34 protein-coding genes and 4 tRNA genes are annotated in these 41,545 nt (G+C 65.8%); 16 read left to right on the top strand and 22 right to left on the bottom strand.

Annotated elements, in window-relative coordinates; genetic code table 11:
• Positions 1-611: 611 nt before the first annotated feature.
• A complete protein-coding gene (locus ACTQWE_RS09555) occupies positions 612-1,442 on the top strand; it encodes an MBL fold metallo-hydrolase (RefSeq protein WP_441857062.1) in 831 nt (276 codons plus the stop codon).
• Here the strand turns inward: ACTQWE_RS09555 and ACTQWE_RS09550 are convergent.
• A complete protein-coding gene (locus tag ACTQWE_RS09550) occupies positions 1,432-2,757 on the bottom strand; it encodes an MATE family efflux transporter (RefSeq protein ID WP_441921657.1) in 1,326 nt (441 codons plus the stop codon). The two genes, ACTQWE_RS09555 and ACTQWE_RS09550, sit on opposite strands and share 11 nt — an antisense overlap.
• A gap of 351 nt (positions 2,758-3,108) precedes the next feature.
• Here ACTQWE_RS09550 and ACTQWE_RS09545 point away from each other — a divergent pair, with 351 nt between their 5' ends.
• A complete protein-coding gene (locus tag ACTQWE_RS09545; protein ID WP_441857060.1) occupies positions 3,109-3,522 on the top strand; it encodes a hypothetical protein in 414 nt (137 codons plus the stop codon).
• A gap of 115 nt (positions 3,523-3,637) precedes the next feature.
• Here the strand turns inward: ACTQWE_RS09545 and ACTQWE_RS09540 are convergent, their stop codons facing one another.
• Complete coding sequence (locus ACTQWE_RS09540; protein WP_170104587.1) at positions 3,638-4,864, bottom strand: iron-containing alcohol dehydrogenase; 1,227 nt, start codon at positions 4,862-4,864, stop codon at positions 3,638-3,640.
• A gap of 245 nt (positions 4,865-5,109) precedes the next feature.
• On the opposite strand from ACTQWE_RS09540, the gene ACTQWE_RS09535 reads away from it, so the two are divergent.
• The 4 genes from ACTQWE_RS09535 to ACTQWE_RS09520 all read left to right on the top strand — a co-directional run bounded on the left by ACTQWE_RS09535 (position 5,110) and on the right by ACTQWE_RS09520 (position 7,654).
• Positions 5,110-5,886 (top strand): radical SAM protein, encoded by a 777-nt coding sequence (locus ACTQWE_RS09535; RefSeq protein WP_441857059.1) that lies wholly within the window; start codon positions 5,110-5,112, stop codon positions 5,884-5,886.
• Between the two features lie 132 nt (positions 5,887-6,018).
• On the top strand, positions 6,019-7,212 hold the full coding sequence (locus ACTQWE_RS09530) for an ATP-binding protein (protein WP_441857058.1): 1,194 nt from the start codon (positions 6,019-6,021) through the stop codon (positions 7,210-7,212).
• A gap of 22 nt (positions 7,213-7,234) precedes the next feature.
• Positions 7,235-7,438, top strand: coding sequence for a hypothetical protein (locus tag ACTQWE_RS09525; protein ID WP_441857057.1), 204 nt, complete (start codon positions 7,235-7,237; stop codon positions 7,436-7,438).
• Between the two features lie 6 nt (positions 7,439-7,444).
• The gene (locus ACTQWE_RS09520) at positions 7,445-7,654 is read left to right on the top strand and encodes a GNAT family N-acetyltransferase (protein WP_441857056.1); all 210 of its coding nucleotides are present in this window, start codon (positions 7,445-7,447) and stop codon (positions 7,652-7,654) included.
• A 537-nt stretch (positions 7,655-8,191) separates the two neighbouring features.
• On the opposite strand, the gene ACTQWE_RS09515 is transcribed toward ACTQWE_RS09520, so the two are convergent.
• The 8 genes from ACTQWE_RS09515 to ACTQWE_RS09480 form a co-directional block, all read right to left on the bottom strand.
• Positions 8,192-13,054 carry a Cna B-type domain-containing protein gene (locus ACTQWE_RS09515; protein ID WP_441857055.1) on the bottom strand — a complete coding sequence of 1,621 codons (4,863 nt, stop codon included), beginning with the start codon at positions 13,052-13,054 and terminating at the stop codon, positions 8,192-8,194.
• A gap of 45 nt (positions 13,055-13,099) precedes the next feature.
• On the bottom strand, positions 13,100-13,696 hold the full coding sequence (locus ACTQWE_RS09510; protein WP_441921655.1) for a hypothetical protein: 597 nt from the start codon (positions 13,694-13,696) through the stop codon (positions 13,100-13,102).
• Positions 13,696-14,736: a Cna B-type domain-containing protein gene (locus ACTQWE_RS09505; RefSeq protein ID WP_441921653.1), complete on the bottom strand. Its 1,041-nt coding sequence runs from the start codon at positions 14,734-14,736 to the stop codon at positions 13,696-13,698. Before ACTQWE_RS09505 ends, ACTQWE_RS09510 begins: the two co-directional genes overlap by 1 nt.
• Positions 14,733-15,626, bottom strand: coding sequence for a class C sortase (locus ACTQWE_RS09500; RefSeq protein WP_441857052.1), 894 nt, complete (start codon positions 15,624-15,626; stop codon positions 14,733-14,735). Before ACTQWE_RS09500 ends, ACTQWE_RS09505 begins: the two co-directional genes overlap by 4 nt.
• Before the next feature lie 140 nt (positions 15,627-15,766).
• Positions 15,767-17,251 (bottom strand): isopeptide-forming domain-containing fimbrial protein, encoded by a 1,485-nt coding sequence (locus tag ACTQWE_RS09495; RefSeq protein ID WP_441857051.1) that lies wholly within the window; start codon positions 17,249-17,251, stop codon positions 15,767-15,769.
• 235 nt (positions 17,252-17,486) lie between these two features.
• Positions 17,487-18,113 (bottom strand): signal peptidase I, encoded by a 627-nt coding sequence (lepB, locus tag ACTQWE_RS09490; RefSeq protein WP_441857050.1) that lies wholly within the window; start codon positions 18,111-18,113, stop codon positions 17,487-17,489.
• Positions 18,100-18,549, bottom strand: coding sequence for a hypothetical protein (locus ACTQWE_RS09485; protein ID WP_441921651.1), 450 nt, complete (start codon positions 18,547-18,549; stop codon positions 18,100-18,102). Before ACTQWE_RS09485 ends, lepB begins: the two co-directional genes overlap by 14 nt.
• Positions 18,550-18,859: 310 nt before the next feature.
• The gene (locus tag ACTQWE_RS09480; protein WP_441857048.1) at positions 18,860-19,846 is read right to left on the bottom strand and encodes a D-isomer specific 2-hydroxyacid dehydrogenase family protein; all 987 of its coding nucleotides are present in this window, start codon (positions 19,844-19,846) and stop codon (positions 18,860-18,862) included.
• Between the two features lie 362 nt (positions 19,847-20,208).
• Here ACTQWE_RS09480 and ACTQWE_RS09475 point away from each other — a divergent pair, with 362 nt between their 5' ends.
• Together ACTQWE_RS09475 and ACTQWE_RS09470 are read left to right on the top strand one after the other, a co-directional pair.
• A complete protein-coding gene (locus tag ACTQWE_RS09475) occupies positions 20,209-20,655 on the top strand; it encodes an arsenate-mycothiol transferase ArsC (protein WP_441857047.1) in 447 nt (148 codons plus the stop codon).
• A gap of 48 nt (positions 20,656-20,703) precedes the next feature.
• Positions 20,704-21,039 (top strand): ArsR/SmtB family transcription factor, encoded by a 336-nt coding sequence (locus tag ACTQWE_RS09470; RefSeq protein WP_441857046.1) that lies wholly within the window; start codon positions 20,704-20,706, stop codon positions 21,037-21,039.
• Positions 21,040-21,080: 41 nt separating this feature from the next.
• On the opposite strand, the gene ACTQWE_RS09465 is transcribed toward ACTQWE_RS09470, so the two are convergent.
• From ACTQWE_RS09465 to ACTQWE_RS09455, 3 genes are all read right to left on the bottom strand, one after another.
• Positions 21,081-21,157, bottom strand: a tRNA-Pro gene (locus ACTQWE_RS09465).
• A gap of 14 nt (positions 21,158-21,171) precedes the next feature.
• Positions 21,172-22,110: a 4-(cytidine 5'-diphospho)-2-C-methyl-D-erythritol kinase gene (locus tag ACTQWE_RS09460; RefSeq protein WP_441857045.1), complete on the bottom strand. Its 939-nt coding sequence runs from the start codon at positions 22,108-22,110 to the stop codon at positions 21,172-21,174.
• Between the two features lie 60 nt (positions 22,111-22,170).
• Positions 22,171-22,470 carry a Veg family protein gene (locus ACTQWE_RS09455; protein WP_170104594.1) on the bottom strand — a complete coding sequence of 100 codons (300 nt, stop codon included), beginning with the start codon at positions 22,468-22,470 and terminating at the stop codon, positions 22,171-22,173.
• Between the two features lie 121 nt (positions 22,471-22,591).
• Between ACTQWE_RS09455 and ACTQWE_RS09450 the strand changes: the two genes are divergently transcribed.
• Complete coding sequence (locus tag ACTQWE_RS09450) at positions 22,592-23,683, top strand: M24 family metallopeptidase (protein WP_441857044.1); 1,092 nt, start codon at positions 22,592-22,594, stop codon at positions 23,681-23,683.
• Positions 23,684-23,728: 45 nt separating this feature from the next.
• Here the strand turns inward: ACTQWE_RS09450 and rdgB are convergent, their stop codons facing one another.
• From rdgB to ACTQWE_RS09435, 3 genes are all read right to left on the bottom strand, one after another.
• Complete coding sequence (rdgB, locus tag ACTQWE_RS09445) at positions 23,729-24,361, bottom strand: RdgB/HAM1 family non-canonical purine NTP pyrophosphatase (RefSeq protein ID WP_441857043.1); 633 nt, start codon at positions 24,359-24,361, stop codon at positions 23,729-23,731.
• Between the two features lie 70 nt (positions 24,362-24,431).
• A complete protein-coding gene (rph, locus tag ACTQWE_RS09440) occupies positions 24,432-25,229 on the bottom strand; it encodes a ribonuclease PH (protein WP_441857042.1) in 798 nt (265 codons plus the stop codon).
• 427 nt (positions 25,230-25,656) lie between these two features.
• Positions 25,657-25,732, bottom strand: a tRNA-Val gene (locus ACTQWE_RS09435).
• Positions 25,733-25,804: 72 nt separating this feature from the next.
• Between ACTQWE_RS09435 and ACTQWE_RS09430 the strand changes: the two genes are divergently transcribed.
• Complete coding sequence (locus ACTQWE_RS09430; RefSeq protein ID WP_441857041.1) at positions 25,805-27,412, top strand: Mur ligase family protein; 1,608 nt, start codon at positions 25,805-25,807, stop codon at positions 27,410-27,412.
• Between the two features lie 96 nt (positions 27,413-27,508).
• On the top strand, positions 27,509-28,447 hold the full coding sequence (locus tag ACTQWE_RS09425; protein ID WP_441857040.1) for an HAD family hydrolase: 939 nt from the start codon (positions 27,509-27,511) through the stop codon (positions 28,445-28,447).
• A 765-nt stretch (positions 28,448-29,212) separates the two neighbouring features.
• On the opposite strand, the gene ACTQWE_RS09420 is transcribed toward ACTQWE_RS09425, so the two are convergent.
• A complete protein-coding gene (locus tag ACTQWE_RS09420; protein ID WP_441857039.1) occupies positions 29,213-31,480 on the bottom strand; it encodes a glycogen/starch/alpha-glucan phosphorylase in 2,268 nt (755 codons plus the stop codon).
• Between the two features lie 233 nt (positions 31,481-31,713).
• Here ACTQWE_RS09420 and ACTQWE_RS09415 point away from each other — a divergent pair, with 233 nt between their 5' ends.
• The 4 genes from ACTQWE_RS09415 to ACTQWE_RS09400 all read left to right on the top strand — a co-directional run bounded on the left by ACTQWE_RS09415 (position 31,714) and on the right by ACTQWE_RS09400 (position 34,939).
• Positions 31,714-32,589: an AraC family transcriptional regulator gene (locus tag ACTQWE_RS09415; protein ID WP_441857038.1), complete on the top strand. Its 876-nt coding sequence runs from the start codon at positions 31,714-31,716 to the stop codon at positions 32,587-32,589.
• A 118-nt stretch (positions 32,590-32,707) separates the two neighbouring features.
• Positions 32,708-33,850: a response regulator receiver protein gene (locus ACTQWE_RS09410; protein ID WP_441921649.1), complete on the top strand. Its 1,143-nt coding sequence runs from the start codon at positions 32,708-32,710 to the stop codon at positions 33,848-33,850.
• A complete protein-coding gene (locus ACTQWE_RS09405; RefSeq protein WP_441921647.1) occupies positions 33,850-34,821 on the top strand; it encodes a hypothetical protein in 972 nt (323 codons plus the stop codon). Before ACTQWE_RS09410 ends, ACTQWE_RS09405 begins: the two co-directional genes overlap by 1 nt.
• 42 nt (positions 34,822-34,863) lie before the next feature.
• Positions 34,864-34,939: transfer RNA gene (locus ACTQWE_RS09400), tRNA-Glu, on the top strand.
• A 132-nt stretch (positions 34,940-35,071) separates the two neighbouring features.
• Here the strand turns inward: ACTQWE_RS09400 and ACTQWE_RS09395 are convergent.
• Both ACTQWE_RS09395 and ACTQWE_RS09390 read right to left on the bottom strand, forming a co-directional pair.
• A complete protein-coding gene (locus tag ACTQWE_RS09395) occupies positions 35,072-36,127 on the bottom strand; it encodes a transketolase family protein (RefSeq protein ID WP_441857209.1) in 1,056 nt (351 codons plus the stop codon).
• On the bottom strand, positions 36,120-37,841 hold the full coding sequence (locus tag ACTQWE_RS09390; RefSeq protein ID WP_441857207.1) for a UTRA domain-containing protein: 1,722 nt from the start codon (positions 37,839-37,841) through the stop codon (positions 36,120-36,122). Before ACTQWE_RS09390 ends, ACTQWE_RS09395 begins: the two co-directional genes overlap by 8 nt.
• Positions 37,842-38,186: 345 nt before the next feature.
• Here ACTQWE_RS09390 and ACTQWE_RS09385 point away from each other — a divergent pair, with 345 nt between their 5' ends.
• Positions 38,187-38,603: a hypothetical protein gene (locus tag ACTQWE_RS09385; RefSeq protein ID WP_441857205.1), complete on the top strand. Its 417-nt coding sequence runs from the start codon at positions 38,187-38,189 to the stop codon at positions 38,601-38,603.
• Between the two features lie 124 nt (positions 38,604-38,727).
• Here ACTQWE_RS09385 and ACTQWE_RS09380 read toward each other — a convergent pair.
• The 3 genes from ACTQWE_RS09380 to ACTQWE_RS09370 form a co-directional block, all read right to left on the bottom strand.
• Positions 38,728-38,812, bottom strand: a tRNA-Leu gene (locus ACTQWE_RS09380).
• 404 nt (positions 38,813-39,216) lie between these two features.
• Positions 39,217-40,206: a Ppx/GppA phosphatase family protein gene (locus ACTQWE_RS09375; protein WP_441857203.1), complete on the bottom strand. Its 990-nt coding sequence runs from the start codon at positions 40,204-40,206 to the stop codon at positions 39,217-39,219.
• Positions 40,203-41,234: a septum formation initiator family protein gene (locus ACTQWE_RS09370; RefSeq protein ID WP_441857201.1), complete on the bottom strand. Its 1,032-nt coding sequence runs from the start codon at positions 41,232-41,234 to the stop codon at positions 40,203-40,205. The genes ACTQWE_RS09375 and ACTQWE_RS09370 overlap by 4 nt, the downstream gene beginning before the upstream one ends.
• Positions 41,235-41,545 lie beyond the last annotated feature (311 nt).

The raw sequence follows: 41,545 nt of genomic DNA, 5'->3' as shown, positions 1-41,545 counted from the left end.
CATCGTCCTCAGGTAGTGCGCCCTCTCCTCGTCGGTGTACCTCGGCGTCCCGTCCATGGCGGCCTCCGTCCCGACCGCGCCCCGCGCGGTCCAACTTTCTGCCGCATTTCCGACGTGTACCATAAATGTTCTAACCATGGCAGGAACTCGCTGATGTGTACCGGAAAATGCAAACTCGGGCCAGACGTGTACCATGAGGAATTAGTCTAATTCCACATAGCATGAGGTAGATGAGCTGCGCGATCAAAGTCTTAACTAACGACCTGGTACACGTCTGACAGTTCCTGACATGGTTCAACTTTCGATGGTACTCGTCTGGCGCGAGTTTGCGGATTCTTGCCAAAAGTGCGCCCATGTGTACCCAGTCCGTACACATCTGACGCGAGCTTGCGGGGCCCCTGCAAACTGGGCCGCGAAGTGTACAGGCGTGTCAACTCGGGTCTCACGTGTACCGACACCGCCCGCACCAGCGCCTTCCGCCCGCACCGCCGCTCGCACCGGCACCCCCCGCGCCGCTCCCCCACGCGCCGCACACCCCCATGCACTACAATGCCAAGCTCGAAACCAACCCCGGCCGCGCGTCCCGCGGCCGCCACCCCACCAGGAGCAACATGACGCCCAAGATGCACCTGTACGTACTGGCCAGCGGATCCAAGGGAAACGCCGCCGTGGTCGACGGCCCGCAAGGCAGCGTCCTCATCGACTGCGGCATCTCGCGCCGCGAGCTTATGCACCGCGCGGACGCGTGCGGCTGCGACCTCGACCGCGTCACGCACGTCCTCGTCACGCACGAGCACTCCGACCACACGCGCGGCCTCCCGGTGCTCAGCAACCACTTCGACGGCGAGCTCCTCGCGACGGCCGGCACCGCCGGAGGCGCAAAGCCCCTGGCCAGCCTCCCGTTCACGCTCGTCACCCACAGCGAGACGCTCGAGCTCGACGGCATGGTCGTCACCACGTTCCCCACCTCGCACGACGTGGCCGACCCGTTTGGCCTGCGCTTCTCCGTGCTCGACGCCGACGGCCAGATAGAGGATTCCATCGGCTGGTGCACGGACACCGGCTACCTCACCGCGGAGGCCCTTGGCCAGCTGCGCGGCGTCCGCATCCTCGGGCTCGAAAGCAACCACGACGTCCAGATGCTCGCCCACGGCCCGTACCCCGCGTGGCTGCGGGCGCGCGTCGGCGGCGACGCCGGCCACCTCTCAAACGACCAGGCCGCGGACGCCCTCCCGCTGCTCGTGACCCAGGACACGGAGATCGTCGTGGCCCTCCACCTCTCGCAGAAGAACAACCGGCCCGCCACCTGCATCCGCACGCTCGCGCAGGCCATGGGCGCCACGGTCCAGCCCGACGCGGATGGCGCGCCGGAGGCCCGCACGCCCGACGGCCTGCTCACCATCTGCGTCGCCAGCCAGGACGAGCCCCTCGCTATCTGGTAGCGGCCTCGCGCTCGCGCAGCTCGCGCCCAAGCCCAATCGTCATCGGGATGGCGACGCTCACGGTGACGACGTCCGCCACGGACTGCGCGGCCTCCACGCCCGCCAGTCCAAACAGGCGCGACATGATCGCGACGGCCGGCGCCAGCGCAAGGCCCAGCCTGCACAGCCCCAGAAACGTGGCCCGCCACATGCGGCCCGTCGTCTGCAGCGCAAAGTTCGTGATCATCGCAACGCCGGTCAGCGCAAGCGTCACGCTCTGAAACCGCAGCGTCACGGTTGCGATCCTTATGACCTCGGGGTCGTTTCTGAACACGCCCACGATCTGCGGGGCAAACGCAAACGTCACCGTGCACACCACCGCGACGATCCCAAATGCGGCCCGGTGCGCAAAGCGCATCCCCTCGCGCACGCGCTCGTAGCGGCCCGCGCCGTAGTTGTAGCCGCACACGGGCTGGAACCCCTGCCCAATGCCAATCTGGATGTAGTTGCCAAAGCTCACTATGCGCTGCACTATGGCGATGGCCGCGATGGCGGCGTCGCCAAACGGGCGGGCGGCGTTGTTCAGCACCGTGATCGCAAACCCGCCCACCAGCTGCCTGGCCAGGGACGGAAGCCCGCCGTTGTTCACCTCGCGCGCAATGTCGCGCCCGCCGGCAAGCGCCCCAATCGAAAGGTGCGCCACGTGGCTTCTCTGCATGCCCGCCACAAGCAGGCAGAAGCTCACAAACTGGCAGATGATCGTCGCCAGCCCCGCGCCGGCGATCCCCAGTCCCGCAACAAATATCAAGAGCGGGGCCAGCCCAAAGTTAAGCACCGCGCCGGACACAAACGCCACCATGGCGTACGCAGACTCGCCCTCAAAGCGCAGCTGCTGGTTCAGCGTCAGCGCGGCGCACATCCACGGCGCACCAACCAGGATCAGCCCGATGTAGGTCCGCGCGTACGGCAGAATCGTGGGCGTCGAGCCGGCCAGCACGCACAGCGGAACCAAGAACACGTGCCCCAGCACGGCAATCGCCACGCCGCACCCAAACGACGCGGTCACGCCCACGGACGCCATCGTGTCCGCCATGCGCTGGTTCTGCATCCCCAGGTACCTCGACATCGCGTTGCCCGTCCCCTGCCCAAAGTAGAACCCAACGGCCTGGATCAGCGTCATCACCACAAACGCCACGCCGATCGCGCCCTCGGCAGAGGTAGAGATCCGCCCAATGAAGAACGTGTCCGCCAGGTTGTAGATCGTGGTCACCAGATTCGACACGATCGACGGCCAGGCAAGCGAAAGAACCAGCCGCGGAATGGGGCTCTCCGTCATCTGGCGATACTTTCGCGCGGCAGTTTCGCTCAACCCGCCCGCCGCACCGGCTCGCCCCGGCTCCCCGACCTCACGCGTCTTCTCCACCCAGCAGGACTTCCCCTCGATTCCACGCGGCGGCAGCCACAGCGCCAGCCACCCGCAAAACTTCTTTCCACCACGATACCGCACGGCCCGGCCGCGCATGCCCGCCATGTGCCCACAACAAGGCGCGCGGGCGAGAAGAACGCGCCGCCTCGCCCCAATTGTTATAGAAATTGTAGCTATTCTCTCGCGGCAACGCTAATGTGCGTGTCGAGGTGTCATATCCTAGTGCGGTCAAGCAGAGCCCTCGCACAGAAGGAGAGTCCCATGTCCGATCCCAAGAAGCAGCTCGCCGGCGCCGTCGTCGCCCTCGGCGCCACCATCACCGAGGCCATGGACGCCGTCCCCGGCTTCGTCCCCTGCGGCACGCCCGCCCAGGTCATCGTCGATGCCATCCGCACCTACGCGGACGGCGACGACGCCTCGGCAACCGGCACCGCCCAGGACGTCCTCGGCTTCGTCCAGCACGTCAGCGAGCACCGCGGCGTCACCGCCCACCAGGCGGCAGACGTGGACGCGCTCTCCGCCGAGCAGTCCCAGCTCGCCCAGAAGGTCGTCGCCCTCGCCACCTCCGCAGAGGCCGCGTCGCTCGACCCCGCTCGCACGGAGTGGATGTACCGCGCGCTCGGCGCGCTCGAGCCCGGCAGCGCCAAGGCGGCGGACCTCCTCGCCCAGGCGTAACGTCCCACGCGCCTCGCGACCGCACGCACAAGGGGAGCCCGTCGGCATTTCGCCGGCGGGCTCCCCTTTCGCTCAAACTCGGCCTATGCGGCCACTCGCGTCTCCGCGCGCTTCGTTAGAAGTTCACGGGCTCGTCGTAGTAGCAGCAGGTCAGAATCTTCTCGAAGTCCTCGGGCTTCGTCTCGCGCGGGTTCTCGGGCGTGCAGGCGTCCAGCGCGGCGTTCGCGGCGATCTGGGGCAGCTTCTCCTTGAACTCGGCCTCGGAGACCATCACGGGCTCGCCCGTGGCGTCGGCCTTCACGCCGCCGTTGGCGTAGTTCTTGATGCCCTGCGGAATGTTCAGCTTGTCGTTCATGTTGCGGATCTCCTGGACCAGGGAGTCAACGAGCTGGTCGTCGGTCTCGCCCGGCAGGTGCAGGATCTCCTTGGCAACGTACGCGTAGCGCTCCTTGGCGCGGGAGTCCTTGGAGTTCCACTGGATGGCCTTGCCCAGGTACATGGCGTTCGCGCAGCCGTGGATGATGTGCCCGTTCTCAAAGGCCGCGCCGGTCTTGTGCGCCATGGAGTGCACGATGCCCAGCAGGCCAGAAGAGAACGCGATGCCGGCCAGGCACTGCGCCTCGTGCATGTGCTGACGGGCCTCCTTGTCGCCGGTGTAGGAAATCGGCAGCCAGTGGTGAATCTCGCGGATGCCGTGCAGGGCGTCGGCGTCGGTGAACATGGAGGCCGCCGTCGAGACGTACGCCTCCAGGCAGTGGGTCAGCGCGTCCATGCCGGTGTGCGCGCACAGCTTCGCGGGCATGCTGTAGGTCAGCTCGGGGTCGACGATTGCCACGTCAGGCGTGATCTCGAAGTCGGCGATCGGGTACTTGATGCCCTTGTGGTAGTCGGTGATGATGCTGAACGCGGTCACCTCGGTCGCGGTGCCAGACGTAGAGCTGATTGCGCAGAAGTGGGCCTTGTGGCGCAGCTCGGGAATGCCAAAGACCTTGCACATGTCCTCGAAGGTGCACTCGGGGTACTCGTACTTGATCCACATGGCCTTCGCGGCGTCAATGGGCGAGCCGCCGCCAATTGCAATGATCCAGTCGGGGCCAAACTCCTGCATGAAGGCGGCGCCCTTCATGACGGTCTCGACGGACGGGTCAGACTCGACGCCCTCAAACAGCTTCACCTCGAAGCCGGCGTCCTCCAGGTCCTTCTGGACGTCCTGAAGGAATCCACCGCGGCGCATGCTGTGTCCGCCAGAGACGATGACGGCCTTCTTGCCCTTCAGGTTCTTGACCTCGTGGCGAGACCCCTCGCCAAAGTACAGATCACGCGGGTTGGTAAAACGGCCCATAGTAAGCTCCCTACGCTTGTGCCCGCCGCCTCGTGCGACAGGCTGGTTTCCGTACACACGTAGGCATATCACATTCCGACGCCCCCGTCGGTAACTATTCGGTAATTATGTCCTAAAAATTGCCGGATGAAGCATTAAAATGAATTGAACCTAAGCAAAGGGCTAAATTTATTGAAAATAGTTGTCCACCAATCAGTGGACAACCCACCACGCGGAACTCCGCGCACAGGGAGGGCGAGAAGAGCATGGCCACGTTCCTCAATGACAGTCCCGTCTTTGGGCCGGTCCGCAGCAGGCGCCTCGGGGTCTCCCTCGGCGTGAACCTCATGCCCTCGACGGGCAAGATCTGCACATTCGACTGCATCTACTGCGAAAACGGCTTCAACTCCCAAAGGCGCACGCGCGACGGCTACGCCACACTCGAGGACGTCACCTCGGGGCTCCGTGCCTCGCTCGAGCTCATGGCCTCGGACGACGACCTGCCAGACGTCATCACCTTCGCCGGCAACGGCGAGCCCACGGCAAGCCCCATCTTCCCCAAGGCGGTCGAGGCCGCGATCGCGCTTCGCGACGAGCTCGCGCCGGCCGCAAAGATCGCCGTGCTCTCAAACGGCACGTTCGCGGACAGGCCCGCCGTCCGCGACGCCCTGTTCAAGGTGGACGACAACATCCTCAAGCTCGACGCCCACGCAGACGCCCTCGCCCGCGCGCTCAATAGGCCCAGCATCCCCTACTCCGTGGAGCACCAGGTACAGGCGTACGCCGCGTTCGACGGCCACGTCATCGTCCAGACCATCTTCCTCGAGGGCACGTTCGAGGGCCGCGACGTCTCCAACACCTCGTACGACCAGGTCAGCGAGTGGCTCGAGGACGTCAAGCGCATCGCCCCGCAGTACGCCACCATCTACACCATCGCCCGCGACACCCCCGCGCCGGACCTCCGCAAGGCCAGCCGCAAGACCATGGACGCCATCGCAGACCGCGTCCGCGCCGCCGGCATCCGCTGCCAGGTCTCCTACTAGCCCCGGCACCCAGCGCCCACGCCGCAACCGACATTTTTCGCCATCTACCTGCACTTCTCAACATACTGAGTAAATTTACTCAGTATGTTGAGTATACTTACTCAATACGTTGAGAAGCGCAGGGAGGGCAGCATGTTCCAGAGGCACCAGGTGCAGACAATCGTCTCACGCATGCGCGAGGTCGAAAACCCGCTCATCCAGGTGGTCGTGGGCCCAAGGCAAACGGGAAAGAGCACCATGCTCACGCAGGCGCTCGATCAAATCGACCTGGAGCACAGCTACGTCAGCTCGGACGATGCCATCGTGCCCAGCGCGGAGTGGCTGCAGACAGAGTGGCAGCAGGCACGCAACATGACGGGCGGCGGCAAGCGCCCCGTGGTGCTGGTCGTGGACGAGATCCAGAAGATCCCGCACTGGCCAACGGTCGTGAAGGGTCTCTACGATGCCGACCGCCGCAACGGCACGCCCGTACGCGCAGTGCTCAGCGGCTCGTCCTCCCTGCTGCTGCACAGGGGACTGGAGGATTCCCTCATGGGTCGCTTCGAGCTCATCAGGTCGCCCCACTGGAGCCTAAAGGAGTGCTCGCAAGCGTTTGGGTACAGCCTGGAAGACTACCTCTACCTCGGCGGCTACCCGGGGGCGGCCATCTTCGCAAAAGACGAGAAGCGCTGGGCCTCGTACGTGCGCGACGCGATAATCGAGCCCACCATCTCGCAGGACGTCCTCGCGCTCGGCCGGGTGCGCAAGCCCGCGCTCATGCGTGCCCTCTTCCGGCTGGGCGCCACGTACTCCGGCCAGGAGCTCTCGTACAACAAGATGCTCGGCCAGCTGCAGGACGCGGGCAACACCACCACGCTCGCCCACTACCTCGATCTCCTTGGCAAGGCAGGCGTGCTCTGCGCGCTTCCCAAGTACGACGAGAAGCCCGTCACGCGCCGCAAGAGCTCCCCGCGCCTCATGGTGTTCGACACGTCGCTCATGACGGCAACAGATGGGCTTGGCAGGGCAACGTACGCCGCGGATAGCGCGCGGCGCGGTCACCTCGTCGAGTCGGCCGTCGGCGCCCGTCTTCTTGCGCGTGCGCCTGAGGAGGGCTTCAGCCTCTTCTGGTGGCGCGAGGGTACGAGCGAGGTCGACTTCGTGGCCGTCAGAAACGCTTCGATCTCCGCAATCGAGGTCAAGGGCGGCAGCGAGTCTCGTCAGGGCGGCATGGCGCAGTTCCTCTCCAGGCACCCCCAGGCAAAGCGCATCGTCGTGGGCGACAGCTCCTCGGGAGCCTGCACCTTGGACGATTTCCTCCGTGACCGCGTGCCCCTTTTCTACTAAGGCTTCCGTTAGGAGCGTCCCCATGCCGCATGATGACCAAAACGCCCTCTGCATAGCGCCTGCGACGGAGCTGGAAGAGGAGCGTATCCACACCCTCCTTCGCACGTACAACGCACGTCACTGGCCGCAGGACATACCGTCGCTTTCGCTCACCGCGCAGGCCGAGGGTGAGCTCGCGGGCGGCATCGTGGCATACCTCGTGGCAGATACCGTGGAGGTCGAGTAGCTGTTCGTGCAGGAGCGCTTCCGCGGTTGCGGCGTCGCACGCGCCCTCCTCGCCCGCGTCGAATCCCAGGCGAAAGAGCGCGGCGCCAAGAAGGTCCTCCTCAACACGTATGGCTTCCAGGCTCCAGGCCTCTACAGGCACCTCGGGTTCCAAGAGGTAGCCACCGTCGACGACGTGCTCGGCACCAGCTGGAATATCTTCCTCAAGCACATCTAGCCACAGAGGGGTACGCTCGGCTCAAAGCCCACGCCAAGCATCTTACGTATAGGTAATGTTCCTTCAAGACGAAGCGAAATCGTACGTATGCGTACTATAGGGCTGCGCCGATGCATGACTGGACGCAAGGAACTCATCATTCCGAGACGAATTAAAGATCCGAGACACGTTTGAGGCGCTGTCGCCCCGCGCGGAGCTCACCCATTTGTCAACGACCCGGGGCCTTTTCCTATCACGTAAGCGAGCGGCAGGATGGTGCAAGAACAGTCCGATTTCCGAAACGCATGTAATGTCTGCCATAAGCAGTAGCCCTCCTATATTGGCGGGACGACGTCCTCCCGGCAATATCATTCGAAGGGAGTCACTCGAATCGCAATAAAGAACGGGCGCTGATGGACATTTCCATCCACGCCCGCTTTTGATTTGTTCGGCGAGGCTTAATTGGTCTCTCCACTACCCCGTACCTACGTCATCCGCCTAGCAACCCATTCGTGCGTCCGCCAAGCGAACTGCCAGCTCTCCGACTATCTCACCCAGCTAGAAACTTGCCAGCTTCCTTCGAGCGAGAAGCACGGCCGTCGCGACGACTATCGCCATGCCAGTCGCCAGATATCGCCCTGCTCCAGAGCCGCCAGTCTTAGGAAGCACGTATCCCTCCGGCAACGTGTTGGTCACCACAATCGTTCCCGTCTGGATGCCCTCGTTGTTCGCATAGGCGACCGTATAGCCAGATGGTCCAGAGACCTCCTCGACGGTATAGTAGAGCGTGTGCCCCTCTGCATCCTTCGTCTGCAGGTCGTCCCAGTCGTGAGACCAGGTCGGGGACGCAAGCGTAACCGCATCCCCATGGGCGGTCTTGTTTGTCAGGATGTCATCGGGCTTTTCCTTTTCGCTAACAGTGATGTTGCTGCCATTGACGGAACTGCCAGGCTCCAACACGACTATAGATAGCGATGCCCCGTTTGTCGCCGCCGAGGGAACCGATACCTCTGTGTACTCAACATTATTGTTCGCATATGGGATGGGAGCGTCGTCCCCAATCGCAACCGAAAATGCGATTCCCCAATTGCTGACCTTCATCTTGAAAGCCGTCCCGCGCTTAACCTTCTCCGTGATGGTCTTGTCTTTTGCCCAACTCCTATCCGATTCATTAACGGCCCGGGCGGTTATGGTCACCGTGCAGGTATCATCCGGGTCGCTTTTCTGTGTGTTCTGATAGAGCTGCACCTTCACCGAGGCGTCCTTCGGCGCCAAGGCGTCCGCTCCATCCGAATTGGCCCATTTCTTTCTCACGGTCAAGCGCGTGTAAGTGTTGGGGATGTACAGAGCACCACCGCTGTAGTTGATGAAGGTGACGTCAGACTTCTGAACTGAGGGCACATACCCCACCTTCGCCCATGCGTCATCGACGGATTCGTTGCTATTCCCGCGAACGACAAAGTAGTGCGGAGTCTCGTCCAGCCTATAACCAGCCGGTGCTTTCGTCTCGACCACACGGAAAAGCGCGTCCGTCGTAACCTTCGCGTTGTTTGCATTCAGGTCCCAGGAGAGCATGCCGTAATCGCTCTTGCCCGCGTCCGCGCCCGTCTTCTCTGTCGCACTCACCGTCTTCCAGCCGCTGGAGCTGTCCCACTTCGCTAGCGTGAAAGTTGCTCCAGGTAGCAGCGTCCGATAGTTGTCGCTGTCGACTTTGTAGAGCGTGACATGCCGTCGGTTTGCCGTAGCAGAGTGTGTAATGTTTTTCAGCTTGGTCATCTTTTCCGAAGACCACTGGCCACTGAGGTTGACCGAGTTGCTGACGTCATACCCCTCAACCACCGCAGATTTGTCGATGCGCTCCTCATATCCGAGGACGCAGGCGAGTGCATCGGGGACCCTGACGGTCATTACACCCTTCGCCGCATCATATGTAACCGAGTAACGACTTTTATCGATTTCTGCACCCTTGTGGTTTTCCGCATCTGGCCGGTAGGCATAAAGATGGATGGTGTCCATCAGCAGCTCAGGAGAATAACGGTTCGCATCGCCAAAGGTGTCTGTCAGCACCAAGGTGTCAGAGCTCTTATCAAGATTCTTCCCAGCTGGGTTTATGTCAACGTAGTAACGCATGATGTTGGTCGGCGACCCATTAGATGTGACCTGCTCGCCTGTCTTCACGACGTTTTGAACGTCACGGGTTACCGTTGTCGTCTGCGTGTCCTTATGGCCATTCCACTCCGCCGTATTGGAGTAGGTTCTACGATCAACCTTAAGGTCGCTCCACTCACTATCCTGGGCAACAGAGGTCTTGTAGTGGATCGCGACGAGTGGATAATCTTCGGTATATTTGTAGTCTTTAATCGTGAAGATGACAGTCGTCGTACCATCATCGTTTTGCTTGGTCGTATACGTCGGATTCGTCCCTTTGGCGAAGCTCGTGCCTTTATAGTTCGTCTCGTGCTCGTCGTATTCACTCCTGAAGAAGCGACCCCAAACCTCGCCGTCAACGATGGACATACCAGCGGGCAGCGTGTCTTTCACCGTGATGGTTCTGCCAGTCTTGCTATCGGTGTTCAGGATGATGCGGTACTCAAGCTGGCTATTCGAAACGGAGTCGAGTTTCTTCGTGACGGTGCCACCAGCAAAGTGCCCATCTCCGTTGCCGTCCAAGACGCGGACTTCCTTGTCGACCGCCTTAGGAATCGTAAAGTTCGTCGTTGCAGTCGATTTCTTATCTCCAACTGCACCCGTATTCGAGGCCTTCCACGTCTGGCCCTCGCTGCCTTCGGAAGTGGCCATATGGGTCGGATAGTTATTGAGCGTCATGTTCTTTGCGACAACCTCGACACCATTCGCAACCGTCACATTGACAACGAACCGCTTGATCTTCGTGCGATAGTTAGCGTCGTTTGGCACTACCTTCTTGTTGTCCTTATCAAAATAGCTCACTTTGATTGTGACATCGTCGGTTTCAAATTCTTGGCCTTTCCTAATCTGGTGCGCCTTGTTGCTCCAATATCCGCGATAGACATAGGTCGACCCATCGGCCAGGTTGATTGCAAGATTCTGATTCTTTGCCAGATATTTATCGAGCTCGCCAGCCCAAGCACAATGACTGTCCGCTCCGAGGTCGCCCCTGTTGCCGTCGGTTGCGTTGTTGATAGTGTCGGTATAAGTGAAGCTCTCGAGTTTGGTGTCAGGCAGCGTAACGGTGGATGTCCACGTTGCTTTCCGATCTTTACCTTCACTCGTATCGGCACCATGTGCCTTCGTTACCTCGAGCGTGCGGTGCTTAACATAGGCCGTGCCAGTGCCGCTCGACGTGCCGCCAGACTTGTCCTGTGTAGTGGCAGTATTCTCTACTTTCCTGTTTTCCGACGGTGCCGTCGTGGAATATGTAATCTTGTATTCCTGCCTTTTCTGCGCATCGCTTAGTGCTCTGCCGGACGCGTCGGTCAAAGGGAATGTGTAGTTGATGCTCGAATCGCCCTTCTTGCCACCCGCCGTCAGGACTGTACCGTCAGCGCCCTTGATCTCATATGGACCTGTCAGCTTCGTCCCCTCAGGCAGGTTGTCTGCAACGCTCTGCCCCGCGATGTCGCTGCCATTCGGATTAACGGTAATATCCCAGTGGATAAGGTTGTTTTCGCCATCATACCAGCCGCTTTTGCTGGTCTTAGTTCCCCAGCTTAGAGACTTCGTGTCACTGCTTGCCTGGTTTCCGCTCGTGCCCTCCGCCTTGTTGCTGATGCCGCCATTGCTGGTGCCGGAAGTCGGTGCAACACTCACCTCATAGCTGACAACATACTTCTCACCTTTGCCCAGGGCGGGCAGGCTTTCGATGCTAAGGGTGTTGTTCTCATATTTGGGGTTAGCATTGCTGACCGTGGTTTCTTTGCCTGATGGATCGAGCCTCTTCACCACGAGACTATTTTTTTCGAAGCTCGCTGATGCGTTTGTAGAAGAGAGCGTGTCTTTGATGTTGACGACGGTTCCCGTTCCGCTGTTCGAAGAAGCAGTCACAGTATATTTAATCTTCTTTTGCGTACTATCAGCGAACGCCGCCGTTTTGCTTATCGAAAGGTCATGCGTCTCCGCCTCGGTTCTCTTGTTGACCTTGATGGTCGTCGAAGCATTGCCAAAGCTTATGGTCCCACTCTCTCCGCCAGAGAGCTGGGAAACCGTCCCCATGAACGTCACCGTTCCGTCGACGGAACCATCGTCCGCCATGACCTTGTCTTGGTCGAACACGATCTTGATGGTGCCATCCGTGCCAATCGTGTAGGAACCAACCTCCACGTTATCCTTGTTTGTTACGCGCCCCTGGCTTTCGGTATCCACTGCAACACCATTGGGAAGCTTGTAATAAATCGTCCTTCCTGCCTCAGTCGTACCGTCGAGCAGATCAGCAGGCAGAACGTAAGCCAAAGAGACTTGCACCGAATCGCCTTCGGTGACCTCAGTCGCCGCCGTCCACTTTCCATTGACGACCTTCTCGACCGTGGCGTTCGTGATATAGGAACTGAAGTCCTTACCGGCTGGCTCAGAACCGGATCCCGACGAAGCAAGCAGCGCTACTGGAGCAGCTTTTGCCGCTGCAACTTTATGTGCCGTCGCACTTTCCTTTGATGCGTCATTTGCATCGGCGCTTTCTGAGGGAGCGGCAGCATCTGGCAGAGATTCGCTTTCGCTGCTGGTTCCGCCGAGTGACGCCACATCCTCCTCCGCAGACGCCTTAGTCACATGCAACACGCGCGCATTGCCGAGCCTGAGTGCGACGCTTCCGTTGTTATTCAGCAATAGATTGTCGAAGGTAAAGTCGAGGTCCACGAAGCCCGAGACCTCGATCGCCTGCGAGCCTGTCGCCACAGCATCACCGCTCTCCACCGCCGAGGAGGAAGAGTCTCCGCCATCCACTGAATCCAAAGCAGCAGAGTCAAGCGTGAGAGTAAGGACGTTTCCTTTGATGGTGGCAGAGCCAATCTGGGTATCACCAGTCTCATCGGCCGTCCCAGCGTCTGTCCCATCAAAAACTGCTATGGTCTCGCCTTTTGTAGTGTCGGGAAGCGCAAGACCCTCAGGAAGCCTGTACGAGATGGCTTCCTGATCGTCAAGCTGATCCGAAGAAAGCTTGAAGGCGAGGCGCAGTCTGAGCACCGAGTCTTCGGCAACGGGCACGTTTTCATCGACTGCCGTCCAACCAGACTCGCCCGTGCCGGCAATCTCCCAATAAAGTCGGGTATCATCGGTCATCGCATCATTCAGGGCATCCTGCCCCGCGAGCGCGTTGGCGTTGCCCACCAGAAGCGCGCTCACCGTTGCCACAAGCACCACCGCAAGCGCGCCGGCGGCAATGCACCACCTGCGAAGCTTTCGGTTGTCTGCCAGCATCCTTGCGGCCCTATCAAGTATGTTGCTCATGCCTGCTCCTACCCGCATGTTTGTGTGCTGCTCGCAAGCCTCCCTTTAGGAGGACTGCGAGCAACCCACCCACCGCTTGCTACCGAACGACCCCTCCACGTACAGCAAGAGGTCGAAGTGATCGTCGAACTTCGAGCTCGTCGTGCCGGCGTCCACGACGGAGTACGTCCTGCCCGCACCGTCTACCTGCACAAAGCGAATCTCTTCTCCCTTGCGCAGCGCCTGTATGGCAGATGTCTGCCACGGGCGGCAGCGCACTACGAGCTCCCCGGCGCGGCCTTCTTCCAGCGAGGGCGCAAGCCCAGTGGCGGAGCCCGGCGCGGCGACGGGCGTATCCAGCCCCGCCCCCGCCGCCACAAGGCGGCCGGCCACGTCCACGCCGTCCACCTGCAGAACCGGCAGATCCGCCACGCTTGCGGCGACCGTGCCACCGGACGCGGGAGTCACGCGCTCCAGCCGCGCGAGCGCGCGCGAGCAGAACGCCTTGCCGCGCGCCTCCTCTTGCGACGCCTGGGCAACGCCGTACCCCCAGGCGAGAAGACCGGTCGCCACAAGCGCAAGCCCCACGCAGACGGCGAGCCTCCACCGGCCGCCGCCGCGCGGCTCCGCGGCACCGCGTGTATGTGCTCCACGCCCTGGCATCAACGCGCGTCCTCCCTGCGCCTGGACCAGAGGCCCGCGAGCGCGAGCGCAGCCCCCGCGCACATGAGCGCGGCCGGCAGCGCAACGCCGTTGGGGTCGCCGGTCTTTGTGACAGCCGAGCCGCCCTTTGAGCCGGAACCACCGGAGTGGCTTCTGCCACCGCCACCGCCGGGGGTCGTGGGCTTGCTGTTGGTGAGCTGGAAGTTGACGCCTGCGTCCGCGGACTTGGGCGTGGCCTGCGCCTGGTTGAGCGAGCACGTGTAGCCCGCGGGAACGCCAAGCTCGCGCACGGACCACGTGCCCTCGCCGTCCCACGCAAACGTCCAGCCGTTGCTTGCGTCCAGCCTTACCTGCTTGTAGAGCTTGGTGCCGTTGTAGATGGCAACCGTGACGGAGGCCGGGCGGGCGGATGCCCTGTCTCCACGCCACAGCTTGGTGACGCGGTTGTGGTACGTGCGCGCGGGCGTCACCTCGAACTTTGCGTCTACCTTGCAGTCCGTTGCATACGTCCAGCCGTCAAGGCGCGGCACAATCACCAGGTTGGGACGTGCGGTGTACGTGCTGTCGACCATGACGGCCGCGTCTGCAACCAACAGGTACATGCCGGGATCGAGCTCATCAAAGCGCGCGGTGCCGCCGGCGGCCTTGGCATCGGCCTTCTTGAACACCGCGGGGTCCGCAGCCACGTAGCCCGCGTAGCTTGCCGCCGCGCGCGCCAACTCTTGGGCATCGGTCTTCTCGCCAAAGGCGGCGGGATCGACGCCCGTGTCTACCACGGCCTGCGACAGCGCGTCTTCCGCCACGAGCGATCCGTCCGCCTGCATGCGCGCCACGCGATACAGGTGGAAGGTCTGGCCGTCTGCCGGACACTTCTGCACCGTGAGGCTGCACGTGGCCCCCTCTGGCACGCGCTCCGCCGCTTGTGCCGCCACGGGCGCCGCCACAAGCGCGGCCACGGCAACCGCCAGCGTCACCGCGGCGGCCGCACGACCCAGCGCCCTCGCCAAGCCCGCGCGCGTTCTGTCTAGTGTGAGCGTCACCTTTGCGCTCCCTTCCCAGCCGTGGAACCCTCGTCCTTCTCGCCCGCCGGCGCGCTCTCCGCCACGCCGCGAGCGCGACGCCGGCCGCGCACCAGCCGCGTCAGCGCCAGCACCGCGGCCGCGAGCGCCGTCACCAGAGCCGCCACAAGCACGGGGCTCACGAGCGAGGTGTCCCCCGCCGCAAGCGCCGCCGTGCGGTTGGGCACGCGGTGGCCACGCACCAGCAGGCGGTGCGTGTTGACGCCGTACGGCGTGCACGTAACCAGCGTGCACAGGTCAAGGCCGTCGTCTATCGCAAGGTCGTCCAGCTTGTCCGGCAGCACGACCCTGATCTGGTCCACCTGATACGTCAGCGTCTTTCCAAGGACATTGATCATGAAGAGGTCTCCCTCGCGCAGCTGGTCAATGTCCGTGAAGAGGCGCGCGGACGGAAGCCCGCGGTGTCCGCTGATAACGCAGTGCGTGCCCAGGCCGCCCACCGGCAGCGACGAGCCGGGGATGTGCCCAATGGCAACCTGCAGAATGGCGCTGTCCGTGCCGTGGTAGATGGGAAGCGACACGCTGATCTTGGGAATCTGCACGTAGCCCATGATGCCCGTGCCCGTCACGTCCAGCGTAGAGTCGTAGCACTTTGTCTGGGCGGCAGACATCCTAAAGCGACTGTCATCGTGCGGCAGAGACTCGTTGTACGCCACGGCCGCGTCCCACAGCTCCTTGTTGCGCTTGGCCGAGTTGTCCTGCACCGCCTTCTGGTACGTCGCAATCGCCTGGGTCTGGTGCATGGAGTTCCACCAGTCGCTCACGGTGGGATACAGCAGCAGCCCCACGCCAAAGAGAAGGACGCAGCCAAGGAGAAGGTCGAGCGCGTGCGCCCTCAGCCACTTTGCCATGGTGCGTCCTCCTCTCTGTTGCTTGGGCGGGGGCGGCTCCCGCTGGAGCCGCCGCTCGCACTTGTATTGGAACTATGTGGTGCGCGCGCTAGCCGTTGTAGCTAGCGGGTGCCGCGGCTCGCAGCTGCGGCTACCAAAAGCTAGGCGTTCTGACGCTTGTTGCGACGGATGGCCAGGCCAACGCCCGCGGCAACAACGATGGCTGCGCCGGCAACGTACAGGATGGTGGTGCCCATGCCGCCCGTGGAGGGAAGCGTGGAACCCTTCTTGTTCACGACGTCGGTCGTGAGGGAGCCAGCGTCCTTATTCGCGGTGAAGGTGGCCTCGCCCGTGGTCACGTTGCCGGAAAGGCTGATCAGCTTGGGATCGTCGGAATCAGCATCGTGCTCTGCGCTGATGGTGAACTCGATCGGGGTAATCGTGTTGTAGCCAGCGGGGGTCGTGGTCTCGGTGAGCTTGTACTCGCCGTCGTCCAGGCCGCTGAACTCAAATTTGGTCTCCTCGCCCGCGGTGAAGGACTTGACGTCCGTGTAGACACCGTTGACCTTCTTCTGCAGCGTGAAGCCAGCGCCGGCAAGGGACTTATTCTCCTGGTCAACCTTGTTCACGACGGTCTTGTAGGTGAAGACGATGTTCTTGTCCTTGGGGGTCTTGCCGGTCTCGCCCTCGCCACCCTTGTTGGGGTTGTTGGAGTAGGTAAGGTCAACCTCGTTGGGGTTGCCAGCAGCACCGAGAACGGCGTTATCGTTCAGCTTGGCGGTGTAGGTCACGACGACCTTGGTGTTCGCGTCAAGCGAGACGTCCTTGATGTCCTTGAGGTTGTCGCAAGACCAGGTGACCGTGGTGCCGTCAGTGTTGGGCGTAACGGTCTCCTCGAAGGAGCTGGTAACGTCCTTCCCGCCAATCGTGATCGTGGCTTTCTTGGCCGTGTAGGTCAGGCCCTTGGACATGGTATCGGTGAACACGTACTTGTAGGTGGTGTAGTCGGCAATGTTGTTAGGCATGGTGCCGGTGATCTGGTACGGCACATCAGCGCCGATCTTGTAGTCGGCAGAGTCCTGCCAGTCGGTGGTATCGCCGGTGGACTCGTTCGTGTCCTTGACCTTCTTCACGACGGTCGGGACGTCGGACTTGATGTCGGCCTCGGTGTCACCCACGACCTGGACGATAAACTTGGTGTAGGCGTCGGACTTGTCCTTCTGGGTACCGTCCTTGTCCTTCACGAGGTAATAGCCGGCGGCAAGACCGTCGATAACAGTCGAGTCCTTGGCGGAGGCCACGGTCTTCGCAGGCGTCGTGAGCGTGAGCTTGTCCAGCAGCGTATCGATCGTCATCGTTTTGTCGCCCAGCTTCTTCGCCACGTCGGCCGCAGACTCTTTGCCGCTGTAGGTGACGCCGGTACCCCACTTGACGTTGGAGAGGACCTTCTTGCCATCCGTGTTGGTGGAGAGGTCGCCCGTGAAGATCTGGTACGCCTCGTAGGTGTGGTCCGTCGCGGTACCCTTAAGCGTCAGCTTGTACGTACCCGCTTCCGCCGCGAACGCCGGCGGAGCCAGCGTCAGCGCCATCGCGGCCGCGGCGAGTGCCGCCACGACGCCCTTGAGCATCTTGCTCAGGTGTTTCATGTTACTTCCTTTCTCTACAGACTACCTTCGGGAGCAGCGCTGCCCTCACGTGGCGGGCGCCACCCACATCCCACGCCCTTCTCCCCTAGGGGTCTGGACCTGACTCGCTACGCATCCCGCACCTCCGTCTTCCGTGTCTCTCTCTTGCATGGCCTCTTGCCGCGGCCCCTTGCTTCCGTTCAAATGCCTATGACCGTGCCCGCATGGGCAAGGAGTTCCGGCACTGCCGGCTGGGTCAGGCGACTGGCCCCGCGCTCTGGAGCGGCCACACCCTGAAGGCGAGCCGCCCCGCCACCTGGTCCTTTGGGATGCATCCCACCTGCGTCAGGCGCGAGTCCAGCGATACGGCGCGCCTGTCGCCCATCACGAAGTACGTGTCCTCCGGCACCTGGTACGGCAGGCTGATGTCGCACTGCCCCAGGCTCTTGGCGCCCGCGCGCAGGTAGGGCTCGCTCAGGCGCTTGCCGTTGACGGAAACGTCTCCGGACGAATCGATGTCGACCCAGTCGCCAGGCAGGCCAATGACCCGCTTCGCGAGCAGCTTGTTGTTGTAGGAAAACGCGATGAGGTCGCCACGGCGCACGGAGCCGGGCTTTGTGCCCACCACGACGTCGCCCTCGCGCAGCGTGGGCGTCATGGACGAGCCATATATCCTAAAGGTTGGCAGCACGAAGCTGGAGACGAGCACCGACGCCGCAAACACGGCAGCCAGCGCAAAACCAATGTTGCGCCGCACGTTGTGGCGGTGCTGCGCGGACTCCGAGCGCTCGAGCTCGTCGTCGATCGCGCTTAGGTCTGGAAGAGAAACGCGCCCCTTCCTGCCGTCGGCACCACCTAGGGTGCCGTCGCTACTCTGCGTCAAGGTCATCACCCGGCTCTTCGCTCGTGGGGTCTAGCGCCCCGCCGGATGGCTGATCTTCTCGCCCACGTTCTGCGGACCCTGCGCTACGAGAGCGCCCCCCCCCGACGCATTCTGGGGTCATGCGGCTCTGGGCCACGTTGTAGCCATACAGGTCAATGGCGTGCTGCGCCGCGGCGAATATGCCAGATAGCTTGAGCGACGCCTCCGCAAGGGACTCGGAGTCCGCGATGGCGATGCGGCGGTCCTCGAGCTGTTGCTCCGCCTGCTCAAGCCGCTCCCTGGTGGCGGCGAGCTCTGCGGAGAGGCGCTCGTTTTCCTCCGTGGCGTCGCGAAGGAGCCTCAGCAGCTGAACTCGGTTGAGCTTGCGCAGGTCGGGAGCATCGCCCTTTGCGGACGTGGTATCTTTCTTGGCCTTTTCTGCATCCCGCTTTCCCACGGCTCCAGCTCCCCTTGCCTTCGCACCCTTGTCTGCGCGTTGCGACCATGCTACGCACGCAGATGAATCCGTTCCCAAAATGCGTCGTTTGGTACCGAATGAAAGGCACATTCTGCGCATTTTGCCATTTGCGACTGATTTTATCCCCTATGCACGGTACGCGTAAGGCTGAAAGGGAGCTATGGGACCGTGTAGCACATCTTCAGGTCTAGAAAACGCGCAATCCCAACGGGGAGCCTAGGCTCAATATGCAATTATCTGGCGGCATCTTGCTGCAACTCGGGCGCGACTCGGAAGCGTCCGCACAGGCCTATGCGCGCACCTCAAACGGGGTCTCCTCCCCGCGGCTGAACGCCAAAAGCGCGCCGGCGGAGTTGAAGATCATGGCGCGCACGTCCTCTGCGGTGTAGAACGCCATGTGCGGCGACACGATCACGTTGGGGAACGCCATCAGCACGCTGCGGTCGCGGTTGGGCAGCACGTCGCGGCTGAGGTCGCGGTAGTACAGGTCCGCCTCGTTCTCTATGGTGTCGAGCGCCGCGGCACCCACCTTGCCGGACTCCACGGCCGCTACCAGGGCCTCCGTGTCCACCAGCATGCCGCGCGCGGCGTTCACCAGCACCACGCCGTCCTTCATCTTGGCAAACGCCGCCGAGTCGAGCATGTGGTAATTCTCGGCCAGGCCGGGTGCGTGCAGCGTGATGGCGTCGGACTGCGCAAGCAGCGTGTCAAGGTCGACGTACGTGGCGTGCGCGCGCACGTCGTCGTTGGGATACGGGTCGTACGCCAGGATCTTGCAGCCAAAGCCGCTTAGGTGGCGCACCACCGTGGAGCCTATGCGCCCCGTGCCGATGACGCCCACCGTGGAGGTAGAGATGTCCTTTCCCAGCTTGCCGCGCAGGCCAAAGTCCTGCACCGCGGAGTGGCGGGCCAGCAGCTTGACCTTGCGCTGCGCCATGAGCATCAGCATGATGGCGTAGTTGGCGACGCCCTCGGGCGGGTACGGCGCGTTGGAGACGCGCATGCCCAGCTCGCGGGCGTGGGCAACGTCGATGTGCTCGTAGCCGATGGTGCGCGTGGAGAGGTAGCGCACGCCCTGCGCCCAGAACGCGTCCAGCAGCTCCGCCGGCATGGGGTTGGTGATTATGCACAGCGCGTCGTGCCCCGCGGCAAGGTGGGCGTTCTCTAGCGTGGGATACTCGCTCGTCCAGTCGAACTCGAAGCCCATCTGGCTCGCAGCTTCCCGCATGTACCCAAGCTCGTCGTATTCGCGCAGCGCATAGGCAAAAAACCTCATGAGAAGAACCTCCCCTGGTAGTTGGCGGTTCGCCTTGGTCGCACGCCCCTTGCGCGCCGCAGCCCGCGCACCCGCCGCCGCAGACGGCTCCGCGGCACGTGGCTCCATATTAGTTGACGCGCCACGCCGCGCGCGAAGCGTGCCTATCCGTTAACGTTGGCAGGCTATGCACAACCGTTCGTCGCGAACGCATCCCGTTCGTCGCGCCCCGCCAGACGGCGCGGGCGCGACTCACTCACCATAACGGGCGTTACCACAAGGAAGGCCGCGCGCCCTTCTCGCCTGCGTGTATTGATTTATGTCGATACGTTGTTAGAATAATCGAATCCCCCTGCGTTAGCGCCGTGGAACGGAACGAGGCCATGGACAGTTCGAACGCATTCGCAAACGCCGCGGCGGACGCAACCGCGGGCACCGCCGCCCCCTGCGTCGCCTTCGTGTGCACGCACAACGCGTGCCGCAGCCAGATGGCAGAGGCGCTCGCGAGGCAGCTGCTGCCCCGTGGCACACAGATCTTCTCGGCGGGAACGGACCCCGCCGACCACGTGGACGAAGGTGCGCTGCAAGAGCTCGCGCGCCGCGGCGTCAGCGCGGCCGGCCTGCACCCCAAGCCGCTTTCCCGGCTGCCGCGCGTGGACTGGCTTGTTACCATGGGGTGCGGGGTTTCCTGCCCCAGCCTGCCGTGCGCGCACCGCGAGGACTGGGGCCTGGACGACCCAATGGGCGGCTCGCCCCGCTCCTACCGGGAGTGCGCGGATGCCATCGCGCAGCACCTGCGCCAGCTGGGCGAGAAGATCGCACGCGCCTAGGCCGCGGAGCCGCGCGGGGCGCAACGGAGGTACCAGATGGAAAGCCAAATGACAGACGACCAGCTGAGGGCCGTGTTCAAGGCGCTTGCGGATGCGCGGCGCCTTGCGATCGTACACATGCTCGAGCGCGGCGGCGAGGTGTGCGCCTGCAACCTGCTGGACGGCCTGGACATAACCCAGCCCACGCTGTCGCACCACATGAAGGTGCTGTGCGACAGCGGCCTCGTGCGATGCCGCAAGGACAGCCGCTGGTGCTACTACTCCGTTGACGCCGGCGCCGCGCGCAAGATGTCTGCAGCCTTTGCGCTGCTTGCCGGCACCGCGTCCGACGCCGGCGACGGCGATGGCGACGAGCCCGCCGGCGCCTGCTCGTGCGCGAGATAGAAAACGGCCAGAGACCGAAGCCTCTGGCCGTTTGACATTCGTGGTCGGGTTGACTGGATTTGAACCAGCGACCTCTCGGTCCCGAACCGAGCGCTCTACCAAGCTGAGCCACAACCCGTTAGCGTAGTTACTCTAGCAGAACTGCGCGCGTTTTCCAACCGTAAATGTTGCGCAAGACCACCAATCTTCCTCATCTTGCGCACACGCGGCGACCGCGCGGGCGGCCGCATGCGTCTCGCAGATGGCAAACACGCAGCTACCAGACCCCGTTACCTGTGCGGCCACCACGCCGGGCCGCCTTTGCAGCCACGACTTCACGCGCAAGATTTCTGGAACAAGGCGCATTGCCGCGCCCTCAAGGTTGTTGTACAGCGCAGCCGCCACGCCCATGGCGTCGCCGTCGCGCAGCGCCGCAAGCATGGGCGCGGGCGACGCGGGCACGACGGGCGCCGCATCGAACTCGCGGTACGCCGCGACGGTCGAGACGCCCCGCGCCGGCCTCACCAGCGCCACCGGCAGCCCCTCGAGCACGGGAAACGTCTGCGCGAGCACGTCACCGGCGCCCGTCAGGTACGACGGCGCCAGATTCAGGAAGAACGGCACGTCCGCACCCACGGAGCGCGCGACGTCCACGACGCGCGGGTCCTTCTCGTCCAGGGAAAACAGCCGGCACAGCGCCAGGATCACGGAGGCGGCGTCGCTGGACGAGCCTCCAAGGCCGCTCTGCGGCGGCACGGCCTTGCGCACCTCGACGCGCACGGGCACGGAGATGCCAAACGCCTGGCGCAGGCGCGCGGCGGCCTGCCAGGCGGTGTTCTTCTGGGGAGGGACGCCCACGTCCTCGCTCATGGCGAGAAGGACGCCGGACGCATCTGCCGCGGGCGGCTCGGGAAGCGCGGGCGGCTTGGCGTGCGGCCCGGGAGCGGGCAGCGTGCCCACCGTCACGGTGTCGCCCACGCCGAGCGCGACCATGACGGAATCCGCGCGATGGTAGCCGCGCGCGTCCCGCCCGGGATGGATGCCCAGGTGCAGGTTGACCTTGACGGGAGCGTCGATCGTGACGTGCGACATGCGACCACCAATCCTCTTGCGGCGGGCGCGCGGCCCGCCGCACCCGGGCGAGCAGCGGCGCTAGAGCTGCTGGTCCTCGAAGCCAAAGTCGAACAGGCGCTCGCCGGTGTCGGGATCGTAGATCTCGACGGCGCCGGTGAGCACGTCCACGTACTGGTAGGACTGGCGCGCCTTGCGGCCGCGGCGCTCCTCGACCTCGACCACGAACAGCGTGGGGTAGGCGCCCACGAGGGTGCCGGTGCGCTCGACAACGCGGGAGCGACCCATGTTGGCCCGGACTCGCAGATGTCTTCCCCTAAGAGAGACGAGCTCTTCTCGGATTTGGTCTACCCTATTGGCGGGTGGAACCTCGACTTCCATCTATCTGTACCTCCAAAACGCGGCCGGCGGCCCATGACGGCCCTTCGGCCCAGTGTCAAGCAACTTTCTAGTATATGGTGCTGACGCCACATCCACGGAAAACGCGGCTTAAGGAGCAGAAATGAGCGAAAGCAGGATCGAAAGGGTGCTTCAGAACCTCGAAAGCCAGGGGCTGAGCCAGATGTTGGTGTGCGACCCCATGTCCATCTGGTATCTGACGGGCTACTACACGGAGCCGTACGAGCGGTTCCTGGGGCTTCTGGTTGCGCGCGACGCCGAGCGGCGCCCGCGCACGGTGATGTTTTGCAACAGGCTGTTTCCGGACGCGACGGGCGCCGCTCAGAGGCTGGTGACGTTTGACGACACAGAGGACCCCGTGCCGCTGGTGGCGGCGGAGCTGGACGCCGCGGCGCCCCTGGGCGTGGACAAGAAGCTCGTGGCCAACTGGCTGCTGCCGCTGATGGACGCCCGCGCGGCGAGCGGCTTCAGGCTGGGCTCTTGGGCCGTGGACGCCACGCGCTCCGTGAAGGACGCGCGCGAGCAGGAGCTGATGCGCCAGGCGAGCCTGACGAACGACCGCGCCATGGCCTGGCTTGCGGCGCAGGTGCGCGAGGGCGTGACGGAGCACCAGATCGCGAGCGGCCTTCTGGGCGAGTACCGCCGGCTTGGGGCCCAGGGGCACAGCTTTTCTCCCATCGTGAGCTTTGGCGCGAACGCGGCGGACCCGCACCACGAGCCGGACGGCACCGTGTTCCACAAGGGCGACATGGTGCTGTTTGACGTGGGCTGCAAGCAGAACGCGTACTGCTCGGACATGACGCGCACGTTCTTTACGGCGACGCCCACGGCGCGCCAGCTTGAGGTGTACGAGACCGTGCGCCGCGCGAACGAGGCCGCGGAGGCCATCGTGCGCCCGGGCGTCACGTTTGCGCAGATAGACCTGACCGCGCGCCGCATTATCGAGGACGCCGGCTTTGGCCCGTACTTCACGCACCGCCTGGGCCACCAGATTGGCCTTGAGGACCACGAGCCGGGCGACGTGAGCGCGACGCACGACGAGCCGGTGCGCGCCGGGCAGTGCTTTAGCATCGAGCCCGGCGTGTACCTTCCCGGCGAGGTGGGCGTGCGCATCGAGGACCTGGTGATCGTGACCGAGGACGGCTGCGAGGTGCTGAACCACTACAGCCACGAGGCCACGGTGCTCGAGGTGTAGCGCGCGAGCGCGCGGCGCGGTGGCGCGTTGCGCGCGGGGGCGCGGCTACAGCTGCCGCGCGAGGTTCTGCAGGGCGTGGAAGCGATGGCTGATCGCGTTCTTCTCGTCCGCGGAGAGCTCTGCCATGGTCTTGCCCGGGGTGTCGTTGGGCAGGAACAGCGGGTCGTAGCCAAAGCCGCCGTCGCCGCGCGGCTCCGTGCCCACGAAGCCCTCGCAGTCGCCCTCGCCGTGCGTGACGCCCTCGCCGTCCTCGTCGCGCTCCACCAGCACGACGCTGGAGTGGAAGCGCGCGGTGCGGCGCTCGCGCGGGACGCCCTCCATCAGGCGCATGAGCTTCTGGTTGTTGGCGGCGTCGTTGCCGTGCTCGCCGGCCCAGCGTGCCGAGAAGATCCCGGGGGCGCCGTCGAGGGCGTCCACGCAGAGGCCGGAATCGTCCGCGACCGCCATGGCGAGGCCCGTGTTGTCGAGCGCGGCCGCCGCCTTGATGTAGGCGTTTTCCGCGAAGGTGTCGCCGTCCTCCACCGGATCGGGGAAATTGCCGAGCTCGCCGAGGGCGACGAAGCGCACGCCCGGCAGGCTCTGGCCGAGGATCGCCTCGATCTCCGTGACCTTGTGGGGGTTGCCCGTCGCGACGACGACGGTCTTTGCGGGGTCGAGCGTGCTGATGTCGAGTGCCATGGGTTTCTCTCCTTTGGTTGGATGCGTCGATGGTAGCGCATGGCGCGGCGCGCGGGGCGGCGCGGGGCGGCTAGTCCGAGAAGCCCGTGACCCGATCCTGCAGGCGGATGAGCTCTTGGATTCCCGCCTGGCCCATGTCGAGCAAGGCGTCGAGCTCTTCTCGGCTGATGGTGGAGCGCTCGCCGGTGCCCTGCACCTCCACGATGCCGCCGTCGCCCGTGCACACGAGGTTGAGGTCGACCTGCGCGTGGCTGTCCTCCGGGTAGTCGAGGTCGAGCAGGAGGTGATCGGCGACCTTGCCCATGCTGATGGCCGCGACCTGGCCGGTGAGCGGCAGGCGCTTGATCTTGCCGGCGTCGACCCACTTTTGGAGCGCGTCGTGCAGCGCCACCCACGCGCCGGTGATCGACGCGGTGCGCGTGCCGCCGTCCGCCTGGATCACGTCGCAGTCGCACGTGACGGTGAGCTCGCCCAGGCGATGCATGTCGCACACGGCGCGCAGGCTTCTGCCAACGAGGCGCTCGATCTCCATCGAGCGGCCCTTGCGGCCCTTGTACTCGCGGCGCGTGCGCGTGGACGTGGACGCCGGGAGCATGGCGTACTCCGCGGTGACCCAGCCGGCGCGCGAGCCCTTGCGCCACGCGGGCACGCCCTCCTCCACCGTGGCGGTGCACATGACGCGCGTGTTGCCGAACTCCGCCAGGCACGAGCCGTCCGCGTTCATCATCACGTCTCTCGTGAGCTTCACGGGGCGCATCTGGTTGGCGGCGCGACCGTAGCTGCGCGCGGGGGTGTCGGGGGCGGGGGTGTCTGTGGTGGGGATGCTTGCGGCGGGGGTGTCTGCGGCGGGGGTGTTGTGCTGGTCCATCGTTTCCTCCTGTTGCTGGGGTTCTTCAGCAGAAGCCTACCACGCGAGTGAGGGGCGGGCGAGGGCGAGGGCGGGGCCGAGGGCGAGAGTGCTCACTACCTGACAGGTTCGGGTTCTGTCAGGTAGTGAGGTGTGGGGCGAGCTCACTTTCTGACAGAAGCGAGATCTGTCGGAAAGTGAGTGCCTCGGGGGCGAAAATCGAGCGAAAAGCCAGATGGGAGCCACCACTTTCTGACAGGTGCGGAAAGTGTCAGGTAGTGAGGGGCCGGGGGCATCTCTATCTGACAGGTTCGGGTTCTGTCAGATAGTGGGACTTGCGAGGGTCGCGCCAGCCGGGCGCCAGCCGGGCGCCGGACGCGAGCGGAGCGCGCGGGCCCCGCGCAGCAAAAGGCCGGACCCGCGCATGCGGGCCCGGCCGAGGGTGCGATGGTGGACGGCGAGGGATTCGAACCCCCGATCTTGTGCTTGTAAGGCACCTGCGCTAGCCGCTGCGCCAGCCGTCCGGATGCGTGGTGAGTTTATCACACGCGCGGGCGCGCGGGCGCGCGGCCGCGAGCTGCCGTATACTTTCCCACATGGATACCATGACTCTTGCGCGCATAGCTCAGCTTCTGAGCACCCAGGGCCTGCTTGACCGCGTCTCCAACATGGACGACGCGACGGCCCAGACCCGCGTCACCGGCGCGGACTGCGACTCGCGCTTCGCAGCACCCAACCATCTCTTCGTGTGCAAGGGGGCCGCGTTCAAGCCGGCGTACCTTGCGTCCGCCCTCGAATCGGGCTGCGTCGCCTACCTGTGCGACGGCGCCCGCGCGGACGAGCTTGCCGCCGTGGCGCCTGGCGTGCCGCAGCTTGTGGCAAGCGACCTGCGCCGCGCCATGGCCGTGGCCTCCGCCGCGGCGTGGGGCCACCCGGACCGCGGCATCGACGTGGTCGGCATCACCGGCACCAAGGGCAAGTCGACTGTAAGCTACATGCTGAAGCAGATCTTGGACGCCGGCAGCGCCGAGCCCCGTGCGGCGATCCTGGGCTCGATCGAGACGTTCGACGGCGTGGAGCACTTCGAGAGCGTGAACACGACCCCGGAGTCGCCCGACCTGTGGCGCCACGTGCGCAACGCCGCGGACTCTGGCCTGCCGTACCTGGTGATGGAGGTCTCGAGCCAGGCGCTCAAGTACGACCGCGTTGTGGACCTGGGCCTGGACGTCGCGTGCTTCCTGAACATAGGCCGCGATCACATTAGCCCCGTGGAACACCCCAACTTTGCAGATTACTTTGGCAGCAAGCTGCGCATTTTTGACCAGGCGCGCGTGGCTGTGGTGAACCTTGACACCGACGAGCTCGACACGGTGCTCGAGCACGCCCGCCACTGCGAGCGCGTGGTGACGTTTGGCTGCTCGGACGCCGCGCGCGAGGCCGGCGCCGACGTGTGGGCCACGGACGTTCGCCCGTTCCAGGGCGGCATCACGTTTGCGTGCCACACCCCCGGCTGGGAGGGCGACGTGACCGTGAGCATGCCGGGCCTGTTCAACGTGGACAACGCGTGCGCGGCCATCGCCATGTGCGAGGTGCTGGGCGTGGGCCGCGATCAGGTTGTGGCCGGGCTTTCACACGTGCGCGTTCCCGGGCGCATGGAGCTGCTGCTGACGGACGACCCCAAGGTGACGGCCATTGTGGACTATGCCCACAACAAGCTGAGCTACCAGCGGTTCTTTAGCTCCATCGTGAAGGAGTTCGCCGGGCGCGACGTGATCGCGGTGTTTGGCGCGCCGGGCGGCAAGGCCTACGAGCGCCGGCAGGAGCTGCCGCAGGAGGCCTCCAAGTGGGCGGACTACCTCATCTACACCGAGGAGGACCCCGCACACGACTCCGTTGCAGACATCTGCCAGCAGATGAGCGACGCCACCCCCGCCGGGCAGCCGCACGAGGTGATCCTGGAGCGGCCGGCCGCCATCGAGCGCGCCGTCGAGCTGGCGTTTTCGTCTGACCGCGGTGCCGTGGTGTGCCTTCTGGCCAAGGGCGACGAGACCCGCCAGCACGAGGGCGACCGCTTTGTCCCGTGCGAGCCCGACGGCGAGATCTTCCGTCGCGCGGTGAAGAACGCGCTGGCGAGAAGAGCCAGCGCTGCCGATGGCGAGGCGGCGGCCAACGGCGGGACTGCCGGGGATTCGGCCGACAAGTAGCAACGTGTGCGCGGCGTCTTGCCTACGGTGGCGAGGCGCCGCTCTTTTTTTGGAAGGCCCGCGCGCCGGCGCGCTTCGCCGGACGAGAGGAGCATCATGCCCGGACTGTCGCTACCCACGTTTCCCACGGACCCAGCACGCGTTCCCGAGGACATGGCCCAGCGTTTCTCGCGCATAAAATACGTAATCACCGACACGGACAACACCATGGTGAGCCACGGGCAGGCGCTGGCCGCAACGGACGGGACCCCCTCCGTGGAGCTGGCAGAGACCCTTGTTGACCTGCGGCGCGCCGGCGTGAGCGTCATTCCGTGCACCGGGCGCAACCGCGCGATGGTTCGCGAGGACGCGCACATGCTGGGGCTGCGCGGATGGATCGGCGAGATGGGCGGCATCCTGTGCCTGAGCGAGGGGGCCACGAGCGACTGGCGCTACTTCACGGCGGACATGCCGTACGACCCCGGCTGCGGCGATACCCCGCACGACCTGATCGTGAAGACGGGCGTGGTTGGGCGGATGCTCGACCGCTGGTACGACTGCCTTGAGACGTATCATGACAACAACATCGGCTTCGAGTACCGCGAGGTGACGGTGGGGCTGCGCGGCGCCGTGCTGGAGGACGAGGCCCAGGCCATGCTGGACGAGACGGGGCTTCCGCTGTACCTGGCGGACAACGGCTTTGTGAGCCGGATTACCGGCGACACCATCCTGCCGCGGCGGTCGGACGGGACGCTGGAGGACGTGCACACGTACCACATCACGCCGCGCGGGCTGGACAAGGGCAGCGCGGCCGCGCGCTACATCGAGCTGATGGGGTGGGACCCGGCCGAGGTCATTTGCTGCGGCGACTCTCCCGCGGACTGCGCGATGGCGCCGTACGCGGGGACGTTCTTGCTGATGCGCAACGGCATGGGCAACCCAAAGAGCCAGGCCGCGCTCGCCGGCCGCGGCAACGCGTTTGTTTCTGCCCTGGACTCGACGGACGGGTTCTGCCAGGCCATGCGCACCATCCTGGCGATCAAGCGGCAGTCGTAGGGGCGCGGGCGGGTGCTGCGCGAGTACCATGGTGCCGGTACGCACCGGGGGTGACCTTGCAAGATTCCGCAAACTGGAGCCGGGTGTGTACCCGCAGGCCCACGCATCGCTACACACCCCATGCGAGTTTGCACGTTTTTCCAATCTCGCGCGGGGTGTGTTGCGTCTCGACGGTCCCCATGGCAGAAAGTGGCGGGTGTGTGCAGCGACAATAACTTGAATCCTTATGTTTTGAGCCGCTGACCTGCAATCATATGAATTCTAATCTGTCTTACGGGGGTACACACCCTCGGCTTTATTGCATTTTGCGCAACACACCCCGCGATTCTTGCCTCAGGACCCAGATTTTCGTCACACACCAAGGGTGAGTTAGCGGAATCTTGTAAACTCTCCCCTAGTGTGTGCAACGGTGGGTACACACTCGGGGTGACCTTACAAGATTCCACAAACTGGGATCAGGTGTGTGACGCAACCCCGACACCCCGGGGTACACACCAGCGCCGACCTTACAGATCCGTGCAGACTGAGGCCGGGTGCGTGCGGCTCAGCTGATCCGCGCACGCCCGCACGTCCATCAGCCGCCGGCACCGCCACTCCCCCCAAAACGCCGAGGGCCGCGCCCGGGATGGAGGCGCGGCCCTCGGCCATGCATATGGGGGGCCGGCGCCGCCGAAAGGGGGAGGTGACACCGGCAATAGGGAGGTCAAACATCACGCGAGCCGCCGGCCGCAGCCCGGCCTGCCGCACGCGGCCCGCGCGGCGCACCTAGCGCAGGTGCCAGATGTCCTTCTCGTACTGCGCGATGGTGCGGTCGGACGAGAAGTACCCGGCCTTCGAGATGTTCACCAGGGCCTTGCGCTGCCAGGCCTCGCGGTCCTCGTAGTCCTTCAGGACCTGGGCCTTCGTGGCGCAGTAGTCGGCGAAGTCCGGGAACGTCATGAACCAGTCCTTGTTCAGGAGCTCGTCGTGCAGGCGGTTCAGGTTGGTGGCGTCGCCCTGGGCGAGCATGGCGTCGGACGTGAGGAAGTCCACGGCGGCCGCGAGCTCCTTGTCCTTCTCGTAGTAGCTCCTGGGGTTGTAGTCGCCGCGCTTGTAGCGGGCGATCACCTCGTCGGAGGACTCGCCAAAGGTGTAGATGTTGTCTGCGCCCACGAGCTCCGCGATCTCGACGTTCGCGCCGTCCATGGTGCCAAGCGTGACGGCGCCGTTGAGCATGAACTTCATGTTGCTGGTGCCGGAGGCCTCCTTGGAGGCAAGGCTGATCTGCTCGGAGATGTCGGCCGCCGGAATCAGGTGCTGCGCCGCGGTGACGTTGTAGTTCTCGATCATGACAACCTGCAGGTACTTGCTGGCCACCGGGTCCGCCTCGATGACCCTGCCCAGGCAGATGATTGCATGAATGATGTCCTTGGCGATTGTGTACGCCGGGGCAGCCTTTGCGCCGAAGATGACCGTGACCTTGTGCTTGGGCAGCTCGTCGGCCTCGAGCATCTGCAGGCGCTGGTACTTGCGGATGACCCACAGCAGGTTGAGCTGCTGGCGCTTGTACTCGTGCAGGCGCTTGGACTGCACGTCGAACACGGAGTCGGGGTCGACCACGGTGCCCTGGTGCGCGGCGAGCCATGCGGCGAACGTCTGCTTGTTGGCGCGCTTCACCTGGTCGAGCTGCGCCAGGAACGCGGGGTCGTCCACCAGCGGCTGCAGCTGCTCAAGCTGCTCCGCGTCGGTCTTCCAGCCCTCGCCGATCTTGCCAGAGACCAGCTTGTTCAGGCCGGGGTTGCACTCCACCATCCAGCGACGGAACGTGATGCCGTTGGTCTTGTTGTTGAACTTCTCGGGGTAGATCTTGTAGAACGGCGCGAGCTCGGAGTCCTCCAGGATCTTGGTGTGCAGCGCGGCGACGCCGTTGACGGAGTGGCTGAAGTGGATGTCGATGTTCGCCATGTGCACGTTCTGCCACTTGTCGATCACCTGGACAAAGTCGTCCTCGTACTGGCCGCGCACGAACGCGTCCAGCTGCTGGATGATGGGCACCAGCTGCGGCGCCACGCGCTCGATGAAGCCAAGCGGCCAGCACTCCAGCGCCTCCGCCAGGATGGTGTGGTTGGTGTAGGCGCAGGTGTCGCGCACGATCCTGACGGCCTCGTCAAAGCCGATGCCGCGCTCGCCCAGAAGACGGATCAGCTCCGGGATCACCATGGTGGGGTGCGTGTCGTTGATCTGCACGGCGGCGTACTGCGCAAGGTCGTGCAGGTTGCTGCCGCGCTCGACGCACTCGTCCAGCATGAGCTGCGCCGCGTTGCTCACCATGAAGTACTCCTGGTACACGCGCAGGATGCGGCCGGCCTCGTCGGAGTCGTCCGGGTACAGGAAGAGCGTGAGGTTCTTCGCGACCTGCGACTTGTCGAAGTTGATGCGGTTGCGGATGATGCGCTCGTCCACGGTGTCCACGTCAAACAGGTTCAGCGTGTCGCACTGGCTGTGGTAGCCCGTCACGTCGATCTGGTACATGGTGGAGGTGACGGAAAGGTCGCCAAAGTTCACGGTGTAGTGCTTGGGCGTGCGGCGCATCCAGCTCTCCTGGCCCCACCTGAGCCAGTAGTCCGGCGACTCGTACTGCTTGTTGTTGTCGAAGCTCTGCCTGAAGAGGCCGCAGTGGTACGCAAGGCCCACGCCGGACGCGGGCAGCCCCAGCGTCGCGCACGAGTCCAGGAAGCACGCGGCCAGACGGCCCAGGCCGCCGTTGCCCAGCGACGGCTCGTTCTCGAACTCCTCGAGCTCGGCCAGGTCGCGGCCGGCCTCTGCGAGCTCCGCGCGCACCTGGTCGTACAGGCCCAGGTTGATGAGGTTGTTGCTCAGGAGCTTGCCGATCAGGAACTCCGCGGAGATGTAGTACAGGCGCTTCTTGCCCTGGTTGTAGCCCTTCTCGGCCGCCGCGTCCTTCGTGAGGCTCAGCAGCGCGTTGAAGAGCTCGAGCTCGGTGCACTCCGCAAGCGGCTTCTTTGCGTAGGAGGCGAGGCTATACTCGGTCATGATGGGGTCCTTTCAGGCCATTGCTGACGTTAACAAGCACTATAGTTGCAGCGGATGGGCCGTTTCTTGCATCATGGTGCCCTCTATTAGTACTAAACTAGCATCGTGGTAAGCAACGATTGACATGTTTCCAGCGCACAACCGTTTCCGGCAGGCCGCGGCGGAGGCCGCGGCACGGCAAGCGCGGCACGGCGCGGCAGGTGCGGGGCGAGAAGGACGGGGGCGTCCGGCAGATGGACTTTGCCAGATACGAGCAATACCGCGAGACCGGCGTGCACGAGGTGCCGGGCTTTGCGTACAACACGTACCTCTGCACCATCCCGCAGGACTTCGCGCGCGTGAGGCCGCACTGGCACGACCAGATGGAGATCGTGTACGTGAAGCGCGGCAGCGGCACCGTCAGCACCAACTTCGTGCGGCACCCGGTGCACGCCGGCTCGATTGTGCCCATCCTGCCGGGAGAGATCCACGCCATCGACGGGGACGACGGCACGCGCATGGAGTACGAGAACATCATCTTCTCGCTGGACATCCTGGACAGCCACGAGCCGGACGACTGGTGCCGCGCCAACGTGCTGCAGCCGCTGCGCGAGGGCACGCTGCGCTTTGCGCGCCCCGTGCCGGAGGGGACGGAGTTCTACGAGCGCGTGCGCTGGGCGCTGGACGGGGCGGACGCCGCGTGCGCCGTGAGGCAGCCCGGCTACTCCCTGATGGTGAAGAGCAGGCTGTTCATGCTGATGGACGCGCTGTACGCCTTTCGCAGCGCGGACGCGCCGGAGCGCGCGGAGCCCGCGGCGGAGCGCCTGCGCGCGGTGCTGCGCGAGGTAAACGCAAACTACGCCGCGCCGCCGAGCGTGGAGGGCGCCGCGCGGCTGGCCGGCTACAGCAAGGCGCACTTCATGCGGGTGTTCAAGAAGGACATGGGGATGACGTACAGCCAGTACGTGACGGAATGCCGCCTGACGGCCGCGTCGTACTACCTCGAGAAGACGGACGACCCGGTGGGCGCCATCGCGCAGTCGTGCGGGTTCGACAACTTCTCGTACTTCAACCGCAGGTTCCGGCGGCGCTACGGCATGACGCCCACGGAGTTCCGCGCGAGGGCATAGCACGCGCGGCGAAACTTCGCTAGGATTGACTAACGCAACCACAGGTGGGGGCCCGCGCAGGGCCCACGGCAACGGCGGCCGCGACCATGGCCGGCCGCGCGCAGGAGGGAGGCGCACCGTGTCGTTTGATCCAAACCGCGAGGACTACCAGCGCCTGGGCCTGCGCTTCGCGCGCTCGCTCGACGGCGGCGGTGCCGCGGGCGCCGCGCGGGCGTTCGCGTCGTTCGGGCGGCGCTTCTCGCAGGACCGCGACTCACTGCCCCAGACGGATGCGGACCGCGCGTTTCACCTGGTGGCCCGCGCCACCACGGTGATCGACTACCAGCTGCCGTTCGCGGAGTCCGACGCCCGCGCGGCCGAGCTCATCCGGCGCGGCCACGCGCTGCTGGACGAGGCCCTGGCGCTCGACCCCAACTGCCACGACGCCGCGCGCATGCAGCACGCGGCCACGATCGCCGGCTTTGACGCGTTCTTCCACTACCTCGAGCAGGGCGAGAAGGACGTGCGCCGCTCCTGCACCGCCGCGCGCGACGCGGCGCTTGCCAAGGACGACGGCGACCGCTCGCTCTTGGAGGCGGACCTCGCGATGCGCCCGTACCTGCGCTGGCTCGCGACCATGGCGGACAAGGCCCTCATCTGCGGCCGCAACCGGCAGTGCCTGGACATCTGCCGCCGCGCGCTGGAGGCAGACCCCAACGACGCCGCGGACGTGCGCTTCTCGGCCGCGCTGGCCTACGCCAAGCTCGAGGACGCGGCCGGGCTGGACGCCCTTGCGCAGCGCTCCGCCACCCTGGGCGTGCCTCGCCGGCACGAGGGCGCGGACGCGTGGCAGCTCATCGCGCGCGTGTCGCTGGCGCACAGCCGCCACGACGAGGACGACGCCCTGCGCCAGCTGCGCGCGCTTCTGGCCACGTACCCGCACGCGGCCGCGACGCTGGCCAGCCAGCGCGAGCTGCCGGACGGCGTGTTCTGCCGCCTGGCCGTGCCGCCGTACAGCGAGGACGAGCTCATCGTCGCGACGTCCGAGGCCACGGTCCTGCTGCAGGAGGGGCGCGACAGCCACGGGCGCGGCGCGCTGGGCTCGTGGGTGGCGGCGCAGGCGCAGCGGCTTGACCCCCGCGACGTGGCCGAGCTTCGCGCATGGGAGAAGAGCATGGATGCGGCCGCGGGCGACTCGGGCGGCGCGGGCGGGCAGCGACCCGGCGGGCCCACGGCCGGCGGACGGCCGGGCGGGCCACGCGCGGACGGGGGCGACAGGTGATGGACGGACGCGAGGAGCTGGTGCTGAGGCTCGCGGCAAAGCGCCGCGCCAAGCTGGGGCTTTCTGACAGCGGCTACGCCGAGCTGCTGCTTGCCGTGCGCGAGGACCCGGAGCGCTTCGTGGAGGACGGCTCGGACGAGGCGTTCGCCGTGGTGGCGCACGCCGTCGCAGCGCTGGACGAGGCGCGCGAGGGTGACGACCTCCTGGACGACGGTGAGTTCTTCTCGCAGCGCGCGAAGCGGATGGAGCGGCTGCGCACGCAGTGCCGCCGCGCGTTGGCGCTCGACGCGGGCTGCACGGAGGCACAGCTGCTGCTGGCGCTGGCGCAGGACCTCGATCCGGACCCGCTCCTGGACGAGCTGCTGCAGATCGACCGCGACGCCACCGGGCGGCTGGGCCCCGTGCCGCAGGCGGCCGGGGCGGACGCCTGGTCGGACGTGTTCGCGCGCGGGCGGCTGCGCGTGAAGGCGGCCATCGCGCGCACGTGCCTGGACTCCGCGCGCTACCGCATGGCGGATTCCGTGGCGCGCCAGGTGACGGGCGCCACGCACGCGGACCCGCTTGGCGCGCGCCACACCAGCGCGCTCGCGCTCGCGCGGCTGGAGGACGAGTCGGCGCTCGATGCGCTCGAGGCGTCGTTCGGGCGGCGCGGCGACAGCTGGACGCAGCTCGCGCTGCTGATCCTGTTCTACAAGCTCGGCCGCATGGGCGCCGCGCGGCGCGCGCTCAAGGGGCTGGACACCCTGTGCGAGGGCGGCGTGTACGCGCTGCTGCGCCCCGTGATGGTGGACACGTACCTGCCAGACCGCCCCGCCGCCACGCCATACAGCTTCGAGGAGGTCACGCTCGCCGTGCACGAGGCGGACCCGATCGTGGTGGACGTGCCGGACCTGGTGACGTGGGTGCAGGACCAGCCCGGCATGGTGCAGTCCGCGCGGACGTTCGCGGATAATTCTGGCCTGGAGTGGTAGCCGCCCCGCACGCGACGCCAGTCTGGTATACTGCTTGCTTGCGTCCCCATCGTCTAGTGGCCTAGGACACCGCCCTTTCAAGGCGGTAACACGAGTTCGAGTCTCGTTGGGGGCACCATCGCACGCATCGGGCCCGTCGGCACACGCCGGCGGGCCCTTTTGCGTCGCAGCCATCTGCGCACGCCACGTGCTGCGCGCAACGCGCCGCGCGGCCTTCACCACGCGGACGCCCGCCGACACCGCCACCACGCTACCCGCGAGCCAGGCGCTCCCGCACGCGCACCGCGATTCCCTCGGACGTAAGCCCCGCGCGCTCCATCAGGGCCGCCTGGGAGTCCGCGTTCTGGTACGCGTCCGGCATGCCCAGCCTCAGCAGCGCCGGCGCGCCGCCACGGGCGGACATGCGCTCCGCCACGGCCGCGCCCAGGCCGCCCACCACGCTGTGCTCCTCCACCGTCGCCACCAGCCTGCGACCGCCGGCGGCCAGCGCGTCCACGGCCGCCGCGTCCAGCGGCTTCACGGTCAGCATCTCCAGTACCTCCGCGGACACGCCGTCCGCAGCAAGCAACCGGGCCGCCTCCACGACGCGGCTGCAGATGGTGCCCGTGGCCACCAGGCTCACCTCCGGCGCGCCCTCGGGCAAGAAGAGCCGCTGCGCCCGCCCGGCCACGGCCGTGGTCCCGTCCGGGTGCAGGTTGACGCCGTCCAGCATGTTCGTGCGCACGTACGCCGGGCGCGGCGCGGCGGCAAGCAGCCGCAGCACGCTCGCGAGCTCCGCGTTGTCCGCCGGGCAGAACACCTCCACGTTTGGCACGCCGCGCATGAGCGACACGTCCTCCAGCGCCATGTGGCTCGCGCCCAGCATGCCAGACTCGCACCCGGCCGACACGCCCACCAGCGCCACCGGCGAGCGCATCATGCCCAGGTTCACGCGGATCTGATCGTACACGCGCCCCGTGATGAACGTGGCGTAGCTCGGTGCAAACGTGGTCAGTCCCTCGTTCGCGAGCGCGGCCGCCACCTCCACCTGGTTCTGCTCCGCGATGCCGCACTGCACAAAGCCCTCGGGCAGCACCTTGCGCATGTGGTCCAGGTTCAGGCGCCGCCCGTAGTCAGAGACCACGACGGAAAGCCCGCCGTCGCGCTCGGCAAGCTCGCCCATGACCTCGCCAAACACCTGCTTCGGGTTCATGGCCGAGAAGTGCGCGGACTCCTCGGCGGAAACCCGCGCGAAAGCCGCGGCCACGCCCGTGCCCCCGGCCACGGCGGCCGCGTTCTTCTCGCCCCGCGCGTCCGTGCTACTCACCGCGTATCGCCTCCTCGCGCGCGTCCAGCTCGCGCATGGCCTGCTGGTACAGCTCCTCCGTCAGGGCCTTGTCGTGCCACTCCGCGTGACCCTCCGCAAACGAGAGCCCGTGGCCCTTGAGCGTGCGCGCCACCACGGCGCGCGGGCGGTCGCCGGGGTTGCGCAGGGCGTCCGCCAGCTGGATCACGTCGTGCCCGTCCACCTCTGCCACGTCAAAGCCAAACGCGGCGAACTTCCTGTTGATGGGTCCGTTGTCAAGTATCTGCGCCGTGGGGCCGTCCAGCTGCATGCCGTTGGCGTCCACCACCACGGTCAGGTTGGCCAGGCGCTTGTAGCCAATGAGCGCGGCGGACTCCCACACGGACCCCTCGTCGCACTCGCCGTCGCCCACCACGCAGAACACGCGCCCGGGCAGGCGCTTGCGGCGCAGCGACAGCGCGAGGCCCGCGGCGTAGCCCAGGCCCATGCCCAGGCTGCCGCCGGATATCTCGAACCCGCGCTGGGGGTCGCGCTCCGGGTGCTTGAACAGTCGCGCGTCCGGCCCAAACAGCCCGCGGTCCACGTCGTCCTGGCTTATGAGGCCGCACTTCAGCATCATGGGGTACAGCGCGACGGACGCGTGCGCCTTGCTCACGATCAGGCGGTCGCGCTCGTCCCACGGCGTGCCGTCCCGTCCGGTGTGCATGACCTCCCCCAGCAGCACGGCCACGATCTCTGCCATGGAGAGCGCGCCGCCAAAGTGCAGCGGGCTTCCCATGTAGCGATGGCCCCATTCCACCACGCCGCGGCGCACCTCAAGCGCGTCCAGGTCTAGCCGGCGGCGCAGCGCGCGCGTGGCCTCGTCCTCCGCGGCGCCCTCGCGCGCGTGCGTGCGGATGCCGTCCAGCTCAAGCGGGCCGGGGAAGCCGTCGCTCTGCCTGGACACGCCCACGATGGACTGGTTGGGCCCCAGCCACGTGAGGCTCCACTCGATGGGCGTGGTGTCCGCCAGCTCTATGCGCTGCTCGAGCACCATGACCGGGTCGCTCGCGCCGCACGCCAGGCACGCCGCATGCTCCGCCCCCGCCCGGCACGACGAGTAGTGCATGTGCGAGAGCGCGATCTTGCGGCCGGAGCACCGCTCCACCGCGTCAAACAGCGACTCCGTCGTGAAGTCCGCCCGCTCCAGCCCCGGGCACGCCGCCAGATTCGACCAGCTCTCCTGGCACACCACGGGCCGTCCGCTCACGGACCGCACGCGCCGCATAAACAGCGCCGGCTCGCCGGGCTCCACCTGAAGGCTCTCCGCCACCTCCGCCGGAGCCGGCAGCACGTCCTTCCGCCGCACCCGCGTCGTGTACCGCACGCCGCCGTCGCGAAGCGACGCCGCAAAGCTAAACGACCGCGCGTTGCCCGGCCGCGCAATGCCGCCGTCCGCCACCACGGTCCCGCTCCCCTTGCGGCTCACCAGCAGCCCCTCGGCCACCAGCGTCCCGATCGCCTTGCGCACGGTCCCACGGCTCACGCCGTACTGCGCCATCAGGTCCGCCTCGGAGGGAATGTAGCGCCCCCGCCGCCACTCGCGGTTGCGAATCTTGCCGCGCATGATCTCGGAAAGCTGAACGTTCAGCGGGTCGGGCGAATCCGCCGAGAGGAGCGTAGGCTCCGTGCTCGCGGCCCCGCCTGCCGCCCCCGGCGCGTCCGGGGTGGGAAAGCCAAAGTCGTACTCGGCCATGAGGCCCCCTCTGCATATGCCGTCGCACGTGGTCGCGCGCCGCTGGCGCCGGCGCCCCGGCGCCGTGCTCCGCGTGCGACCTGCGACTGAACAACTTGCATACAGACAAGTTGTGTACAGGACATGTTATGAACAGGCATGACTTTACGCCGCTCCAACGCTCGCGCGCGCGGCGCGCGCATACTTTCTGAAATTTCCATCATGCTGCCATGGGTATACTCAGGGCAAGCCCGCCAGCGCGCCGCCAGCGCGCCGCCGCGCCGCGTAAAATGCGCGGGTCATGCCGCACGACACGCCGTTCGTACTGGCAAAACGCCTACGCAAAAAGGTCGGAGGAGGGGTCCCATGGAATCCAAGCTAAGGGTCGCGTCCCGCGCCGTCGTCGCAGCGGCCGCGGCGTACGCCGTCGTCTACATCGCGTTTCTGCAGGACATCCCCCAGACATACTACGTGTTCACGTTCGCGACGGTCCTCGACCTCGTGGCCATGCCCATCCTGCTGTTCTCGCTCGGGCTTTTCCTCATGCGCAAGCTCCGCCCGGACGATTCCGCACCCCGCACGCCCAAGCAGCGTACCCGCGCCCGCCGCACCCTCGTCATCGCGATCGTGGCGATCTACGCGCTGTACGTCGCGCTCTCCCTCATCGCGCGGCTGCAAGGCGGACAGGTCGCGACCTCACTCATGGTCATCCTCACGGTCGTTTTCTGCGTCATCGAGTACGGCGGCTTCTTCGTCGGCCTCCTGTACGGCATGTTCGCGTAACGCCGCATCGCCACCCGCGCGACCCACGCCACCGCGCAGCCGCGCAGCCGCGCAGCCTGCAACACGACCCGCGACGCAAAGCGGCGGACGGAAGCACCCGCTCCCGTCCGCCGCTCTCATGTGCTGGTAGGGGCGGTGGGGTTCGAACCCACAAGACCTAGGCCGGCGGATTTTAAGTCCGCTGCGTCTGCCAATTCCGCCACGCCCCCGTGACCAAAAACCTTACCACAGCGCACCGCGGCGCGCGTGCCTCGCTCGCGAGGATCCGCCACGCCCGCCAACCGCAGCCGCTAACGTACAACTATAATTTCCGGGCTCCGGCAATCCTACGGTTTTGTCGCCCTAACGTAGAACTAAAAATTTTAGTTCTACGTTATGCCAACGCATCAGCCCTCCGCAGCGCCCCGCGACCACCGCTTGAGGCTTGCCCCCGGGCGCGAACGTACAACATTTTTTCGGCACATTTCAAAATCCTGCGGTTTTGTCGCGCAAACGCAAACCTTATTTTGAGTGTTATACGTTCGCGCCCCCCGACGCGTATCCGGCCGGCCTCAAGCGGCGCGCCCAAACCCTCAAGCGACGCACTCACGCGCCAGAACCCGGCCCCGGCGCCCTACCGCAGCTCGCTCAGGTCCGGCTCCCAGCCCAGCGGGCTCGCCCCGCCGTCCGCCGACGCGGCCGCGCAGATCGATAGCCCAAACAGCAGGTCGCTCTCGCTCACGGTCAGCCGCTCGAACCCGCACGACTCCATCAGCGCGGCCACCGCAATCGTGCCGCCCAGAATCACGTTCGCGCGCTTCGGCTGAAGCCCTGCCATCGCGGCGCGCTCCGCCTCCGTCACGCTGGCAAACCGGGCGAGAAGCGCCTCCACGTCCTCGTGGCTGAGCTCGGCAAGGTGGACCCTTCGCGGGTCGTACGGCTCCAGTCCCAGCTTCACGGCAACCAGGCTCGTCACCGTGCCACCGGTCGTCACCATCAGCTCCGGCGCCAGCTCGCGCACGCCCTCCGCGGCCACCGCGTCGTCAAACATGCCGCGCGCCCATCGCCGGGCGCGCTCCACGTCCGCCATGCTCGGCGGGTCGCCCGCGCTCAGGAACTTCTCCGTCATGCGCCGGCACCCCACGTCCACGGACCGCACGCGGTCCAGCGCCAGCCCGCGCTCTGCGCCCATGCTGCCCACGGCGATCTCGGTCGAACCACCGCCGTTGTCCGCAACCAGGATCTCGCGGTCCGCAAAGTCCTGCGCCACGCCCAAGAACGTGAGCGAACCCTCTACCTCGCCGGGAATCACCTGCGCGTGCAGCCCGCGCGCCGCAAGCTCCGCCAGAAGCGCGTCGGAGTTCCCCGCGTCGCGCGCCGCCGAGGTCAGCGTGCAGCAGATCCTCGGCGCCCGCGCCTGCCGGGCCGCGGCCAAATACGAGTCCACGCACGCCAGCACGCGCCCGGCGGCCGCCTCGCAAATCATGCCGGTCCGCGTCAGCCCCTCGCCCAGGTTGCAGATCGTCGACTGCTTCAGCATCCGCGTCACGCGGCCGCCCTCGACGTCCGCCACGGCCAGCCTCGCCGTCACCGTCCCGATGTCGATGCACGCGACCCTCGTCATTTCAGCACCGTCTTCCTGTCGTAGCCAAACAGCGCGTCCAGCACCTTCGTGTACCACGCGCGGTCGTCCTTGTACGTGATGGCGGCCGAGGGGTCCTTGCCGTCCTCCTTCAGTCCCTTCACCTCGACGCCCTTTTCGCCGGGATACACGTAGCCGTTCTTCCGCGCCTGGTCCTCGATGCCCTCCTTGGACATCAGCGTGTCCACGTCGCTCTTCAGGTCCTTGTTCTGGCTCTTCAGCGCGGCGTACTTCACCTGCAGGTCCTGCGTCGTCCGCATCGACACGTAGTACCGCTGCGCCGGCCCGTACAGCGCGGCCGCCACGGCAACCACCACGGCGAGCACGATCCACAGCCGGCGGTGAGCCGCGGCCCACTCCCCCGCAGACGTCGCGCGCTCGCGAGCCGTCTGCGCGCCGGATGCCGCGCGCTCCCTTGCCGCCGCCACGCGCTCGCCGGCAGACGCCTTCTCCTCGCGGCCATCGCGGCCATCGCGATCCTCGCGACCCGCGCCGCCGCGGGCCACGCGCGCGTCCGGGCGAGAAGTGCCACGCTTCGCGCCCCTCGCCGCCTTTGCCTCGCGAACGTCGTCGTAGGTCGCGGCGTTCTGGCGCACGCCGTACGCGGCCTCGGACTTCGCGAGGGCCGTCTCGTGGTCGACGGACACCACGGCCTTCGTGCTCGCAACGCCCACGGTGCCCGCAGCACTCGCCGCACCGGCGCCCGCGACACCAGCCGCACCGGCACCCGCGGCCGCGTCGACCCGGGCGTCCGCGGCGCGCTTCGCCCGCGCGTCCTCCCAGGCCATGCGCTCCCTCGACGCGGCGATGTCCTTCGCCGGGTCAATCGCCTGCGCCGCGATCATCTTCTTCGTGTTCTTCGACTCGTGCTTCCCAAGCGGACCATCGGTCCTCCGGGTCCCGCGACGAGGCCGACGACCCTGGGCCTCTCTCTTGCCGTTGTCTGCCAAGCGCTCGTCGCTCTCGGAACGGCGCTCGCCGCCGCTGGGGTTGCCGTCGTCTTTCTGCACGGGTCTCCTTCGACCGGTCACGCCACGTGTGGTCGGGGCAACAACGTTGCCCGATGGGGTCTGGTTCTGCATGCTCATGCCGTCGTCTTCGTTTCAGCTTCGTTGGTCGGCCGGCGCTCGCGCGCCTCCCCTCAGTTATAGCAGAGGGGCCGCGCCCGTCGCGACCCCTCCTCACAATCCCGCAAACTCAGCAGACCGCCCGCCACCCGCGCCGCCAACGCCGGCACCTGCGCCCAAGTCCCGCGTCCCGTCCTTCTCCATGGCCTACTCCTCGCCCTCGTCGTCGCCGCCAACTTCCTCCAGCACGCCCA

The sequence above is a fragment of the Parafannyhessea sp. LCP19S3_B1 genome (assembly GCF_052121955.1).
In the GTDB taxonomy this organism is placed as follows: Bacteria; Actinomycetota; Coriobacteriia; order Coriobacteriales; family Atopobiaceae; genus Parafannyhessea.
Note: the sequence above shows the minus strand (reverse complement) of the source record. Positions and strands in the feature narration are given on the sequence as shown.

What these genes read in the sequence shown, in the direction of transcription:
- rph (WP_441857042.1), bottom strand. Translation starts at nt 25,229, where the DNA reads ATGGACCAGCACAACACCCCCGCCGCAGACACCCCCGCCGCAAGCATC.
- ACTQWE_RS09540 (WP_170104587.1), bottom strand. Translation starts at nt 4,864, where the DNA reads ATGGGCCGTTTTACCAACCCGCGTGATCTGTACTTTGGCGAGGGGTCT.
- ACTQWE_RS09480 (WP_441857048.1), bottom strand. Translation starts at nt 19,846, where the DNA reads ATGAGGTTTTTTGCCTATGCGCTGCGCGAATACGACGAGCTTGGGTAC.
- ACTQWE_RS09425 (WP_441857040.1), top strand. Translation starts at nt 27,509, where the DNA reads ATGCCCGGACTGTCGCTACCCACGTTTCCCACGGACCCAGCACGCGTT.
- ACTQWE_RS09495 (WP_441857051.1), bottom strand. Translation starts at nt 17,251, where the DNA reads ATGAAACACCTGAGCAAGATGCTCAAGGGCGTCGTGGCGGCACTCGCC.
- ACTQWE_RS09415 (WP_441857038.1), top strand. Translation starts at nt 31,714, where the DNA reads ATGGACTTTGCCAGATACGAGCAATACCGCGAGACCGGCGTGCACGAG.
- ACTQWE_RS09475 (WP_441857047.1), top strand. Translation starts at nt 20,209, where the DNA reads ATGGACAGTTCGAACGCATTCGCAAACGCCGCGGCGGACGCAACCGCG.
- ACTQWE_RS09385 (WP_441857205.1), top strand. Translation starts at nt 38,187, where the DNA reads ATGGAATCCAAGCTAAGGGTCGCGTCCCGCGCCGTCGTCGCAGCGGCC.
- ACTQWE_RS09530 (WP_441857058.1), top strand. Translation starts at nt 6,019, where the DNA reads ATGTTCCAGAGGCACCAGGTGCAGACAATCGTCTCACGCATGCGCGAG.
- ACTQWE_RS09375 (WP_441857203.1), bottom strand. Translation starts at nt 40,206, where the DNA reads ATGACGAGGGTCGCGTGCATCGACATCGGGACGGTGACGGCGAGGCTG.
- ACTQWE_RS09405 (WP_441921647.1), top strand. Translation starts at nt 33,850, where the DNA reads ATGGACGGACGCGAGGAGCTGGTGCTGAGGCTCGCGGCAAAGCGCCGC.
- ACTQWE_RS09470 (WP_441857046.1), top strand. Translation starts at nt 20,704, where the DNA reads ATGACAGACGACCAGCTGAGGGCCGTGTTCAAGGCGCTTGCGGATGCG.
- ACTQWE_RS09460 (WP_441857045.1), bottom strand. Translation starts at nt 22,110, where the DNA reads ATGTCGCACGTCACGATCGACGCTCCCGTCAAGGTCAACCTGCACCTG.
- ACTQWE_RS09450 (WP_441857044.1), top strand. Translation starts at nt 22,592, where the DNA reads ATGAGCGAAAGCAGGATCGAAAGGGTGCTTCAGAACCTCGAAAGCCAG.
- rdgB (WP_441857043.1), bottom strand. Translation starts at nt 24,361, where the DNA reads ATGGCACTCGACATCAGCACGCTCGACCCCGCAAAGACCGTCGTCGTC.
- ACTQWE_RS09515 (WP_441857055.1), bottom strand. Translation starts at nt 13,054, where the DNA reads ATGAGCAACATACTTGATAGGGCCGCAAGGATGCTGGCAGACAACCGA.
- ACTQWE_RS09550 (WP_441921657.1), bottom strand. Translation starts at nt 2,757, where the DNA reads ATGACGGAGAGCCCCATTCCGCGGCTGGTTCTTTCGCTTGCCTGGCCG.
- ACTQWE_RS09535 (WP_441857059.1), top strand. Translation starts at nt 5,110, where the DNA reads ATGGCCACGTTCCTCAATGACAGTCCCGTCTTTGGGCCGGTCCGCAGC.
- ACTQWE_RS09455 (WP_170104594.1), bottom strand. Translation starts at nt 22,470, where the DNA reads ATGGAAGTCGAGGTTCCACCCGCCAATAGGGTAGACCAAATCCGAGAA.
- ACTQWE_RS09555 (WP_441857062.1), top strand. Translation starts at nt 612, where the DNA reads ATGACGCCCAAGATGCACCTGTACGTACTGGCCAGCGGATCCAAGGGA.
- ACTQWE_RS09510 (WP_441921655.1), bottom strand. Translation starts at nt 13,696, where the DNA reads ATGCCAGGGCGTGGAGCACATACACGCGGTGCCGCGGAGCCGCGCGGC.
- ACTQWE_RS09390 (WP_441857207.1), bottom strand. Translation starts at nt 37,841, where the DNA reads ATGGCCGAGTACGACTTTGGCTTTCCCACCCCGGACGCGCCGGGGGCG.
- ACTQWE_RS09430 (WP_441857041.1), top strand. Translation starts at nt 25,805, where the DNA reads ATGGATACCATGACTCTTGCGCGCATAGCTCAGCTTCTGAGCACCCAG.
- ACTQWE_RS09525 (WP_441857057.1), top strand. Translation starts at nt 7,235, where the DNA reads ATGCCGCATGATGACCAAAACGCCCTCTGCATAGCGCCTGCGACGGAG.
- ACTQWE_RS09545 (WP_441857060.1), top strand. Translation starts at nt 3,109, where the DNA reads ATGTCCGATCCCAAGAAGCAGCTCGCCGGCGCCGTCGTCGCCCTCGGC.
- ACTQWE_RS09420 (WP_441857039.1), bottom strand. Translation starts at nt 31,480, where the DNA reads ATGACCGAGTATAGCCTCGCCTCCTACGCAAAGAAGCCGCTTGCGGAG.
- ACTQWE_RS09500 (WP_441857052.1), bottom strand. Translation starts at nt 15,626, where the DNA reads ATGGCAAAGTGGCTGAGGGCGCACGCGCTCGACCTTCTCCTTGGCTGC.